General features: G+C 72.3%; 48 protein-coding genes and 1 pseudogene (1 of these 49 cut by a window edge). 22 read left to right on the top strand and 27 right to left on the bottom strand.

From position 1 onward, the window contains the following. The 3 genes in view from ACFP1Z_RS14930 to ACFP1Z_RS14920 are tightly spaced (at most 50 nt apart) and all read left to right on the top strand, a layout consistent with a single transcriptional unit that may run on beyond the window. Positions 1-984 carry the 3' portion of a cobalamin biosynthesis protein CobG gene (locus tag ACFP1Z_RS14930; RefSeq protein ID WP_390316754.1) on the top strand. Its footprint begins 414 nt before the window's first position, so 984 of the gene's 1,398 nt are visible here — the last part of the coding sequence; its start codon lies beyond the left edge, outside the window; it ends in the stop codon at positions 982-984. Positions 985-1,034: 50 nt separating this feature from the next. Continuing rightward, positions 1,035-1,661 (top strand): precorrin-8X methylmutase, encoded by a 627-nt coding sequence (locus tag ACFP1Z_RS14925; RefSeq protein WP_390316753.1) that lies wholly within the window; start codon positions 1,035-1,037, stop codon positions 1,659-1,661. Further along, positions 1,658-3,166: a precorrin-2 C(20)-methyltransferase gene (locus tag ACFP1Z_RS14920; RefSeq protein ID WP_390316751.1), complete on the top strand. Its 1,509-nt coding sequence runs from the start codon at positions 1,658-1,660 to the stop codon at positions 3,164-3,166. Before ACFP1Z_RS14925 ends, ACFP1Z_RS14920 begins: the two co-directional genes overlap by 4 nt. A 70-nt stretch (positions 3,167-3,236) precedes the next feature. Here ACFP1Z_RS14920 and ACFP1Z_RS14915 read toward each other — a convergent pair whose 3' ends face one another. Further along, the gene (locus ACFP1Z_RS14915) at positions 3,237-3,446 is read right to left on the bottom strand and encodes a DUF397 domain-containing protein (protein WP_390316750.1); all 210 of its coding nucleotides are present in this window, start codon (positions 3,444-3,446) and stop codon (positions 3,237-3,239) included. Continuing rightward, positions 3,433-4,320 carry a helix-turn-helix domain-containing protein gene (locus ACFP1Z_RS14910; RefSeq protein WP_390317027.1) on the bottom strand — a complete coding sequence of 296 codons (888 nt, stop codon included), beginning with the start codon at positions 4,318-4,320 and terminating at the stop codon, positions 3,433-3,435. Before ACFP1Z_RS14910 ends, ACFP1Z_RS14915 begins: the two co-directional genes overlap by 14 nt. A gap of 271 nt (positions 4,321-4,591) precedes the next feature. On the opposite strand from ACFP1Z_RS14910, the gene ACFP1Z_RS14905 reads away from it, so the two are divergent. After that, a complete protein-coding gene (locus ACFP1Z_RS14905) occupies positions 4,592-4,816 on the top strand; it encodes a hypothetical protein (protein ID WP_390316749.1) in 225 nt (74 codons plus the stop codon). 538 nt (positions 4,817-5,354) lie between these two features. Here ACFP1Z_RS14905 and ACFP1Z_RS14900 read toward each other — a convergent pair. Beyond that, complete coding sequence (locus ACFP1Z_RS14900) at positions 5,355-7,145, bottom strand: DUF8189 domain-containing protein (RefSeq protein ID WP_390316747.1); 1,791 nt, start codon at positions 7,143-7,145, stop codon at positions 5,355-5,357. A gap of 76 nt (positions 7,146-7,221) precedes the next feature. After that, on the bottom strand, positions 7,222-7,734 hold the full coding sequence (locus ACFP1Z_RS14895; RefSeq protein ID WP_390316746.1) for a hypothetical protein: 513 nt from the start codon (positions 7,732-7,734) through the stop codon (positions 7,222-7,224). A 270-nt stretch (positions 7,735-8,004) separates the two neighbouring features. Here ACFP1Z_RS14895 and ACFP1Z_RS14890 point away from each other — a divergent pair, with 270 nt between their 5' ends. Together ACFP1Z_RS14890 and ACFP1Z_RS14885 are read left to right on the top strand one after the other, a co-directional pair. Beyond that, positions 8,005-11,574, top strand: coding sequence for a chemotaxis protein (locus tag ACFP1Z_RS14890; protein WP_390316745.1), 3,570 nt, complete (start codon positions 8,005-8,007; stop codon positions 11,572-11,574). 71 nt (positions 11,575-11,645) lie between these two features. Further along, entirely contained in the window at positions 11,646-12,035 is a 390-nt protein-coding gene (locus ACFP1Z_RS14885) for a CDI toxin immunity protein (protein ID WP_390316744.1), read from the top strand. Between the two features lie 259 nt (positions 12,036-12,294). Here the strand turns inward: ACFP1Z_RS14885 and ACFP1Z_RS14880 are convergent, their stop codons facing one another. After that, on the bottom strand, positions 12,295-13,044 hold the full coding sequence (locus ACFP1Z_RS14880) for a cobalt-precorrin-6A reductase (RefSeq protein WP_390316743.1): 750 nt from the start codon (positions 13,042-13,044) through the stop codon (positions 12,295-12,297). Positions 13,045-13,091: 47 nt separating this feature from the next. Between ACFP1Z_RS14880 and ACFP1Z_RS14875 the strand changes: the two genes are divergently transcribed. The 3 genes from ACFP1Z_RS14875 to ACFP1Z_RS14865 all read left to right on the top strand — a co-directional run bounded on the left by ACFP1Z_RS14875 (position 13,092) and on the right by ACFP1Z_RS14865 (position 15,435). Continuing rightward, positions 13,092-14,234 carry a cobalt-precorrin-5B (C(1))-methyltransferase gene (locus tag ACFP1Z_RS14875; protein ID WP_390317025.1) on the top strand — a complete coding sequence of 381 codons (1,143 nt, stop codon included), beginning with the start codon at positions 13,092-13,094 and terminating at the stop codon, positions 14,232-14,234. A gap of 485 nt (positions 14,235-14,719) precedes the next feature. Beyond that, entirely contained in the window at positions 14,720-15,019 is a 300-nt protein-coding gene (locus tag ACFP1Z_RS14870; protein ID WP_390316742.1) for a DUF6087 family protein, read from the top strand. Between the two features lie 155 nt (positions 15,020-15,174). Further along, positions 15,175-15,435, top strand: coding sequence for a DUF1876 domain-containing protein (locus ACFP1Z_RS14865; protein ID WP_390316741.1), 261 nt, complete (start codon positions 15,175-15,177; stop codon positions 15,433-15,435). A gap of 68 nt (positions 15,436-15,503) precedes the next feature. Here the strand turns inward: ACFP1Z_RS14865 and cobM are convergent, their stop codons facing one another. Both cobM and cbiE read right to left on the bottom strand, forming a co-directional pair. Then, the gene (gene cobM / locus ACFP1Z_RS14860; RefSeq protein WP_390316740.1) at positions 15,504-16,277 is read right to left on the bottom strand and encodes a precorrin-4 C(11)-methyltransferase; all 774 of its coding nucleotides are present in this window, start codon (positions 16,275-16,277) and stop codon (positions 15,504-15,506) included. Then, positions 16,274-17,578: a precorrin-6y C5,15-methyltransferase (decarboxylating) subunit CbiE gene (gene cbiE / locus ACFP1Z_RS14855; protein WP_390316738.1), complete on the bottom strand. Its 1,305-nt coding sequence runs from the start codon at positions 17,576-17,578 to the stop codon at positions 16,274-16,276. Before cbiE ends, cobM begins: the two co-directional genes overlap by 4 nt. Before the next feature lie 163 nt (positions 17,579-17,741). Between cbiE and tsaD the strand changes: the two genes are divergently transcribed. After that, positions 17,742-18,794, top strand: a complete 1,053-nt coding sequence (tsaD, locus tag ACFP1Z_RS14850) for a tRNA (adenosine(37)-N6)-threonylcarbamoyltransferase complex transferase subunit TsaD (RefSeq protein WP_390317024.1) — start codon at positions 17,742-17,744, stop codon at positions 18,792-18,794. Between the two features lie 57 nt (positions 18,795-18,851). Here the strand turns inward: tsaD and ACFP1Z_RS14845 are convergent, their stop codons facing one another. Beyond that, positions 18,852-20,339 carry an SDR family NAD(P)-dependent oxidoreductase gene (locus ACFP1Z_RS14845; RefSeq protein WP_390316737.1) on the bottom strand — a complete coding sequence of 496 codons (1,488 nt, stop codon included), beginning with the start codon at positions 20,337-20,339 and terminating at the stop codon, positions 18,852-18,854. A 233-nt stretch (positions 20,340-20,572) separates the two neighbouring features. Here ACFP1Z_RS14845 and ACFP1Z_RS14840 point away from each other — a divergent pair, with 233 nt between their 5' ends. Then, a complete protein-coding gene (locus tag ACFP1Z_RS14840) occupies positions 20,573-20,815 on the top strand; it encodes a chaplin (protein WP_390316735.1) in 243 nt (80 codons plus the stop codon). Between the two features lie 63 nt (positions 20,816-20,878). On the opposite strand, the gene ACFP1Z_RS14835 is transcribed toward ACFP1Z_RS14840, so the two are convergent. After that, complete coding sequence (locus ACFP1Z_RS14835) at positions 20,879-21,094, bottom strand: hypothetical protein (RefSeq protein WP_390316734.1); 216 nt, start codon at positions 21,092-21,094, stop codon at positions 20,879-20,881. 88 nt (positions 21,095-21,182) lie between these two features. Next, positions 21,183-21,983 carry a sigma-70 family RNA polymerase sigma factor gene (locus tag ACFP1Z_RS14830; RefSeq protein WP_390316733.1) on the bottom strand — a complete coding sequence of 267 codons (801 nt, stop codon included), beginning with the start codon at positions 21,981-21,983 and terminating at the stop codon, positions 21,183-21,185. A gap of 321 nt (positions 21,984-22,304) precedes the next feature. On the opposite strand from ACFP1Z_RS14830, the gene ACFP1Z_RS14825 reads away from it, so the two are divergent. From ACFP1Z_RS14825 to ACFP1Z_RS14805, 5 genes and pseudogenes are all read left to right on the top strand, one after another. Beyond that, the gene (locus tag ACFP1Z_RS14825; RefSeq protein ID WP_390316732.1) at positions 22,305-24,677 is read left to right on the top strand and encodes a phosphoketolase family protein; all 2,373 of its coding nucleotides are present in this window, start codon (positions 22,305-22,307) and stop codon (positions 24,675-24,677) included. A gap of 139 nt (positions 24,678-24,816) precedes the next feature. Continuing rightward, positions 24,817-25,842 (top strand): LacI family DNA-binding transcriptional regulator, encoded by a 1,026-nt coding sequence (locus ACFP1Z_RS14820; protein WP_390316731.1) that lies wholly within the window; start codon positions 24,817-24,819, stop codon positions 25,840-25,842. Next, a complete protein-coding gene (locus tag ACFP1Z_RS14815) occupies positions 25,839-27,425 on the top strand; it encodes a sugar ABC transporter ATP-binding protein (RefSeq protein ID WP_390316730.1) in 1,587 nt (528 codons plus the stop codon). Before ACFP1Z_RS14820 ends, ACFP1Z_RS14815 begins: the two co-directional genes overlap by 4 nt. Next, positions 27,415-29,306: pseudogene (locus tag ACFP1Z_RS14810) on the top strand (ABC transporter permease/substrate-binding protein). Before ACFP1Z_RS14815 ends, ACFP1Z_RS14810 begins: the two are co-directional and overlap by 11 nt. A gap of 45 nt (positions 29,307-29,351) precedes the next feature. Then, on the top strand, positions 29,352-30,284 hold the full coding sequence (locus ACFP1Z_RS14805) for a ribokinase (protein ID WP_390316729.1): 933 nt from the start codon (positions 29,352-29,354) through the stop codon (positions 30,282-30,284). 64 nt (positions 30,285-30,348) lie between these two features. Here the strand turns inward: ACFP1Z_RS14805 and ACFP1Z_RS14800 are convergent, their stop codons facing one another. The 10 genes from ACFP1Z_RS14800 to ACFP1Z_RS14755 form a co-directional block, all read right to left on the bottom strand. Next, entirely contained in the window at positions 30,349-32,439 is a 2,091-nt protein-coding gene (locus ACFP1Z_RS14800) for a SpoIIE family protein phosphatase (RefSeq protein ID WP_390317023.1), read from the bottom strand. A gap of 184 nt (positions 32,440-32,623) precedes the next feature. Then, positions 32,624-33,226 carry an ATP-binding protein gene (locus tag ACFP1Z_RS14795; protein WP_390316727.1) on the bottom strand — a complete coding sequence of 201 codons (603 nt, stop codon included), beginning with the start codon at positions 33,224-33,226 and terminating at the stop codon, positions 32,624-32,626. Positions 33,227-33,479: 253 nt separating this feature from the next. Beyond that, positions 33,480-34,130 carry a DUF4360 domain-containing protein gene (locus tag ACFP1Z_RS14790; RefSeq protein WP_390316726.1) on the bottom strand — a complete coding sequence of 217 codons (651 nt, stop codon included), beginning with the start codon at positions 34,128-34,130 and terminating at the stop codon, positions 33,480-33,482. A 423-nt stretch (positions 34,131-34,553) separates the two neighbouring features. Next, positions 34,554-36,551 carry an ABC transporter ATP-binding protein gene (locus tag ACFP1Z_RS14785; protein ID WP_390316725.1) on the bottom strand — a complete coding sequence of 666 codons (1,998 nt, stop codon included), beginning with the start codon at positions 36,549-36,551 and terminating at the stop codon, positions 34,554-34,556. A 731-nt stretch (positions 36,552-37,282) separates the two neighbouring features. Then, positions 37,283-38,221, bottom strand: a complete 939-nt coding sequence (locus ACFP1Z_RS14780) for a D-alanyl-D-alanine carboxypeptidase family protein (RefSeq protein WP_390316724.1) — start codon at positions 38,219-38,221, stop codon at positions 37,283-37,285. An 80-nt stretch (positions 38,222-38,301) separates the two neighbouring features. Further along, complete coding sequence (locus tag ACFP1Z_RS14775) at positions 38,302-39,777, bottom strand: MFS transporter (RefSeq protein ID WP_390316722.1); 1,476 nt, start codon at positions 39,775-39,777, stop codon at positions 38,302-38,304. 84 nt (positions 39,778-39,861) lie between these two features. After that, positions 39,862-40,398 carry a cupin domain-containing protein gene (locus ACFP1Z_RS14770; protein WP_390316721.1) on the bottom strand — a complete coding sequence of 179 codons (537 nt, stop codon included), beginning with the start codon at positions 40,396-40,398 and terminating at the stop codon, positions 39,862-39,864. Between the two features lie 70 nt (positions 40,399-40,468). Beyond that, positions 40,469-41,686: a cytochrome P450 gene (locus tag ACFP1Z_RS14765; RefSeq protein ID WP_390316720.1), complete on the bottom strand. Its 1,218-nt coding sequence runs from the start codon at positions 41,684-41,686 to the stop codon at positions 40,469-40,471. Positions 41,687-41,859: 173 nt separating this feature from the next. After that, positions 41,860-42,558: a hypothetical protein gene (locus ACFP1Z_RS14760; RefSeq protein ID WP_390316719.1), complete on the bottom strand. Its 699-nt coding sequence runs from the start codon at positions 42,556-42,558 to the stop codon at positions 41,860-41,862. After that, positions 42,558-43,151, bottom strand: coding sequence for an RNA polymerase sigma factor (locus ACFP1Z_RS14755; protein WP_390316718.1), 594 nt, complete (start codon positions 43,149-43,151; stop codon positions 42,558-42,560). The genes ACFP1Z_RS14760 and ACFP1Z_RS14755 overlap by 1 nt, the downstream gene beginning before the upstream one ends. Before the next feature lie 246 nt (positions 43,152-43,397). Between ACFP1Z_RS14755 and ACFP1Z_RS14750 the strand changes: the two genes are divergently transcribed. Beyond that, positions 43,398-44,216: an SAM-dependent methyltransferase gene (locus ACFP1Z_RS14750; protein ID WP_390316717.1), complete on the top strand. Its 819-nt coding sequence runs from the start codon at positions 43,398-43,400 to the stop codon at positions 44,214-44,216. 32 nt (positions 44,217-44,248) lie between these two features. On the opposite strand, the gene ACFP1Z_RS14745 is transcribed toward ACFP1Z_RS14750, so the two are convergent. The 4 genes from ACFP1Z_RS14745 to ACFP1Z_RS14730 form a co-directional block, all read right to left on the bottom strand. After that, a complete protein-coding gene (locus ACFP1Z_RS14745; RefSeq protein ID WP_390316715.1) occupies positions 44,249-45,460 on the bottom strand; it encodes a hypothetical protein in 1,212 nt (403 codons plus the stop codon). 126 nt (positions 45,461-45,586) lie between these two features. Continuing rightward, positions 45,587-45,940 carry a GntR family transcriptional regulator gene (locus ACFP1Z_RS14740; protein ID WP_390317022.1) on the bottom strand — a complete coding sequence of 118 codons (354 nt, stop codon included), beginning with the start codon at positions 45,938-45,940 and terminating at the stop codon, positions 45,587-45,589. Positions 45,941-46,034: 94 nt separating this feature from the next. Continuing rightward, positions 46,035-47,006, bottom strand: a complete 972-nt coding sequence (locus tag ACFP1Z_RS14735; RefSeq protein WP_390316713.1) for an ABC transporter permease — start codon at positions 47,004-47,006, stop codon at positions 46,035-46,037. Next, on the bottom strand, positions 47,003-47,959 hold the full coding sequence (locus ACFP1Z_RS14730) for an ABC transporter ATP-binding protein (RefSeq protein ID WP_390316712.1): 957 nt from the start codon (positions 47,957-47,959) through the stop codon (positions 47,003-47,005). Before ACFP1Z_RS14730 ends, ACFP1Z_RS14735 begins: the two co-directional genes overlap by 4 nt. A 335-nt stretch (positions 47,960-48,294) precedes the next feature. On the opposite strand from ACFP1Z_RS14730, the gene ACFP1Z_RS14725 reads away from it, so the two are divergent. The 3 genes from ACFP1Z_RS14725 to ACFP1Z_RS14715 are packed head-to-tail and all read left to right on the top strand — an operon-like array spanning position 48,295 to position 49,782. Beyond that, complete coding sequence (locus ACFP1Z_RS14725) at positions 48,295-49,017, top strand: 2OG-Fe dioxygenase family protein (RefSeq protein ID WP_390316711.1); 723 nt, start codon at positions 48,295-48,297, stop codon at positions 49,015-49,017. Between the two features lie 44 nt (positions 49,018-49,061). Continuing rightward, positions 49,062-49,439, top strand: a complete 378-nt coding sequence (locus ACFP1Z_RS14720) for a type II toxin-antitoxin system RelE/ParE family toxin (protein ID WP_390316710.1) — start codon at positions 49,062-49,064, stop codon at positions 49,437-49,439. A gap of 1 nt (position 49,440) precedes the next feature. Beyond that, on the top strand, positions 49,441-49,782 hold the full coding sequence (locus tag ACFP1Z_RS14715) for a helix-turn-helix domain-containing protein (protein WP_390316709.1): 342 nt from the start codon (positions 49,441-49,443) through the stop codon (positions 49,780-49,782). 23 nt (positions 49,783-49,805) lie between these two features. Here ACFP1Z_RS14715 and ACFP1Z_RS14710 read toward each other — a convergent pair whose 3' ends face one another. Further along, complete coding sequence (locus ACFP1Z_RS14710; RefSeq protein WP_390316708.1) at positions 49,806-50,411, bottom strand: isochorismatase family protein; 606 nt, start codon at positions 50,409-50,411, stop codon at positions 49,806-49,808. 178 nt (positions 50,412-50,589) lie between these two features. On the opposite strand from ACFP1Z_RS14710, the gene ACFP1Z_RS14705 reads away from it, so the two are divergent. Both ACFP1Z_RS14705 and ACFP1Z_RS14700 read left to right on the top strand, forming a co-directional pair. Then, the gene (locus ACFP1Z_RS14705; RefSeq protein ID WP_390316707.1) at positions 50,590-51,138 is read left to right on the top strand and encodes a hypothetical protein; all 549 of its coding nucleotides are present in this window, start codon (positions 50,590-50,592) and stop codon (positions 51,136-51,138) included. 181 nt (positions 51,139-51,319) lie between these two features. Then, positions 51,320-53,068, top strand: coding sequence for a TIGR03767 family metallophosphoesterase (locus ACFP1Z_RS14700; RefSeq protein WP_390316705.1), 1,749 nt, complete (start codon positions 51,320-51,322; stop codon positions 53,066-53,068). A 42-nt stretch (positions 53,069-53,110) separates the two neighbouring features. Here ACFP1Z_RS14700 and ACFP1Z_RS14695 read toward each other — a convergent pair whose 3' ends face one another. Both ACFP1Z_RS14695 and ACFP1Z_RS14690 read right to left on the bottom strand, forming a co-directional pair. Further along, positions 53,111-54,550, bottom strand: a complete 1,440-nt coding sequence (locus tag ACFP1Z_RS14695; RefSeq protein WP_390316704.1) for an MFS transporter — start codon at positions 54,548-54,550, stop codon at positions 53,111-53,113. 117 nt (positions 54,551-54,667) lie between these two features. After that, complete coding sequence (locus ACFP1Z_RS14690) at positions 54,668-55,957, bottom strand: sulfate adenylyltransferase subunit 1 (RefSeq protein WP_390316703.1); 1,290 nt, start codon at positions 55,955-55,957, stop codon at positions 54,668-54,670. Positions 55,958-56,200: the final 243 nt, after the last annotated feature.

Here is a 56,200-nt window from a genome sequence, read left to right as displayed (position 1 = left end):
GGAGCGGACCCCGAACCACCCACCCGTACGGCCGACTTGTCCGGTCTGCCGGATCTCTCGCAGCTGTCCGGCCGTTTCCTGTTCGGCCTGGACGACGGCCGGGGCGACATCACAGCCCTCGCCCCCGATGTGACATTGATCGCAGAAGCGAACGGCAGTGCACTGCTCTGCTACGCGGCCACCGGCCCGTGCCTGCGCCTGGCCGCCGCCGACGCCCCGCGCGCCGCCGCGCTCGCGGCCCGGCACTTCCTGGACGGGCTGCGCGCGCGGGGGCTCACCGCCTGGCGCGTCGGCGACCTGCCGCCGCAGGACCGGCCGGACACCGGCCTGTTGCGGCGGCGCCTCGCCGCGGCCGGCATCACGGCCGCGCCCGGCGGACTTCTCCCGCCGCCCGCCGCTCCCCCGGAGCCCGGATGCGTCCACGGCCCGGGCGGACGTACGGCCCTGTCCGTGGCCGCGCCCCTCGGCCGGCTCACCACCGCGCAGTGGCTGCTCCTGGCGCACGGCGCCGCGCAGGCCGGCGACGGCACGCTGCGCGTCACGCCGTGGCGGGGCGTCGTCCTGCCGGGCCTGCCCGCACGCGAGGCCGTGCCCCGTCTCACCGCGCTCGCTGCGGCCGGGCTCGTCACCTCGCCGGCATCCGCCTGGCATGGCGCCGGAGCGTGCGCCGGACACCCCGGCTGCGCCAAGTCCCGCGCGGACGTCCGCGCGGACGCCACGGCGTGCCTGACGTCCGTACGCCCCGCCCCCGCACCGGAGCACCGTGGCACCGCGTCCGCGCTGCCGGTCTACTGGTCCGGGTGCGAGCGCCGCTGCGGACACCCCGGCGGACGGTGGGTGGACGTCCTCGCCACCGGCGACGGCTACCGCGTCGCGGTCCGCGACGGCGCCCGCGAGGAGAGCGCCCGTACCGTACCCGCCGCCCGGTCCGCCGACGCCGTGGCGGCGGCCCGCGCGACCGGCCCGGCCGGCGACGCCACATGACCCGGCCGGCCCGGCAACTCCCCACACCAGCAAGCGAACGAGCGAGGACGATGTTCGAGTACGAGAAGGACGGCGCGGCCATCTACCGCGAGTCCTTTGCCACCATCCGCGCCGAGGCCGACCTCGGCGGACTGCCGCCGGACGTCGCCCGGGTAGCGGTGCGCATGATCCACGCCTGCGGCATGGTCGACCTCGTCCGTGACCTCGCGTACTCCCCCGCCGTCGTGCGGCGCGCCCGCGAGGCCCTGCTCGCGGGCGCGCCGATCCTGTGCGACGCCAACATGGTCGCCAGCGGCGTCACCCGCAAACGGCTGCCCGCCGACAACGAGGTGCTGTGCGCCCTCACCGACCCCCGGGTGCCCGGACTCGCCCGCGAACTGGGCACCACCCGCAGCGCCGCAGCGCTGGAGCTGTGGCGCGGGAAGCTCGACGGGGCCGTCGTCGCCGTCGGCAACGCGCCCACCGCGCTCTTCCACCTGCTGGAGATGATCGGAAAGGGTGCGCCGCGCCCGGCCGCCGTCATCGGCATCCCGGTCGGTTTCGTCGGCGCGGCGGAGTCCAAGGACGCCCTGGCCGACAGCCCGCTGGGACTTGAGTACCTGGTGGTGCGGGGGCGGCGCGGCGGCAGCGCCATGGCCGCCGCCGCGGTCAACGCGATAGCGAGCGAGGAAGAGTGAGCGAGTACAAGCCCGGACAGCCCGGACGGCTCTACGGAGTGGGCCTCGGCCCCGGCGACCCGTCCCTGATGACGGTACGGGCGGTCGAGGTCATCGCCTCCGCCGATGTCGTCGCCTATCACAGCGCCCGGCACGGCCGCTCCATCGCGCGCTCGATCGCCGAGCGCCATCTGCGCCCCGACCACATCGAGGAGCGGCTGGTCTACCCCGTCACCACGGAGACCACCGACCACCCCGGCGGCTACCAGGGGGCGATGGAGGAGTTCTACGAGAAGGCCGCGGCCCGGCTCGCGGCCCATCTCGACGCCGGGCGCACGGTGGCCGTGCTCGCCGAGGGCGACCCGCTCTTCTACAGCTCGTACATGCACATGCACAAGCGGCTCGCCGACCGCTACCCGGCCGAGGTGATCCCCGGCGTCACCTCCGTCAGCGCCGCCGCGGCCGCCCTCGGCACCCCGCTGGTGGAGGGCGAGGAGACCTTCACGGTCCTGCCGGGCACCCTCCCCGAGGAGGAGCTGACCGCGCGCCTGGCCGGCACGGACACGGCCGTGGTCATGAAGCTCGGCCGCACCTTCCCCACCGTGCGCCGCGCCCTGGAGCGTTCGGGCCGGCTCGCGGACGCCCACTACGTCGAGCGGGCCACGATGGCCGCGCAGCGCACGGCCGAACTGGCCGACGTGGACCCGGAGTCGGTGCCGTACTTCTCCCTGGCCGTCCTCCCCAGCCGCGTCGACACCCGGCCCGCGCCCGCCGGGCGCGGCGAGGTCGTGGTCGTCGGCCTCGGCCCCGCCGGACCGCTGTGGCTCACCCCCGAGGCCCGCGGCGAACTCGCGGCCGCGCAGGACCTCGTCGGCTACAGCACGTACGTCGACCGCGTGCCGGTGCGGCCCGGACAGCAGCGCCACCCCTCCGACAACAAGGTCGAGTCCGAGCGAGCCGAATTCGCCCTCGACCTCGCCCGGCGCGGGCGGCGCGTGGCCGTCGTCTCCTCCGGCGACCCGGGTGTCTTCGCGATGGCCACGGCCGTCCTGGAGGCCGCCTCCCAGGAGCCGTACGCGGACGTGCCCGTACGCATCGTGCCCGGCATGACCGCCGCCCACGCCGCCGCCGCCCGCGCCGGCGCGCCCCTCGGCCACGACTACGCGGTCGTCTCCCTCTCCGACCGTCTCAAGCCGTGGGACATCATCGCGGCCCGCCTGCGCGCCGCGGCCTCCGCCGATCTGGTCCTCGCCCTGTACAACCCCGGCTCCCGCAGCCGCATGTGGCAGGTCGGCAAGGCGCGTGACCTCCTGCTGGAGTTCCGCTCACCGCAGACACCGGTGGTACTGGGCCGGGACATCGGGGGCCCGGAGGAGCGGGTGCGGATCGTCCGGCTCGGGGAACTGGATCCGGCGGAGGTGGACATGCGGACCCTTCTGATCGTGGGGTCGTCGCAGACGCGGGTCGTGCGGCGGGGCGATGCCGATGAGGTCGTCTGGACGCCGAGGCGGTATCCGGAGAGGTGAGCATTGCGCTGGGGCGCACCCGGTACGAGCACCTCGCCCGTGCCGGGTGCGCCCCTCCCCCGGGCCGGGGTCAGCCCGACCGGAGCCGGCCGGCCCGGACGGCGGTGACGAACGCCGCCCATACAGGCACGGGTACCGCCAGCGCGGGGCCGTCGGGGTGCTTGCTGTCCCGAACGGGGACGGTTCCGGGGACGTGGTCGGAGACTTCGACACAGCTGGACTGACCGTTGCTGTAACTGCTCTTGCGCCACGTCGTGTGTTTCTGGTCACCGTTTATCATAGAGTTCCGCCAATTCGAGGACGAGGCGATGTGATGCCTCTTCGAGCAGTGCTTTGGCCCAGATGTCCGCGAACGCCGCGTCGTAGCGCTCCACCTCTCCGGGCTTGTCGAGGAACAGGTCGCCGGTGTACCCGTCTGCGTAGACGGTCGGCGGCTCCCTGTCGTTTCCGTCACTGTCCACCAGAAAACGCAGGATGGTGAACTGGCCCGACATGACGCCCCGGTGCAGCCCGGCACTGAACGGGACCACCCGAAGCCTCACCGTGGGCAGTTCGCTCACTTCTGCCAAGTGCTGAAGCTGCTCTGCCATGGTGTTGTTCCCGCCGATAGGGCGCCTCAATACCGCCTCGTTCAGCACGATGTTGAGCGTGGGTGGCTGGGTGAACCTGGTGAGCAGCACCTGCCGTTTGATGCGCAGTTGCACGCGGCGCTCGATTTCAGAGGGTTCCTCCTGAGGATTGTCCGCCCGGATGACGGTGCGGGCGTACTCCTCGGTCTGGAGAAGCCCCGGCACCAGCTCGGGCTCGTACCAGTCGAGGCGCGTCGCCGCCTCTTCGAGGCCGATGTAGACATCGAATCCTTCCGGAATCACGTCACCGTACGCATGCCACCAACCTTTTGCTTTCGTCTCCTTCGCGAGCCCGACGAGCGCCTTCGTCAGTTCCGGCGAAGCCTTGTACAACCGGCACATGGCCTCGACCTCGACGCCGCGCGAGGAGACCCTCCCCTGCTCGATGCGCCAGAGCGTCACCGGGGAACGCTCCAGATGCGCCGCCGCCTCCTTTGTCTTGATTCCTGCCCTCTCGCGCAACTCACATAGAATTCGCCCGAGTTGTCGCCTTGGCACCGTTGATCCGCTTGGGCCTTCCGACACCGTCACATCCCGTTCCCCTACTTCCGCGCTTCCAGGTGAAATGCTTCCGCGTGCCGTAGGAAAGCAGCATCACGTTCCTTGCGCAACGCCCGTCAATCCTCTGAAGAGTTGGCGCATGAAAGGTTGCATGGCGGTTTCGGGGAGGGCATTCTGAGCACCCCCGGCGGGTCACACGACGTGCCCAGCACGGGAGATGAAGCCGAGTTCCCCCAACGCGCCCTGCGCGCAGCAGATTCAGGAACAGCGGAGACGCGCCCAGAGGAGGGCACCCATGACCACCCCCGAAACCCCCTGCTGCCCCTACGGCCGCAGGCTCGACGACGCCCGAACCAAGGCACTCTCCGAAGAACGCCACGGCGCAGCCCAGGGCCTTGCCGAAGCGATGGCATGTCACCGCCGCTGGGCGCACCCCGAATCCGTCACCCGAAAGAAGGACCTGAGCCAACGCGTCGCGGAAGCCAACGCTCTGAGCCGTAAGGCTGCGAGCCGGTGGTGAACGACCCGAAGGACGAGCAGCCGATGTGCTGGGGCTGCGTGCGCCTCATCGTGCAGCGCGCAGGGGCTCGGCGCCTCCAGGAAGTTCGCGAACTCGCCAGGGTTGAGGATGAGTTGGAGCAGCACCGACGAGAGGCCCACTCATGACGGCACCGCAGCAACGTGCCGTCGTCCCTGTTCCCCACACATCCGGCCCGGGGGCCATCGTCCCCGCGACCCCGGACTGCCCCGAATGCGATCACCTCGCCACGGCACGCCACGCAGCAACCGCCCGCTACGACTGGCAGACCGAAGCACAGCTCCGCCACCGAACGTACACACACTGGGAAGCGGCGCACGCGACTCACCGCCCGTGACCGACGACGCGCGGGCTCGGCGCTCCATGAAGTACCCGGCCCCGCCGCATCAGACAGTTCAACCAGCGAGACAAAGTCGAAGCGGCGCTCTCTCCACCCCGTAAGGGGAGAAAACGCCGCTTCAGGACTTGTATCAGCGAACAACGTCACCGTCACAGCTACTGCCGGCGAACCGGCCGAAGCTCAGGAGGCGAGCTTGCTCCAACGAGTCCAGCCGTCCGAACCGGTGGTGTAGAAGGAGTGGTAGACCTGTCCGTCCAGGCCCACGTTGAGGACCTCCACCGTGTTCTTGTCCGTGTGGTAGAACGCGGTGGGCACGCTGGTGAACTGACCGGCCGCCACCGGGCTCCAGGCCGACCAGCGCGGTGCACCGGTGGTGTAGAACGAGTGGTAGACCTGTCGGCCGACGCCGAGTGCGAAGAGCTCGGTGGTCTTCTTGTCGGCGTGGTACACCGCGTTGAGAGCGCTGAACCGCCCGTCGGCGATGAGGTCCCAGCCGGACCAGCTGTTCCCGCCGTCACCGCTCCAGGAGTGGTAGATCCGCTGGTCGGTACCGAGCGCGAAGATCTCGGTGACCTGCTTGTCACGGTGATTGACACTGGCCAGCGCAGTCGCCGTGCCGGGCGCGATCAGCTGCCAGCGACTCCAGCCGGACGAACCAGTCTTGTAGGCGGAGCGGTAGATCTGCCCGTCAGTTCCGATCGCGAAGACCGAACTGGTCGAACGGCCCACGTCATAGCTGGCATTGATCAACGTGAACCGGTCCGGGGCAACAAGGTTCCACTTGCTCCAGCCCGGCTCACCGGTGGTGTACCACGCGTGGTAGATCTGCCGATCAGCACCGACCGCAAAGACCTCGATGGTCCTCTTGTCAGCGTGATAAACGGTCTGCAGCTGGCCGGTGGCCTCACCCGGAGCAACCAACTGCCAGCCGCTCCAGTCCGCTGAACCAGGCGTGTGGAACGAGTGATAGACCTGCCGGTCGGTACCGATCGCGAAGACTTCCACGATGTTCTTGTCTGCGTGGTAGACCGCGCTGGGCGCGCTGGTGAACTCGCCATTCGAGACCCGCGTCCACTTGTTCCAGCCCGGACTGCCCGTCCGGTAGGAGGAGGAGTAGATCTGCTTGTCGCTGCCGAGCAGGAAGACTTCGGAGGTGTTGTCGTTCGCCGCGTAGACCCCGGAGGTCCGATTCTCGGCCGGGAAGAGCATCGTGGTGGACCGGATCTGCTCGATCCAGCCAGCGATGTTGTCGACACGGGCGTCGACGACTCCCTTTCGGGTCTCGGACTCACTGGCGCCGAGGCATCCTCCCTGCCAGAAGCGGCTGTTGACACCGACAACCTCGATGCGATCGCCGATCTCGCGGAATGCCGGAGCGCCGGCGTCACCCAGGCAGCTCGCCGCATCGGCATCCTTGCTCGTGAGACCAAGCGTTGCCTCATCCACCGCGTTCACGGTGAAGGCAGCCTGTTGCAGACGGTCGGGAGCCCACTCGTCTTTGGTGCGGCCGTAGCCGGTGATTCGTGCATCCTCGCCCATGAGCGGGACGTTGGTGGCAATCTTCACCGGGCTGATGCCGGCGACCGGATTCGCCAGCTTGGCCATCACCAGGTCGCGGTCGTCACGCGGGACGAGCTCTACGACTTCGGCGACAGTCCCCTGGTCACCACGTGTGAGGTCGGTACGGCCAATGGTGGCCATAGTCTTGAGCTTCGGCGCGCCCGGGGCGACCTGGGAGCCCGGTTTGTCGGCGAAGCAACTGGCAGCGGTGAGCAGCCACTGTTGCTCGACCAGGGCGGCGGAACAACTGCGCTCGCCACCGATGTCGAGCTTCGCAGTGAACTCGTAGGAGCCGTCCTTGACCTTCTGTCCGACGACGGCATTGGCGGGGGTTGCAGTCAGCAGTCCGGCGGCAACAGCCAATGTGGTGACCGCTGTCGTCCATGCCGCGCGCTGACGTATGGCAGGCATTCTTCTGTTCCTTCAGTGTGGTTCGGGGTCGGTCGAGGCAGGTTCGATACCGCACTGCCTCAGAGTTGCTACTGCGTCAGCCGGTGACCCGGAGCTCGACCAGCATCGTGTCCGGGTTGAGCGGATTGAGGCCCTTGCCCAAGCCTTTGTAGCTGTTCTTGGCTACCTTGACCTGCTCCTGGCCGTTCTTGGAGTCGACCTTCACATCCAGGGCGTAGTCGCCCGTCGCGATCGTGTAGGCCTGCGGGACCTCAAGGGTCAGCCAGCCGGTCTTCCCCGTACCAGTGACATTGAAGCAATACCAGCCCTGCCGGGTCTGACCGGGATGCTTGAAGGCGGTCATGACCTGGATGTCCGTGGTCGCACGGCAGTCGGCCAGCACGATGTGCCCGTCCCCCTTGCGGAGTGCGATGCCCTGCTCCTTGAGGATCTTCGCGGCATTCGGGTACTCGAAAGTCTCCACGCCCCAAGGCGGCATACCGTCATCAGCAGGAGCTGCCACTGCGGCATCAGGAACGGCCAACGCGGCAGCGCTGACAGCAGCCCCCATGAAGCCGACAGAGAGAATTCTCCGCACGCGAGATATCACGCTGTTGTTCCTTTCGAGGCCCCCAAACAGAACGCACTTCACGTAATGACGAAATAAAGGGGACACCTCCAGAGGAACCTACCATGCGGTCTGATTTTGCGCGAGCTTGACTACCTCCTCAAGGCGCCTCACCGCGCTAGCTTGGGGTTTGACATGCCGGAAGATGACATGTGCATGCTCTCTAGCGGAGGACGCACCCGCCTCCGGGCGCTATGCTCGCGGCGCCGGAAGTCGGCATCATGCAACTACCGAGAAAGAACCAACTGAACAGTGAGAGACCATCAGCTTTACCTGACGAGACCGGGGGGAAGGTGGGTTTTCGGCATACGCATACTGTGTCTGGCCCTGCTGCCCCTCGCCCTCCTCACAGGTCTGATCGGCGCAACTCCCGCTGCTGCGGCGGCAACTTCGGACGACGACGTCGACGTCGTCGATCTCGCGCCAGTGACCGATCGTCAACGCGTCGTGGATCTGTGGTCACGCGGTGGCCCCACGGTCAAAGCGCTGGCAGAGCAGACCCTGTTGGGAACTGACGACGACATCCACAAGTTCCTCACCGAGGACAAAGCATTTGCCCAGCTCACCGACGACCGTATGGATGCGGTACGGATCGGCTCCCTCGCCGGCCCGGAGCTGAGCAACGCGGCCTATCAGGCCCTGACTTCCCCGGACAAGTTGCACGACTTCCTCAAGGACGGCTGGAAGTCCCCGCTGGACACCGATCTGAGGATGCGCGTCGCCCAGCTGATGAGCACAGGCGGCCCGACCGTCCAGGAGACCGCGGGTGCTGCGCTCAAGGGCTCGACCGAGGATGTCACCAAGTTCCTTGATGAGGGCCAGTATTCTGCTCGGGAAACCGATGACCGCATGCGGATCTCGCAGATCCTGACGGACGGAGGCCCTGCGGTCCAGGAAGCGGCCACGGTCGCCCTCAAGGGCTCGATCGAGGACATTCGCGAGTTCCTCAACGTCGGCCAGTACATCGCCCGTTCCCGCGACCAGGAACGCGCCACCGTCGCCCAGCTCGCCGAACAGGCCAAGCAGGCGGGCGAAGAGGCCCAACGCCAGACCAGTGCTGCCGAGGAGGCCTCCAAAAAGGCTGTATCCGCCTCGCAGTTGGCCAAGGAAGCGGCCAAGACAGCTGCGGCTGAGACCGCGGCCGCAGGCAAGAACGCCGCCCAGGCAGCTGGAGCGGCGCGACGTGCCGCCAACGCCGCTGCTGGTGCCGCACAAGCAGCGCAACAAGCCATCAGCGCTGCCAACGCCGCCAACTACGCGGCCAGGATGGCCGCAAACGCTGCTGCCAACGCAGCTGCATCGGCGGCCGGTGCGGCTGAGGCTGCCGCACGTGCCCGTAACGCGGCGGCTAATGCAGCCACCGACGCGAGTGGTGCCGCAGCCGCACGCAGGGCAGCCGAGGACGCGAATAACGCCGCGCAGGCAGCCACGCGATCGGAACAGGCCGCCGCACAGGTGAAGAAGGCCGCAGACGCGGCTGCCTCTGCGGCAGACGCGGCCCTCAGTGCCAGCGCCAACGCCGACGCAGCAGCCGGTGCAGCCGATGAGGCGGGTTCCTACGCCGGCCAGGCCAGCGCCGAGGCAGCCAAGGCCCGGCAGTGGGCAGCCACCGCTCGCGCCAACGCGCAGGAGTCGCGTCGTGCCGCCATGGCCGCGCGGAGCCTGGCCCGCCAGGCCGCAGGTGCCGCAGACGAAGCAGGCAGAGCAGCCGGCAGGGCCGCCGAGCACGCACGCAATGCTGCCAAGGCAGCCATCGATGCCGCGAACCATGCCGGGGAGTCGGCGACTGCGGCGAAGCAGTCCTCGGACCATGCCAAGGCGGCCAAGGAGGCGGCCGACGCGGCAAGCTCGGCCGTCGATACCGCGCAGAAGGTCTTTGAGACCGCGCGCAAGATCGAGGACGAGGAGCTCAAGTCCCGGACCGCGAACCGGATCGCGCAGGCGAAGGCCCTCATGCAAGAGGAAGACCGGCGCAAGGCCGAAGCGGACGAAGCCGTCAAGGCGGCCAAGGACCTCTCTGCCGAGGCGGACCGGCTGACAGCTGAAGCCAGCGCCCCCGACGCCGACCCCAAGGAGACAGCCGCCAAGGGACGCAAGGTCGCCGTCCTGGTCATGAAGACGCGCGGGCCTTGGAGCCAGGCCGCCGCGAAAACTGCGCTTGGTGGATCCGACGAGGACGTCCGGGAGTACATCCGCACCGGTCTGCAGGAGGCCGCTGCGGAGGACGAGCGATCCGTCGTCCAACGCATGGCCGCGGAAAGCGGCTTGGCCGACGTCAAGGAGGCTGCCGCTCAGGCGCTGAAGGGCGACGCCAAGCAGATCAGCGCGTTCCTGCGTACAGGTCAGCACGAGGCTGCACTGACCGAGTACCGCATGCGCGTCTCGCAGATCGGCTCCAACGGCGGCCCCACCGTCTATGAGGCGGCCGGGAAAGCCTTGAAGGCCGATACGACGGACAAGCTCCGCGAATTCATCAGCGAGGGCCAGTACGCCGCTCAGGAGACCGACGACCGCATTCGCGCCGCCCAGCTCATGAGCAACGGCGGACCCGAGACCCAGGCAGCCGCGAAGGCCGCCCTCGAATCACCGCGGCAGGTGCTGCACAACTTCATCCAGGTCGGGCAGTACGCCACCGCCCGCCAGGACCATCTCGCAGCGACTCACGTCGCCGCCGTCCAGCAGCTCATCTCCGAGGCAGCTGTAGCCGCCGCCACTGCGCAGAAGAACGCCGCAGAGGCCGCCGTCATCGCAGCCAAGGCCAACCAGGCCGCAGCCGAAGCGAAGAGCGCAGCCGACAGTGCCGCAGCATCCGCAGGCCAGGCCAAGAAGTACGCGGCCCAGGCCAGCGGCTACGCCAAGCAAGCCGCAGCCTCAGCAGCCGAGGCAGCCAAATCCGCACGTACCGCAAGCGCGGCGGCACAAGCGGCTGAACGCGACGCCGCAGCGGCGGAGGCATACGCCGAACAGGCCCAGGCATCAGCCGCATGGGCACGTTCTTCCGCCGACGACGCATATGCCTCAGCTACCGATGCTCGCGCCTCAGCCATACTAGCGGGCCAGGAGGCCGAAGCCGCTAATATCGCTGCCGCAAAGGCCAAATTTCACGTCATAGCACTACGCGATAGAGAGTACCAAGAATGGCTTGACAAGGAGATCGCAAAACAAGAAGAGAAAGACAAGAAAGATGCCGAAAACAAGCGCGAAGCGGAAACCGCTCAACGTGAAATAATGGAAATCGAGAAGCTGAGCAAACAGGAGGAGGATGAGTATCTAGAGAGGTGCAGTGGATGGGGCTGGTTCGATCCACGGTGCGACGAATCCGTAATGGCTGTGTGGCATCTGTCCGGAGGTTCGGATGTCAGCGAATGCTTCACAGATCCTTCTTTGGGTATCTGCAGCTGGGGCCTCGCAGCCGCAGCATCCCCCTTCGCAAAGGGAAAGAAGCTTGCAGCCGTTGATGAGCTGGCCGAAGCGACACGTGTCGGCCGAAAGATCGTAAAAGTAAAGGAAAAGACAACCGAAACTTTCGACCACTTCGAACAGGCCCGCGCAAAGGCTCTAGAGCTACTTGGGCCGATCGACCCAGCGACACGGCTCCCAATCGTCGGGCGACTCGAAAAATCGACCTCAACCTACGGGAAAACTGTCGGGTTCACCACTCGCGTAGACGGAGTTTTCAAACAGTTCCGAATGGACTACGACCCCGACAAGGGTCCTCATATCAACGTCATGGTCGGCAAGGGCACTGAGGCGAAGAAATGGGCAGTACCCTGGCACGGGTCCGAAAGCGATCTCATCAAACTTCTGGAGAAGAACACATGACACCTAGGGCACCTTACGGGAGCCGTGAAGACCTCCTTCCGAGTTTCGTAAGGAGATCAAGGTCACAGGGTTTGCCGCAGGCTCAGGTATTGAGCCTTACAGAAAGCCAGAAGCTCGAATCTATCAGCCTGAATCGCCTGCCGCACGGTCTTTCTAATTCAGTAGACTGGGAAAGGCACGTTGACTTCGAACAGCTTACGTACGGAAACGAAGAAGAGGGCGTGCAGCTTCTCAAGTCACTACTGTCTCGACACGCCTACAAAAACACGACCCTAGCGATCTTCTGGGGGACGCTGGTGATTCCCTCTGTTCTCCTGCCCTCGAATCTGGCGATTGAACACGCAGATGAGATCCTGGGAACCGACTGCGACTTCTGGATCTTCTCGCCTGAAGAAGGATTCTTTGCCGAAGTCCTGCAGGACGGACAAGTGACAATCACTGAAATCCCTCAGGCGTCATAGGGATTTCTCCCAGAGGGGCTGTAACAGTCACCTAGAAGAACCGGCGGCGCCCTTCCTGCCTGCGAAGGGCGCCGCTTGTTCCGCCGCAAGAATGCGCTCGCGGCCTTCAGGATCTCATTTGCTCACCTCAACCCCGCATTCTCCTAGCGGAGTTGCTTTACGAGGCCAGAACAGCTCAATCCCCGGGGCGGCGGCCTCTCTTGTCAAGAGAGGCCGCCGCCCGACCAGAAACATCCGGTAGGGGCTGCACAACCAGGGATCACCCCGAACCACACACCCACCCCACCGCCCCCGCCACATCCGGCACCACCGCCACCCCCACCGGCACCGCCGGCCTCCGCACCACGACCACCGGCAAGCCCGCCTCGCGCGCCGCGACGAGCTTCGCGGAGGTCGCCGTCGCCCCGCTGTCCTTCGTCACCAGCACCTCGATCGCGTGCTGCCGCAGCAGCGCCCGCTCGCCCTCCACGGTGAACGGGCCGCGGTCGAGCAGGACGGACATGCGCGGGGGTACGGCGCCTTCCGGGGCGTCCACGGAGCGTACGAGGAACCACAGTTCCTCACAGTGCGCGAAGGACGCGAGGCCCATGCGGCCGGTGGTGAGGAAGACGCGGGAGCCGAGCGCGGGGAGGGCGTCCGCCGCCTCGGCCAGGGAGGAGACGAAGCGCCAGTCGTCACCCGCTACCGGTACCCACCCGGGGCGCCGCACGGCGAGCAGGGGAATATGGACGTCGGCGGCGGCGGCCGCCGCATTGGCACTGATCTTCTCGGCGAAAGGATGCGTGGCGTCGATGAGCGCGTCCACCCGCTGCTCGCGCAGCCATCGGGCCAGGCCCTCGGGCCCCCCGAACCCTCCGATGCGGACGTCCCCGGCGGGCAGCCGGGGGGCCGTGACCCGGCCGGCGAGGGAGCTGGTGAGGCGCAGCCCGGGGGTGCCGGCCAGTTCGGCGGCGAGGCGGCGGGCCTCGGTGGTGCCGCCCAGGATGAGGATGTGGCGCTCCTCGCGCACGTGGTGCCCTTCCGTCGTCGACCGCCGCGATCCCGTGCTCGCCGGTGATCACCTTGGCTGAGACGAAAACACCGACAGGCCGCACCGCGCAACTCGCCCGCACCGGCCTGCGGCACGGCTGGACGACCGGCGCGTGTGCGACGGCGGCCACCACGGCCGCGTACACGGCGCTGCTCACCGGGGAGTTCCCGGACCCGGTGACGATCACGCTGCCGAAGGGGCAGACGCCCGGATTCGCCCTGGCCTGCGAGGAGTTGACGGACGGCCGGGCCATGGCGGCGGTGGTCAAGGACGCGGGCGACGACCCGGACGTCACGCACGGGGCCACGGTCCGCGCCACGGTACGGCCGCTCCCGCCGGGCTCCGGCGTGGTCTTCCGGGCCGGCCCGGGCGTGGGTACGGTCACCCGGCCCGGGCTGCCGCTGCCCGTGGGCGAGCCCGCGGTCAATCCCGTGCCGCGGCAGATGATGCGCGAGCACGTGGCCCGGGTCGCGGCCCGGTACGGCGGCACGGGCGATGTGGAGATCGAGCTGTCCGTGGACCACGGCGAGGAGCTGGCCCGTTCCACGTGGAATCCGCGCCTGGGCATCCTGGGCGGGATCTCGATCCTGGGGACCACGGGCATCGTGGTGCCGTACTCGTGCTCGGCGTGGATCGACAGCATCCGGCGCGGCGTGGACGTGGCGCGCGCGGCGGGCCGTACGCATGTGGCGGGGTGCACGGGCTCGACGTCGGAGAAGGTCGCGGTGGCCGTGCACGGGCTGCCGGAGGACGCCCTGCTGGACATGGGCGACTTCGCGGGCGCGGTGCTGAAGTACATCCGCCGGCACCCCGTGGACCGGCTGACGATCGCGGGCGGTTTCGCGAAGCTGTCGAAGCTCGCGGCGGGACAGCTGGACCTGCACTCGTCGCGGTCGCAGGTGGACAAGGGGCTCCTGGCGGGCCTCGCCCAACAGGGCGGCGCGGACGAGGAGTTGCGCAAGGCGGTCGCCGGGGCCAATACGGGCCTGGAGGCGCTGCAGCGGTGCGCGGCCCGGGGGGTGCCGCTGGGCGACCTCGTGGCGGCCGCCGCGCGCGAGGAGTCCCTCGCGGTGCTGCGCGGGGCTCCGGTCGCGGTCGACGTGATCTGCATCGACCGGGCGGGCACGATCGTGGGCCGCGCGGACCCGAAGGGCCCGGCCGCCCGCTGACCCTGCCCCGCCCCGGGCCCACCGCGTACCCGGGGGGCCACCGCCCGCCCCCGTCGCCGGCGGCCGGCGACCCCGTCCAGGGCGCCTTCGTGCGCCCACGGCCCGTCCCCGCATGCCTTCGTACGGCGCGAACCCGCACGGCCACACCCTTCGCCCCACCCCCGACGGCCGACGGCCCGTCCAAGCGCCTTCGTACGGCCACGGCCCGCACCCGCGCAACGACCGCAGCCCGCCACCCCGCCTTCACACCGCCACTCCCCCGCCCCGCCCCCGGCTCTGCGCATACGCTCACCCCGGACGCATGTGCGTCAGCACAAGACGCCCCGTCCCACGCCGGTGGGATCCCGGCACCGGTGCACCAACTGCCCCGAGCCGCCAAGCGGATTGACAGCCATTCACCGCCGCCCCTCGGCGGCTAGGCTCCTGCTCCGGCACCCGGACGCCGACAGGCCCGGGCACCCCGGACGCGGGAAGGAAGGCGCGCGATGGAGGACGAGCCGCTGACGGACTGGGCGGAGCGCCGCGACCGGCGTCTTCGGGGCCGGCTGCGGGTGATGACCCTGGCCGGCGGCCCGCAGGGCTTCCACGTCAACCCCGAGGCGCCCCGGCTGATCAGCCGGTGGAACGGCTACGGGTGGGAGGCCATGGGGGTCGCCGCGAATCTGGCCGAGGCCCGGCGGCTGCTCTATCCGGAGACCGCCGGCACGGATCCGACGGCGCGCCCCGCGCCGGACTTCCCCCCGCCCCCGCGCGGCAGGCACCGCAGACCCGACGCCCCCCGCTGACCGCGCCCGGCCCGCCCCCCCGGGCCAGGGCATGCGGCGCCCGGTGCCGCGTCGTAGCCTGGGAAGCGGATGCCCGGGCGCCACCGCGGGCATCGCCCACGCGGCGTGCACCGTGCCGGCGTCCCGGTGACGCGCGGTTTTCGGAGGTGGTCCCCGTGTCGCAGGTTGCCGGTTGGCACGTGGAAGTGGAATTCGACGAGAACGATCACCGTACGCGCTCGGCCGCGATGCTGCGGCTGCGCGATGGTACGGAACTCAGATCGCGGGCGCACGCGACGCGGCACCCGTCGGACCCGAACGAGGCCCGGATCGGTGAGGAGTTCGCCGGTGCCCGGGCGCTGAAGGAGCTGGCCGAGCAGTTGGAGGCCAAGGGTCAGCGGGAGGTCGACGCGCTGCACACGCGACCGCCGAAGTAGCAGTCGCCGAAGTAGCGGCTGCCGCACCGGGGCGGCCGGTCCGCGCGGCCGGGCCGCCCCGTGGCGTGTCAGTCGCGGCCCGACGCCGCGCACCGGGTGTCGGTGCGGTCGCGGTCGGTCGAGTACAGGTAGCTGTCGGGGAACTGCTCGGCGGCCAGGGCGCGGCCGACGAGGATGACGGCGGTGCGCACGACGCCCGCTGCCCTCATCTGTTCCGCGATCCCGGCGAGCGGTCCGCGCAGGACGAGTTCGTCGGGGCGGCTGGCCATGGCGACGACGGCGGCGGGGCAGTCGGGGCCGTAGTGCGGCAGGAGTTCGGCGACGACGCGGTCGGCGTGGCGGGCCGCGAGGTGCAGGACGAGGAGGGCGCCGCTGCGGCCGAGGGTGGCGAGGTCCTCGCCGGGCGGCATCGGGGTGGCCTGCTGGGCGACGCGGGTGAGGATGACGGTCTGGCCGACGGTGGGCACGGTCAGCTCGCGGCCGAGCGCGGCCGCCGCGGCGGCGAAGGAGGGCACGCCGGGGACGATCTCGTAGGGGATGCCGGCCGCGTCGAGGCGGCGCATCTGCTCGGCGACGGCGCTGAAGACGGCGGGGTCGCCGGAGTGCAGGCGGGCCACGTCCTGTCCGGCCTCGTGGGCGCGGACGAACTCGGCGGTGATCCCGTCAAGATCCATGCGGGCGGTGTCGACGAGCCGGGCGCCGGGCGGGCACTCGGCGAGGAGTTCCTCGGGCACGAGGCTGCCCGCGTACAGGCAGACGCCGCAGCGGGCCAGCGTCCGCGCGCCGCGCACCGTGATCAGGTCGGCGGCGCCGGGGCCGGCGCCGATGAAGTACACGGTCATGCGCGGATCTCTCCTTCTGCGGGACGTGCGGGACATGCGGGACGTGCGGGACGAGCAGGGTGTGCGGGGTGCTCGCCCGCGGGCTTGGTGACGGACCACTGGGTGACCGGCATCGCCTGCCGCCAGCCGGTGAAGTTACCGACGGCGGCGGCGTGGGAGACGGCGAGGCGGGTCAGTTCGCCGCCGACGCGCCGGTACCAGTCGGCGAGCAGTGCCTCTGACTCCAGGGTGACGGTGTTGGCGACGAGCCGTCCGCCGGGCGGCAGGGCGTCCCAGCAGGCGGCCAGCAGCCCGGGGGCGGTGAGCCCGCCGCCGATGAACACCGCGTCGGGCGTGGGCAGTTGGCCGAGTGCGGCGGGCGCGGCCCCGGTGACCACGCGCAGGGAGGGCACACCGAGGGTCTCGGCGTTGCGGGTGATGCGCGCGGCCCGTACGGGATCGCGTTCGACGGTCACCGCGCGGCAGTCCGGGTGGGCGCGCATCCACTCGATGCCGATGGAGCCGGAGCCGCCGCCGACGTCCCACAGCAGTTCGCCGGGGGCGGGCGCGAGGGCGGCGAGGGTGGCGGCGCGGATGTGCCGCTTCGTCAACTGGCCGTCGTGCTCGAAGGATTCGTCGGGCAGGCCCGGGGTGAGAGCCAGCCGCGGGGCGTCCGGGGCGCGGCGGCACTCGACGGCGACGACGTTGAGGGCGTCGCCGGGCGGGTGCGGCCAGTCCCGCGCGGTGCCGGTGACGGCGCGTTCGCCGGGCGCGCCGAGCTGTTCGAGGACGGTGAGCCGGCTCGGTCCGTAGCCGCGTTCGCGCAGCAGGGCGGCGGTCTCGGCGGGGGTCGCGGCGCCGGCGCTGAGGACGAGCAGCCGGACCCCGTCGTGCAGCGCGGCGGCGAGCGCGGCGAGGGGCCGGCCGACGGCGCTGACGACCTCGGTGCGTTCCAGTGGCCAGCCGAGGCGGGCGCAGGCGTGGGAGACGGACGAGGGGTGCGGCAGGACGTGCAGGGCGTCGGTGCCGACGGTCTCGGCCAGGGTGCGGCCGATGCCGAAGAACATGGGGTCGCCGCTGGCGAGGACGCACACCCGCCGTCCGGAGTGCGCGGCGAGCAGCCCCGGCACGGCGGGGCGCAGCGGCGAGGGCCAGGCGACGCGTTCGCCCGCGCACTCGGGCGGGAGCAGGCCGAGCTGGCGGGGGCCGCCGATCAGCACGTCGGCGCCGCGCAGCGCTTCCCGCGCGGTGGGGGCGAGTCCGGGCCAGCCGTCGGCTCCGATGCCGACGACCGTCACGGGGACCTGGCTCACGGGGCGCACCTCGTACGTAGGAGATCACAGGCAGGGGATCACTCGATGGATCACGGGCACTCTACTGACCTGCGGTGACGCCCCCGCGCCCGGGACCGGCCCCGAGCTTGTTGCATAGAATGTGCAATTGCGTATTCAAGGCAGGAGGAGCGGCGTGGTGGAGCGGGCACCGGTGGTGCTGGGGATCGAGTCGTCCTGCGACGAGACCGGTGCCGGTCTCGTGCGCGAGGGGCGGCTGCTGGGGCACGCGGTGGCTTCCAGCATGGACGAGCACGCCCGCTTCGGCGGGGTCGTGCCGGAGATCGCGGCCCGCGCGCACGTGCACGCGGCGGCGCCCGTGGTGCGTGCCGCGCTGGCCGACGCGGGGCTCGCGATGCGGGACATCGGCGCGGTCGCGGTGACGACGGGCCCCGGTCTGTCGGGCGCCCTGCAGGTGGGTGTCAGTGCCGCGAAGGGCCTGGCGTACGCGCTGGGGGTGCCGCTGTACGGGGTGCACCACCTGGCCGGGCACGTGGCCGTCGACACCCTGGAGCACGGCCCGCTGCCGAACCCGTGCGTGGTGCTGATCGTCTCCGGCGGCCACACCTCGCTGCTGCTCGTACGGGATCTGGCGCGTGATCCGATCGCGCACCTCGGCGACACCCTGGACGACGCGGCCGGCGAGTGCTTCGACAAGGTGGCCCGGGTCTTCGGCCTGCCGTATCCCGGCGGCCCGGCCGTCGACCGGGCGGCCCGCGCGGGCGATCCGCGGGCGGTGGCCTTCCCGCGCCCGCTGACGGGCCCGCGCGACGCGGCGTACGCGTTCTCCTTCTCGGGCCTGAAGACGGCGGCGGCCCGCTGGGCGGAGCAACACCGGGCGAGCGGACGGGAGTTGCCCGTCGCGGACGGCGCGGCCGCGCTGCAGGAGGCGGTGGCGGACGTACTGACCCGCAAGGCGGTGGCGGCGTGCGCCGAGTACGGGGTCGGCACGCTGGTGGTGGTCGGCGGGGTGGCCGCGAACTCGCGGGTGCGGGCGCTGGCCGAGGAGCGCTGCGCGGCCGCCGGGATCGCCCTGCGGGTGCCGCCGCTCTCCTTGTGCACCGACAACGGCGCGATGGTCGCGGCGGTCGGCGATCTGCTGGTGCGCGCGGGCGCCGAGCCGGCACCGCTGGACGTCTCGATCGACCCCTCGGCACCGCTGCACCGCGCGGCCCTGCATCCCCGCGCGCGTGGCCGCGCCGCCTGACGCACGGCGACGGGCCGTCCGGACCGGGTGTCCGAACGGCCCGTGGGCGCAAGGGGGTTACCAGCCGGCGGGCCGGTAGTCCTTCAGGAAGCAGCCGTAGAGGTCCTCGCCGGCCTCGCCGCGCACGATCGGGTCGTAGACGCGGGCCGCGCCGTCGACGAGATCGAGCGGGGCGTGGAAGCCGGCCTCGGCGAGGCGCACCTTGTCCGGGTGCGGTCGCTCGTCCGTGATCCAGCCGGTGTCGACGCTGGTCATCAGGATGCCGTCGGTCTGGAACATCTCCTGGGCGCTGGTGCGCGTGAGCATGTTCAGGGCGGCCTTGGCCATGTTGGTGTGCGGGTGACCGGAGCCCTTGTAGCCGCGGCTGAAGACGCCCTCCATCGCGGAGACGTTGACGATGTACTTGCGGCGCGCGGGGGACGCGGCCATCGCCGGGCGCAGCCGGTTGACGAGGACGAACGGCGCGGTCACGTTGCACAGCTGGACTTCGAGGAGCTCGACGGGGTCGACCTCGCCGACGTTCTGCACCCAGGTGTTGGAGGCGTCGAGGTCGGGTACGAGCCCGCCCGCGTCGATCGCGGTGCCGGCCTCGACCCGGGCCAGGGAGGCCGAGCCGCTGGTGAGCGCGAGCTCGGTGAGGGCCTGCGGGGAGAGCTCGTCGTGGCGCGCTCCGGCCGGGGCCGGCAGCTCGGGCTGGGCTCCGCTGCCGAAGGCGCCGAAGACCTCCGCCTCCGGCAGCTCACCGGCCGGCAGCGGGGCGGACTCGGCGGTGACGAGCTCGCGGTAGGCGGCGGGCGAACGGCGCACGGTCTGGGCCGCGTTGTTGATCAGGATGTCGAGGGGTCCGGCGGCGGCCACGGAGTCGGCCAGGGCGACGACCTGCGCCGGGTCGCGCAGATCGATGCCGACGATCTTCAGCCGGTGCAGCCAGTCCGCGCTGTCCTCCATGGCCTTGAAGCGGCGGATGGCGTCGTTGGGGAAGCGCGTGGTGACGGTGGTGTGGGCGCCGTCGCGCAGCAGCCGCAGCGCGATGTACATGCCGATCTTCGCCCGGCCGCCGGTGAGCAGCGCGCGGCGCCCGGTCAGATCGGCGCGGGCGTCGCGGCGTGCCCGGTTGGCGGCCGCGCAGGGCCCGCACAGCTGGTGGTAGAAGGCGTCGACCTCGGTGTAGCGGTCCTTGCAGATGTAGCAGGACCGGGGGCGCTGCAGCACGCCGACGATCTGCGCCGTCGAGGTGGCGGCGAGCGGTATGCCGCGCGTCTCGTCGTCGATGCGGTCGGCGGCGCCGGTGGCGGTGGCCTCGGTGACGGCCTTGTCGTGGGCGGTCTTGGCGGCCCGGCGTTCCTGCCGGCGGCGCTGCTTGACCGTCCGGTAGATGCCGGAGGTGGCCCGGCGGACCTCGATCGCGTCGGGGTGGTCGACCGGCAGCTCGTCGAGCTCCTTGAGCACGCTCAGGCAGACCGCCATGCGCTCCGGGTCGATGCCGGTCCGCTGCGCCGCGCTGTCGCTGCTCTCTGGTGTGGCGCTCTGTTGTGTGGCCGTCATCGCCGCTGTCGTTCCCAGTTCGTGTGTTCTATTCGAGCTTCCACGGAAGGGTACGTAGCCGGGGGCGCTCCCACCAAACCCGGGACGCCTCCGGCGCAGCGGCGCCCGCACCCGGCACGGCATATCACATACGACTTATTGACCTTTCCGGGTTAATTACGGCCTGATTGGCCATTTTGCCGCATTCCTGCTCGCAACAATTGCCGCTCACCACACATGAGAAAGGTTTAGGCATGTCGCGTTTCACCAAGGCCACCGCTCTGACCCTCGCTGCGGGCGGCGCCGTCATGGGCTCCGCCGGCAGCGCTGTGGCCGCCGCCGACGCGGAGGGCATGGTCGCGGGTTCGCCGGGCATCCTCTCCGGGGACGCCATTCAGGTCCCGATCCACCTCCCGCTGAACCTCTGCGGGAACAGCATCGACATCATCGGGCTGCTGAACCCGACCTTCGGCAACACCTGCGTCAACGCCGACTGAGCGGCAGGCCCTCCGGCGGACGGCACTCGCCGTCCGCACGGCCCGCGCGGGGGAGGGCCACAGTCAGCCGCCGGAGTCCTCGCCCGCGCGTCCGTGGCGCCCATCGTTCTCCTGGTGGGCGCCACGTCCTTGTGCGGAGGCGGGGCCGTCCTCCGGACCGTCCGTACCGGACGCGTCCTCGCCCTTGCGGGAGCGCCGGGGCGGCTGCGCGCCGGGCAGGTCGGGGACCTCGACGATCGGGGGGAGGTCCGGGGTCAGGTGGGTGTGGCTGGACGTCATGGTGGGGTGACCTGTTCTTTCGGGGAGTTTCGGGGAGTTTCGGGGGTATCGATGTCCCGGTTGCCGCGCGGCGCTCCCGCGGGGCGGTTCAGCCCGGGGAGCCGGCCGGGGCCAGCAGTTCCCGGCGCAGCCGCGCGCAGGTACGGCTGAGGATGCGGGAGATCTGCATCTGCGAGACGCCGAGGCGCGCGCCGATCTGCTTCTGGGTGAGGTTGCCGAAGAAGCGCCAGTACAGGACGTACCTCTCGCGTTCGGGCAGCGCGCTCAGCAGGGGTTTGAGGGACTGCCGGTCCACCACCAGCTCCAGCGCGCCGTCGGTGCGGCCCAGGGTCTCGGCGAGGGGGAGCTCGCCCGCGCCGGGCGGCGGCTGGTCGAGGGAGACGGTGCGGTGCACGCCCTCGGCGGCGAGCCCCCGGCGGACCTCGTCCTCGCTCAGGCCGCTCACGGCGGCGAGCTCGGCCAGGTGCCGGGGATCGGCGGGATCGCGGCCGCGCGGGCCCAGGAGGGCCTGGGCGCAGCGGACGGCGGTGCGCAGCTCCTGGTCGCGGCGCGGTATGTGCACGGCCCAGGCGTGGTCGCGGATGTGCCGGCGCAGCTCGCCCATGATCGTGGGAACGGCGAAGGTCTCGAAGGCGTGGCCGAGGCCCGGGTCGTACCGGTCCACGGCGTTGACCAGCCCCAGGGCGGCGACCTGGCGCAGGTCGGCGGGGCTCTCGCCGCTGCTGCGGAAGCGCAGGCTGACGCGTTCGGCGAGCGGCAGCCAGGCGAGGGTCACCTCCTGGCGCAGCCGGTCGCGTTCGGGGCCCGCGGGCAGGGCGGCGAGGCGGGCGAAGGCCTCGGCGGTGTCGGGGGCGTCGCGGGTGCGCCGCCGGTGCGTGGTCGCGGCCATGGTCACCGTGTCTCCCTTCGCTCTTGCGCACCTTGCGGAATGCGCGAAGGAATGCCCGTCGGCCTGTGGCTCCTCGACGGTGCGGCTGCCCGCGCCGCGCGGGCGCAAACGTCGCGCGCGCCGCGCGGGCGGGTGCCGGTCCACCGGCCTCGGTTCCCCTCAGCATCACTCGCCCCGCGCGTTCCCGCGACCCGGGGCAGCGGCCGGGGCACACAGCGTCACGGGCCGTGCGGACCGTTTGCCGCCGCCGGGCACGGGTACTCGAACGCGGGGGGAACGGGCGAGCGGTACGGCCCCGGCCGTCCGCACCGAGGAGGCGCCGTGCCGGATCTGCCCGAGGTGCTCGACGCGAGCGAGGCGGCGGCCCTGGACGCCCACTGGCGTGCCGCGAACTATCTGTGCGTCGGCCAGCTGTATCTGCTGAGCAATCCCCTGCTGGCGGTGCCGCTGGAGCCCGAGCACATCAAGCCCCGGATCCTGGGTCACTGGGGCACCTCCCCGGGGCTGAACCTGCTGTACACGCACATCAACAGGGTCGTGCGCAGACGGGAGTTGGACGCCCTGTGCGTGTGGGGGCCGGGGCACGGCGGGCCGGCCGTGCTGGCGGGCTCCTGGCTGGACGGCAGCTACAGCGAGGTGTATCCGGACGTGGGCCGCGACGCGGAGGGGATGGAGCGGCTGTTCCGGCAGTTCTCCTTCCCCGGCGGGGTGCCCAGCCATGTGGCGCCGCAGACGCCCGGGTCCATCCACGAGGGCGGGGAGCTGGGGTACAGCCTCGCGCACGCCTACGGGGCCGCCTTCGACAACCCCGGTCTGGTCGTCTTCTGCGTCGTCGGCGACGGCGAGGCGGAGACGGGGCCGCTGGCCGCTTCCTGGCACGGCGACAAGTTCCTCGACCCGGTGCACGACGGCGCGGTGCTGCCCGTACTGCACCTGAACGGCTACAAGATCGCCGGGCCGGCGGTGCTCGCCCGGCTGCCCGAGGCCGAGCTGGACCGGCTGCTGCGCGGCTACGGGCACGAGCCGCTGTACGTCACCGGGGACGAACCGCTCCAGGTGCACCGGGCGTTGGCGGGCGCGCTGGACAAGGCGCTGGAGCACATCGCCGTCGCCCAGCGCATCGCCCGCGAGGACGGTGTGCGCGACCGCCCGCACTGGCCGATGATCGTGCTGCGCACCCCCAAGGGCTGGACCGGTCCGGCCGAGGTGGACGGCCTGCCCGTCGAGGGCACCTGGCGCGCCCACCAGGTGCCGCTCGACCGGGTCCGGGAAAACCCCGGTCACCTGCGGCAGTTGGAGGAGTGGCTGCGCTCGTACCGGCCGCAGGAGCTCTTCGACGAGCACGGCCGGCCCCGCCCGCAGGTGCTGGCCTGCGTCCCCGGGGGCAACCGCAGGCTGGGTGCGAACCCCCACGCCAACGGCGGCCTGCTCACCTGCTCGCTGCCCCTGCCGCCGCTGGAGGCGTACGCGGTGCCGGTCACCGCGCCCGGCGCCACGCTGCACGAACCCACCCGGGTGCTCGGCGGGTTCCTCGCCCAGGTCATGGCCGACACCCGGGACAGCCGCGACTTCCGGGTCGTCGGCCCGGACGAGACCGCCTCCAACCGGCTCGACGCCCTCTACGCGGCGACCGGCAAGGCCTGGCAGGAGGAGATCCTGCCGACCGACGAGCATCTGGACCGCGACGGCCGCGTCGTCGAGGCGCTCTCCGAACATCTCTGCCAAGGCTGGCTGGAGGGCTATGTCCTGACGGGACGTCATGGTCTGTTCTCCTGCTACGAGGCGTTCGCCTCCATCGTCGACTCCATGGCCGCCCAGCACATCAAGTGGCTGCGCACCGCCCGTACCCTCCCCTGGCGGCGGCCCGTCCCCTCGCTCAACTACCTGCTGACCTCGCACGTGTGGCGCCAGGACCACAACGGCTTCTCGCACCAGGACCCCGGCTTCGTCGACCACGTGCTCAACAAGGCCCCGGAGGTGGTGCGCGTCTATCTGCCCCCGGACGCCAACTCGCTGCTGTGCGTGGCCGATCACGTGCTGCGCGGCCGCGACCTCGTCAATGTCGTGGTGGCGGGCAAGCAGCCCTGTTTCGACTGGCTGGACCTCGAAGCGGCGCGGGCGCACTGCGCACGGGGGGCGGGGGTGTGGGAGTGGGCGGGCAGCGAGCGCGGCGGCGGGCCGCCGGACGTGGTGCTCGCCTGCGCCGGTGACGTTCCCACGCAGGAGGTGCTGGCGGCCGCGCAGTTGCTGCGGCGGCTGCTGCCGGCCCTGGCCGTACGGGTCGTCAACGTGGTCGACCTGACACGACTGTTCCCGGCGGAGGAGCATCCGCACGGGATGCCGGCGGCGGAGTACGACGCGCTGTTCACCCGGGACAAGCCGGTGATCTTCGCGTACCACGGCTATCCGTGGCTGGTGCACCGGATCGCCTACCGCCGGACCGGGCACGCGAATCTGCACGTGCGCGGCTACAAGGAGTCGGGGACGACGACCACCCCGTTCGACATGGTCGTCCGCAACGACCTGGACCGCTACCGGCTGGTGATGGACGTCGTCGACCGCGTCCCGCAGCTGGGCGAACAAGCAGCGGCCGTACGGCAGTCGATGGCGGACGCCCGCACCCGGCACCACGCGTGGATCCGCGAGCACGGCACGGACCTGCCGGAGGTCGCGCAGTGGCACTGGGAGGGCTGACGCCGGCAGGGCCGACGCCGCCCCCGCCGCAGCGCCGCGTGACGCGTGCCACATCGCCGATGTCTTGACGCCCCCGGCGTGTAATCGATTACCTGACCCCGCGAAATCGATTACACATTCCCCTGCCGGAGGCGGCCGCATGGCGAACATCAAGGACGTGGCCGAGCGTGCCGGGGTCTCCGTCGCCACCGTCTCCCGCGTGCTCAACGGCCGCTCCCCCGTGCCCGCGACCCGCGAGAAGGTGCTGGCCGCCGTCCGCGAGCTGGGCTACCGGCCCAACGTCCTCGCCCGCGCGCTGCGCACCGCGCGGACCCGCACACTCGGGCTCGTCATCAGCGATCTGCGCAACCCCTTCTTCACCGAACTCGCCGACGCCGTCGAGCAGGAGGCCCGGAGCCTGGGCTACAGCCTGATCATCGGCAACGCCGGGGAGAGCCCCGAGCAGCAGGACGACCAGCTGCGCACGCTGCTCGACCGGCGCATCGACGGACTGCTGGTCTCCTCCGCCGGCACCGGGTCCGCGGTGCTGCGCGAGGTGCTCGCGGCACACACGCCGCTCGTTCTCCTCGACCGCGCCCTGCCCGGCCTCGCCGCCCCCTGCGTCCGGGCCGAGGGCAGCGCGGCGCTCGCCGAACTCGCCGCGCATCTGACCGCGTTGGGCCGCCGCAGGCCCGCGGTGATCGTGGCGCCGGCCGGGACGCCCACCGGGGACGAGCGGCTGGAGCTGTTCCGTACGGCCCTGGCCGCGCACGGCGTGCCGCTGCCGGACGCCCGCGTCGGCTCCGCGCCGGACCTGCGGCCCGAGGGCGGCCGGCGGGTGATGCGTGAGCTGCTGGAGCTGCCCGAGCCGCCGGACGCGGTGCTGGCCACCGACAATCTGATGGCGCTGGGCGCCCTGGACGAGATACGGGCACGCGGGCTGCGCGTCCCCGGCGACGTGGCGCTCGTCGCCTACGACGACGTGGCGTGGTTCGCGCACACCGACCCGCCCCTCACCGCCGTCGCGCAGCCGACGCGGGAGCTGGGACGGGCCGCCGTGCACACCCTGCTGGAGCGCATAGAGGGCCGCGAGGCGCCGTCGGTGCTGCTGCCCGCGCGCCTGGTACCGCGCCGCTCCTGCGGCGAACAGCCCACGGCACAGGCACGAGGAAGGGGCAGCGCATGACCGGCGTCCACGACGGCGGACCGGACGGGCGGCGCGAGGTGCTGCGCGTGGCAGCAGTGACCAAGTCGTTCCCGGGCGTACGTGCCCTGGACGGCGTGGACCTCGCGCTGCGCGCCGGCGAGGTGCACGTCCTGCTCGGCGAGAACGGGGCCGGCAAGAGCACCCTGATCAAGATGCTCTCCGGCGCGCACCGGCCCGATACGGGCCGTGTCCTCCTCGACGGCGCGCCGGTGGACATCCGCTCCGCGCAGGACGCCGAGCGGCTCGGCATCGCGACGATCCATCAGGAGTTCACGCTCGTCCCCGAGTTGAGTGTCGCGGAGAACATCTTCCTGGGGCGGCAGCCGCGCACCCGGCTCGGCCTGGTCGACAGACGGGCGATGCGCTCGCGCGCCGCGGACCTCCTGCGCCGGGTGCGCCTGGACGTCTCCCCCGCCGCCCCGGTGCGTGAACTCGGCGTCGCCCAGCTGCAGATGGTCGAGATCGCCAAGGCGCTGAGCCTCGACGCCCGGGTGCTGATCATGGACGAGCCGACGGCGGTGCTCACCGCGCGGGAGGTGGACACGCTCTTCGGCATCGTGCGCGAGCTGCGCGCGGGCGGCGTGGGGATCGTCTTCATCACCCACCACCTGGAGGAGATCGCCGCGCTCGGTGACCGGGTGACGGTGCTGCGCGACGGGCGGTCGGTGGCCGAGGTGCCCGCGAGCACCGCCGAGGACGAGCTGATCCGGCTGATGGTGGGCCGCGACATCGCCGAGCAGTACCCACGCGTACGGCCCGGGGCGGCCGGGGCGCCGCTGCTGCGGGTGCGCGGGCTGACCCGGCGTGGGCCGCGCGGGTTCCGCGAGGTGGGCTTCGAGGTGCGGGCCGGCGAGGTCGTGGGGCTCGCGGGGCTGGTGGGCGCGGGCCGTACCGAGGTGGCGCGGGCGCTGTTCGGCGTGGACCGCTACGAGGCGGGGACCGTGGAGGTCGACGGGCAGGTCCTCGCGCGCGGCGACGTCCGGGCCGCGATGCGGGCCGGGCTCGGGCTCGTCCCCGAGGACCGCAAGGGACAAGGGCTGCTGCTGGACGCCCCGTTGAGCGACAATCTCACCCTGGCCCGGCTGGAGCGCGACGCCCGGGGCGGGTTCGTCGACCGGCGCGCGCAGCGCCGGGCCGCAGCCTCGGTCGCCGAGCGGCTGAAGGTGCGCATGAGCGGGCTGGAGCAGCCGGCGCGCACCCTGTCCGGCGGCAACCAGCAGAAGATCGTCATCGGCAAGTGGCTGCTGGCCGACGTACGGCTGCTGATCCTCGACGAGCCGACGCGGGGCGTCGACGTGGGCGCGAAGGTCGAGATCTACCGGCTCGTCAATGAACTCACCGCCGCGGGCTGCGGAGTGCTGATGATCTCCAGCGATCTGCCGGAGGTGCTGGGGATGAGCGACCGGGTGCTGGTGATGTCCCAGGGACGGCTCGCCGGCGAGCTGTCCGGGGAGGCGGCCACCCAGGACGCGGTGATGGAACTGGCGCTCACCCCAGCGGAGTTCGGGGGCGGCGGCAACGTGAACGATCGAAGCGCGATGGAGGGCTCCGATGTCGGCTGAGGTGCTGCGGGCGCCCGGGAGCGGTCCCGGGCAGTGGGTGACGAGAGCGGTGCTGCGCAACGGCCCGCTGGGCGGGCTGCTCGCGCTCGTCGTGGTGATGGCGGTGCTCTCGCGGGACTTCCTCAACGGGCAGAACCTGCTGAACGTGGGCGTGCAGGCGTCGGTGACGGCGGTCCTCGCCTTCGGTGTGACGTTCGTGATCGTCTCGGCGGGCATCGATCTGTCCGTCGGTTCCGTCGCGGCGCTCTCGGCGACCGTGCTCGCGTGGGCGGCGGCGCGCGAGGGCATACCGGTGTGGCTCGCGGTGCTGCTGGGCCTCGCGGTCGGCGCGCTGGCCGGGCTCGTCTCCGGCGCGCTGGTCGCCTACGGGCGGCTGCCGGCCTTCATCGCCACGCTGGCGATGCTCTCGGTCGGGCGCGGCCTGGCCCTGGTGATCTCCGGCGGCTCCCCCATCGCCTTCCCCTCCTCCGTCAGCCGGCTCGGTGACACCCTCGGCGGCTGGCTGCCGGTGCCGGTGCTCGTCATGGTGGTCATGGGGCTGCTCGCGGCGCTGGTCCTGGCCCGTACGTACACGGGCCGCACGATGTTCGCGATCGGCGGCAACGAGGAGGCGGCCCGGCTGTCGGGCATCGACGTCCGCCGCCGCAAGCTCGTGATCTACGCGCTGTCCGGGCTGTTCGCGGCCGTCGCCGGGATCGTGCTGGCCGCGCGGCTGACCTCGGCGCAGCCGCAGGCCGCCGTCGGCTACGAACTGGACGCGATCGCCGCCGTCGTCATCGGCGGGGCGAGTCTGTCGGGCGGCTCGGGCAAGGCCTCCGGCACGCTCATCGGCGCGCTGATCCTCGCCGTGCTGCGCAACGGTCTCAACCTGCTGAGTGTGTCGGCCTTCTGGCAGCAGGTCGCGACGGGGCTGGTGATCGCGCTGGCCGTGCTGCTGGACACGCTGCGCCGCCGGAGCGCGCGGTGAGGGCGCGCCGGACGGCCGTCCCCGCGGTGGTCCTCGCGGCGGTCGCCGCGGTCGGCGGCTGCGACCGGGGCGGGCACACGGACCTGGGGCTCGCGCTGTCGACGATGAACAACCCCTTCTTCGTGGGCATCAAGGAGGGCGCGCAGGCGGAGGCGGCGGCCCGCGGACTGAAGATCAACATCACGGACGCGCAGAACGACCCGACGCAGCAGATCAATCAGATGGAGACGTTCACCAGCCAGAACGTCAAGGCGGCCATCATCAACCCGGTCGACTCGGACGCGGCGGTGCCCGCGGTGGGCGCGGCCAACCGCGCCGGCGTGCCGGTCGTCTCCATCGACCGGGGTGTGAGCGGCGGCACGGTGGGCTCGACGATCGCCTCCGACAATGCCGCGGGCGGGCGGCTGGCCGCGCGGACACTCGCCGAGTCCCTCGGCGGCAGGGGGAAGGTGGCCTTCCTCGAAGGGCAGCCCGGCACCTCGGCGGCCCGGGAGCGCGGCCGGGGCTTCGAGGAGGGCATCGCGGCCTTTCCGGGCATCGAGGTCGTCGCCCGGCAGCCCGCCGACTTCGACCGCGCCAAGGGCATGGACGTGATGGCCAACATCCTCCAGGCGCACCGGGATCTGACGGGGGTCTTCGCGGCCAACGACGAGATGGCGCTGGGCGCGGCGAAGGCGCTGGGGGCCGCGTCCGGAAAGGACGTGAAGGTCGTGGGCTTCGACGGGACCCCGGACGGCATCGCGGCCGTCCGCGCGGGCACGCTGAGCGCGACCGTCGCCCAGCAGCCGAGGCTGCTGGGCAGGCAGGCGGTGGACTGGGCCCTCAAGGCCGCCTCCGGCGAGAAGCTGCCCCCTCAGGTGAAGGTGCCCGTGGTCCTCGTGACACGGGAGAACGCGGCGGGGTTCGGCGGCTGACGCACCGCACGACGGGGCGGCCGCGGCCTCTGGCAGGCTGGTGTGGTGACAGTGAACGGTGAGGTGACGGTGAGCGGGAAGCGCGCGTACGACGTGCTGGTGGTCGGCTCGGCCAACGCGGATCTGACGGTGCGGGTGGCCCGGCGGCCGGGGGCGGGCGAGACCGTGCTCGGCTCCGACCTGGTGGAGTCGGCCGGCGGCAAGGGCGCCAACCAGGCGGCCGCCGCGGCCCGGCTGGGAGCCCGAACGGCCCTGCTGGCCAAGGTCGGTGACGACGCGTTCGGCGAACTGCTGCTGGCGGGCCAGCGCGCGGCCGGCACGGAGCTGCGGCACGTGCTGGTGGAGCGGGGGGCCCGGACCGGCACCGCGATGATCGTGGTCGGCCCGGACGGGGACAACAGCATCGTGGTCTCCCCCGGCGCCAACGCCCGGCTCTCCCCCGCCGATGTGACGGACGCCCGCGAGGCCGTGGCGGCGGCGTCGGTGGTCTCGCTGCAGTGGGAGATCCCGCCGGAGACGGTACGGACGGCCGTCGCGCTGGCCCGGGAGTGCGGCACCCGCGTCGTGCTCAACCCCTCTCCGGCGCCGGAGCGGCTGGAGGGCGAACTCCTCGCCGCCGCCGACCCGTTGGTGGTCAACGAGCACGAGGCACGGCAGCTGTCGGGGCGCGCGGACGGCGGCCCGGCCGAGTGGGCCGGGGCGCTGCGCGCGCTGGGCGCCCGCTCCGTGGTGGTCACCCTCGGCGGTGACGGGGCGCTGGCCGCCGACGACGGGGGGACGGTCGCGGTCGCGGGCGTGCCGGTGACGGCCGTCGACACCACGGGCGCGGGCGACGCCTTCACGGGAGCCCTGGCCACCCGGCTCGCGGCCGGGGAAGCGCTGGCGGACGCGGTGCGCTTCGCGGTGCGCGTGGGGGCGGCCTCGGTGACGAAGGCGGGGGCGCAGCCTTCGTATCCGACGCCGGGTGAACTGCCCTAGGTCTTCCGGGGCCGCACCCCCGCACCCCCGCACCCCCGCACCCCGCCGTGCCCTGCCGGGAAGGTCAGCCGGCCCCGTCCGCGACCCGGGCGATCAGCAGGGCCACGTCGTCGTCGTGCCCGCACAGATCCGCCAGCAGCAGATCGCAGGTGGCCTCCAGATCCGCCGGGGCGTGGGCGAGGGCCTCGCACAACGCGCCCAGGCGGCGGTCGATGGCCTCGTCGCGGGTCTCGACCAACCCGTCGGTGTACAGCACGAGTTCGTCGCCGGGCGCGAGCTCCACGGTGACGCTCTCGAAGCGCACGCCGCCCACACCGAGGGGCGCGCCGGTGGGCAGGTCGACCAGGGCGGGCCGGTGGCCGGAGCGGACGATCACGGGCGGCAGGTGTCCGGCGCAGGCGAGCTGGCAGCGGGCGCGGCGCGGGTCGTAGACGGCGTACACGCACGTGGCGATCATCTGGTCCAGGCCTGCGGCGGTGCGGTCGAGGTGGTCCAGGACCTGGGCCGGGTCCAGGCCGAGGCCGGAGAGGGTGCGGGCGGCGGTGCGCAGCTGGCCCATGGCGGCGGCCGCGCTCAGACCGCTGCCCATGACGTCGCCGATGACCAGGGCGCCGCTGCCGTCGTCCTGCGGGATGGCGTCGAACCAGTCGCCGCCGACCTTTCCGGCGGCGCCCGCGGGCTGGTAGCGGGAGGCGATCCGCAGTCCGGGCAGGTGCGGGGGGCGCTGCGGGAGCAGATTGCGTTGGAGGGTCACGGTGGTGGCGCGTTCGCGCTGGTACCAGCGTGCGTTGTCGATGCACACGGCGGCGCGGGCGGCCAGTTCGCCGGCGAGGACGACGTCGTCCTCGCTGAAGGGGCGCGGGTTGCCGGTGCGTTTGAGGTCCAGGGCGCCGAGCACCTCGCCGCGGGCGATGAGGGGGACGGCCATGTAGGAGTGGACTCCGGCGCGGGCGAGCAGTTCGGCGGCGTCCGCGTCGCGGGCGATGCGCGGCAGGTCCTGGGGCCGTACGTGCGGCAGGTGCACGGGGCGGCCGGTGGTCACGCACTGGGTGACGAGCCGGTCGGCGTCGTATTTCGCGATCTCCCCGGGCGGGTCGGCGGCGCGCGCGGGGTCGACGGCGCCGGCCCCGCCGACCGGGCCGACGGAGGCGACGGCCAGGGCGCGGAAGACGGCGGCGGCCCTGGCGGAGGAGGCGGGGCGGATCCCGTCGAGCGCGGTGTCCAGGACGTCGACGGCGGCGAAGTCGGCGAGGTCGGGCACGACCACGTCGGCGAGTTCGTGAGCGGTCTGGTCGAGGTCGAGGGTGGTGCCGATGAGGACGGAGGCGTCGGCGATCAGGGCGAGCCGGCGGCGGGCGTCGGTGGCCGCGCGGTTGCGTTCGGTGATGTCGACGACGGAGGTGGCGAGTCCCAGGACGCGGCCGCCGGGGTCCTCCAGGCGGTAGTACGACACGAGCTGGGCCTGGTCGTCGGTGGCGCCGCCGCCCGCGCGGCCGAGGACGAAGCGGTCCAGGACGGGGGTGCCGGTGCGCAGGACGCCGGTCAGGTCGCGTTCGATGCGGTCGACGTCGGCGAAGGGCAGGGCCTCGCGGACGCGGCGGCCGAGGTGGTCGGCGGCGGGGACTCCGTGGATGCGCTCCAGGGTGGGGTTGACGAGCAGGAAGCGCAGGTCGGTGTCGAGGACGGCGAGCCCGATCGGGGACTGGGCGACCAGGCGCAGCGAGAGCGCGAGATCGCGTTCGACCTCGCGCAGCACCTCGTGGTCGGTGGCCATGCCCAGGGCGTAGAAGTCGCCGTGCCGGCCCTCCAGGCGCATATTGCGGAACTCGGTGAGCCGTGAGGTGCCGTCCTTGCGGCGGGCGGGGAAGACCCCGGCCCAGCTCTCGCCGCTCATGACGTCGGCGAAGAGCTCCAGGACCTCCTCGACGTGCTCCTCGTCGACCAGGAGGCGGGCGGCGTAGCGGCCCAGCGCCTCGGCGGGGCTCCAGCCGAAGAGGTCCTGGGCCTGCGGGCTCCACAGGACGATGCGGCCGCGCCGGTCGAGCACCACGGCGGCCACGCTCAGGACGTCCAGCAGTCCGCCCGCTTCCCGGGCCGGGCCGGAGGGCGGGCCGGGCCGGGGGCCGGAGGCGTCGCCGGTGCGCTTCGGGTCCATCGAGGCCGTCCCTCCTTCCGCCCGCAGCAGGTGGTGCGGCCCGCGCGTCGCAGTGCCTTCCATGGTCTCTCCGAACCCGCCCGCCGCGCAGCCGCGGCGCCCGCGGCCCCGGTGGAGCGGGGCGCGGGCGCCGGGGGTGGCCGGCCGGTCAGGGAGGGAGAGGGACCGGGCCGGCCGGTCCTTTTCAGGGGAGGGTGAGCACGAACCAGACGGTGCGGCCGGCGCCCGAGGCGTGGTGGCCCCAGCGGTCGGCGATCTGCTCGACGAGCCACATGCCGCGCCCGTTCTCGCTGTCGGGTCCCGCCTGGGCGCAGCGGGGCAGACCGGCGTCGGCGCACTCGTCGGCGGGCCCGGAGTCGGTGACCTGGGCGAGCAGGGCGCCGTCGGCGCGGGTGAGGGTCACCTCGATCCGGCCGGTGGTGCCGGGGACGTGGACGACGGCGTTGGTGACGATCTCGGAGAGCAACAGCGCGGCGTCGTCGGCGAGTCCGTCCAGGCCCCACTCGGTGAGCAGCCGGGCGGAGAACCGCCGGGCGGCCGCCGCGGAGCGCGGGCTCACCGGCAGGGAGAGCGTGTCGCAGGGGTGCCCGGGGGCCGGGTGGGACATGCGGTCGCGCAGCGGAGGGCTGTGCAGGCACAGGGGCGTGCCGGTGGTCCAGGACGCGCGGGAACCGCGGGCGAGGCCGTGCGGATGGACCGGGAGGGTCCACAGGACGGCCGGGTCGCGGCCGACACGGACGTCGGGCCGCCGCACGGGACCCACGGGGTCACTGATGGATGCTGGCATGGCGCTCTGCTGCGGTCGGGGGTGCGGGGCGGCACGGGACGCGCCGGCCTCGCTGTGGCTTCCCCCACATTCGCCCGTTTTCCTCCAGAGGTCTATACCCTTTTGGTCACCAGGGCCTTGCGCAGCGCTATCTTCGCAGGTGAGCGGGGACACACCGGAATCCAAAGTCGTGGTCAACCTTCGGTTGTGGTGCGGGCGAGCGGTGGGCGGCGCGGGGCGGGCCCGCCCGGTGGGACGGGCCCGCGGTGGCGGACTATCTCTTCGGGCACTCCTTCCACGCGAGGTGGTAGGTGGTCTTGATGCTGCCGTCGGTGGAGTCCATGGCCATCCAGCTGGTGGTCTTCGTCGGGTCCGAGGTGCCGGCGTCGACTCTGAGCTCGGTGTTGATGTTGAAGTTGCGCTCCTCGCCGCAGGGCGCCCACACCAGTGAGGCCACGTCGACGCTGTCGGTCACCTGCCAGTTGTCGTTGTAGGCGCCCTTGAAGTTGTGGGCGCTGGCGGCGGTGTCGGGCGAGCCCTGGAAGTAGTACGAGGCCTTCTCCAGGCCCGTCGCCCCGGGTTCGAGGTGGGCGTAGCCGCGGTAGTCGGCGCTGGCGATGGCGTAGGTGAAGCCCTGCGGTACGTGCACTTCGAGGTTGAGCTGGCAGTTCTTGCGGAAGTCGGTGGGCTTGGAGCCGATGCCGACCTGGGCGAGGTAGCTGCTGTAGGTGACCGTGAAGGCGGTGTTGTCCGGGGAGACCGCCACGGCGGCGGTGTTGATCGGACAGCCGGAGCCGTTGACGGTGGCGACGTCGATCACGATCTTGTCCGGGGGCGGGTTGACGATCGCCGACGCGCCGGTGACGGTCATCGGCGAGGTGAACAGTGCCGCGAGCGCGGCCCCTGCCGCGAGACCAACAGGCATGGCTCTCCTAGGGTGTGCGCCCGGGGGTTCGCGCCCCGGGCGGGCTGACGGGATGAGCGGCCGGGCGTCGGGATCCCGGAGTCCGTTGGATGAGGGCTGGACTATTAAGACATGTACATGTCAGAGCCTGCCCTCCAAGGACCCCTTGGGGACGGAAGCGTTCGCATCGTAGGGGCGCCGCCCCCGCGGCGCCAGACTCCGCGTCGCACTTGCCCGCGCCCCGCCGGCGGGGCGTGCCGGGGCGAACGGGCGCCCCGGCACGGTCACTTGGCGGCCAGCCCGGGGAACATGCGGCCCAGGTGCACACAGAGGACCGAGATGAGCACAGCGGCGGTGATCACCCCGACACAGCCCAGCATGTCGCGCATCGTGCTCGCGAGCGGCCCCAGTGGGGGGCGGGGCGCCGGCGGAGCCGTCCGTTCCTTATGTCTGGGCGGGCTGTGCATGGGCGGAACCGGTACGCCGGGCCGGGCCGTCGGCCGGCCGGGAGGTGGAGCGGCCGCCGTACTGGGCGGCCTGGAGTTCGTACATCGAGCGGTACAACCCGCCCTCGACGGCCATGAGTTCCTCGTGCGTGCCCTTCCCCACCAGGCGCCCGCGGTCGAGGACATAGATCAGGTCGGCGGTCGCGGTCGCCGCGAGCCGGTGCGTGATCAGCAGCACGGTGGTGCCGTCGTCGGCCAGGGTGCGCAGCGACCGGAACGCCTCGACCTCCGCCCTGGGGTCCAGGGCCGAGGTGGGCTCGTCGACGATGAGCAGCGGGGCCCGCCGGTAACGGGCGCGGGCGCCGCCCAGGCGCTGCCACTGGCCGCCGGAGAGCTGGGTGCCGCGCTCGAAGCCCTTGACGACGAGGCTGTCCCACTGGTGCGGCAGGGACTTCACGACGTCGAGCGCGTCGGCCTCGGCGGCGGCCCGCTCGATCCGCCCCTGGTCCAGGGGCAGTCCGGGGCGGCCGATGTGGACGTTGGCGCGGGCCGTCATCGGCCAGCGCGGGAAGTCCTGGGAGAGCACGGCGACATGGTCGAAGAGCTGGTCGCGGTCGGCGTCCTGGATCTCGACGCCGTTCCACGACAGCGAGCCGGAGGTGGGCAGGTACAGCCCGGCCACGAGTTTGGACAGCGTGGTCTTGCCCGAGCCGTTCGCGCCGACGAGGGCGACGACCTTGCCGGGCGGGATCGCGAGGCTCACCTCGGACAGGGCGGGCGCGGTGGTGTCGGGGTAGACGAAGGTGACCTTCTCCAGCCGGATCTCCTGCGCGCCGCCGCGCAGCGGGGTGCCGCCGGAGGGGATGGCGTGGCGCTCGGCGGCGGCGCAGGCAGCCTCCAGGTCGCCGAGGTACATCGCCTCCTCGTAGAGCCGGTTGACCTGCAGGACCAGGGCGCTCAGCCCGGCGCCGGCGGAGTGCACGGCGATCACGGCGGTGCCGGCCACCGCCAGCGGCATACCGCCCGAGGCCAGCAGCAGCCACAGCAGTCCGTAGGCGGCCAGGGCCACCAGGCCGGAGAGCGCGGAGGAGACGGTCTGGGTGACCGCCCGGGCGCGGGCCAGGCGCCGCTGTTCACGCTCCATGGCGGCCGACATCTCGTCGTAGGCGTCGACGAGCAGCCGGCCCGCGCCGTGCACCCGGATCTCGGCGGCGGACTCCTGGCTGGTGAGGGTGGAGGTGAGCACGGAGATGGCACGCCGGTGCTCGATCCAGGCGTGCCGGGAGGCGTACTGGCGGCGGGCGGAGACCAGGGCGCCCCAGCCCTTGGGCACGGCCACGAGCAGCAGCAGCACGACGAGGGCGGGGTGCAGTACGGCCAGCACGCCCGCCGAGGCGGCCAGCGCCGCGAGGGCGCTGAGGACCGTCACCGTGGACCCGAGCATCAGGCGCACCGAGTCGGTGCCGAAACGGCCGGCGTCCAGCTTGCGGTGGAAGTCCTTCTTCTCCAGGGTGGCGAGCTCGACGCGGACCGCGCTGCGGTAGAAGCGGGCGGTGCACACCCGCTCCACCTTGGGCTCCAACTGCCCCGCCGCCGCGACCGAGACGGCGGACAGCAGCACGCAGACGGCGGCGAGCGTGGTGCAGGCCAGCAGCGCGGGCAGGGCGTGCCGCAGCCGCCGGGGGGTGGGGCCGGAGGCGAACAGGGCGACGAGCACCCGGTTTCCGGCCAGCAGCCCGAAGGCCCGGACCAGGCCCTGGCCGAGCTCGGCGCCGAGCAGGGCGAGCAGGCAGCGGCGGTCCTCGCGCCACGCGGCGCGCACGACCGTCGCGACCAGCGCGGGGAACTGCCGCGCCATCTGCCGGAACGTCAGCCGCAGCAGCGGCGTCCCGTGCGTGGCGCAGGGGATGTCGTGCCGCAACGCCCCGCCGAACAACAGCAGTTCACTGGAGCACACGGGCAGGGCGCGGGGCGCCCGCCGGGCGAAGAGGGTCATCGCACCTCCGTCGGCCGGCCCCCGGCGGGGGCCGGGGGCTGCGGTGAGGCGATGGGCGTGCGGGAGCACCGCGGCGCGGGACGGTCGGGCATGACGCCTCCTGGGATCGGCGGACAGGGTGGTTTCGCGCGCCCGGGCACACCGGGCACACGGCGGAGCGCGCCGGGGCGCGCGACGGGAGCGGGCAACGGGGTTCAGGGCAGGCCGAGGACGCCTCGGGCGGGCGAGGCTTGCGCGGGCAGGTGAGGACGCGGGAAGGGGACGGCGTGGGGACGAAGGGCGTGCGGGGGACGGACAGCGGTGCGGGGGTGCGAGCGGCGGTCGGTGAGCGCGGGCCGCGCCCGTGGGGCGCGGCCGGACGGCACCCAGCGGTCGCGGGACGCGGCGAGGTGCCGGGGTCGGGCGGGCCTTTCGTCGGGCGGCCGGCGGGTGCATCCGAGGGTGTCGGTGCCGCAGTGGCCCGGTGCCCGTGGTCCGGACAGGAAGGACTCTATCTTCCCCCGCCCACGGGGGAGTTCACCATCCCGCACTTACCTGCTGACGGTTCACTCGATCAGGTAGAAATCACCGCTGGTTCATGGGCCGCGCCGCCGGGTCCGGTGCCCGGGGCGGCCGCGCGGTGGCCGGCGCTCCGGGGTACGGGGCCGGTGTGCGGTGGCGTACGGCGGGCCCGGACCCCGTGGCGGGTCCGGGCCGGCGTCGGCGTCGGCAGCGGCCGCTGCCGGAACCGGTCAGTCCTCGTGGGCCGCCGGGGGGAGTTGACGGAGCTTCAGGGGGGTGTGCTTGCCGAACGCGTAGTCCAGCATCCTGGCGGCGTCGGGGTAGCGGCTCGTGGGGTCGTTGAGGACCACGCCGATCACCGTCTTCTTCTCGCGCCGGGCCGCGAAGACCAGACAGGGTCCGGCGGCCGAGGTGGACCCGGTCTTGATCCCGATCACGCCGCTGTAGGAGCCGAGGAGTTTGTTGGTGTTGTACCAGGTGTAGGTGCGGCTGACGTTGGCCGCCTTCTGATGGGTGCTCATGGCGCTCATGACGGCCGTGAAGGTGTGGCCGGCCATCGCGTGCCGGGAGAGCCGGGCCAGGTCCCGGGGTGTGGAGTAGTTGCGGGAGCTGGAGGAGAGCCCGTCGAAGGAGTCGAACCGCGTGTTGCGCAGGCCGAGTTCGGCCGCCTTCTTGTTCATCGCGTCGACGAAGGAGGCGGTGCGCGCGGCCTCGGTACGCCCCTCGCCGAAGGCGTCCGCGAGCGCGTAGGCGGCGTCGCAGCCGGAGGGCAGCATGAGCCCGTACAGCAGCTGACGCGCCGTCAGTTCATCACCGGTGCGCAGGTCGGCGGTGCTCGCCCCGGTGCGCACGACGTAGTCGCGGTAGGACTGCTTGATACTGATCCTGCGGTCGAGCGCGGCCCCGTGGCCGTCCAGCACCACGACCGCCGTCATGATCTTGGCGGTGCTCGCCATCTGCCGCCTGACGTCCGCCTCCTTGCCCCACAGCGCGCGGTCGGCGGTGGCATCGAGCAGGAAGGCGCCCTTGGCGCCCACGCCCGGCGGCGCGGCGACCGCGGCCCCGGCCCGCGCCAGGGGCGCCGGGAACACCACGGCGACCGCCGCGGCCGTCGCGACCAGCCGCGCCCCCCACCGGCGCCGGACTGCCTCTCCCCCAGGTCGCTCCATGCAGACTCCTCCTGCTCGTGTGACGGGTGCGGTCCGCGCATCGTCGCACCCGGCACCGCGCGAGGTGAAATCCCTTCCCTCTAGCGGGTGATGGGGCTTTCGGCCGCTGACGGCAGCGGGGCGCTCCTCCCACTGCCGGGTCCACGGCGCCGGCCGAGCAGCATCAGCGCGCCTCCGGCGGCCGAGACCCCGGCGGCGGTCCAGAAGGCGAGGGTGAAGCCCGAGGCGGCGGGCAGCGTGGTGCCGTGGACGGGCCGGGAGGCGAGCAGGGCGGCGCCGGCCTGGCTGCCGACGGCGCCGCCGACGGTACGGGCGACGGTGTTGATGCCGTTGGCAGTGGCGGAGTCGCCCGCCGGGGCGGCACGGTGGACCATCCTGGGCAGGGCCGCCATCGACAGGCCGAACCCGGCGCCGATGACGGTGTAGCAGACGGTGACCTGCCACAGGCTCTCGTGCCACGCGGCCAGCAGCGCCCCGCCCACGGCGCTCGTCCCCATGCCGAGGACGAGCGGGCCGCGGGGGCCGAGCCGTCCTTCGAGCCGTCCGGTGAGCCCTCCGGCGGGTACGCCCAGCGCGGTGCCCGGCAGCAGCACGAGTCCGGCGACGGTGACGGAGGCGCCGAAGCCGTAGTCGACCAGGCGCGCGGCGTCGGCGGGCAACCCCGCGGGCAGCTCGGCGAGTTTGGGCACGAGGACGTAGAAGACGAACTGGGTGACCCCGAGCAGGAGCGCCCCGAGATGGACGGGGCCGAGCGCGCGGCCGAGGAGCAACGCGGGGTCGACGACCGGGTGTTCGACGCGCCGTTCCCGCACCAGGAAGAGCGCGCCGAGCAGGACGCTGCCCGCGAACAGCGCGAGGACCGGGGCGCCGCCCCACCCCCACTGCGGACCCTCCGTGAGCGCGAGCAGCAGCGCCACCAGAGCCGCTCCGAGCAGCAACGCGCCGATGACGTCGAGGGGTTCGCGCGCGCTCGGGGGGCTGGACGGTACGTACCGGACGACCGCCACGAGCGCGAGGGCGACCACGGACGCGCCGACGACGAACAGCCAGCGCCAGGAGGCGTGGTCGACGAGCAGTCCGCCGAGCAGCAGCCCTCCGCCGGCCGCGCCCGCCACGGCACCCGCGGCCACGCCGAGCCCGGAGGCGACGCGCTGCGGCGGGAGCACGTCGCGGATGAGCCCGAAGGCCAGCGGCAGCAGGGCCAGGCTCGCGCCCTGCACGGCGCGGAAGACGATGAGCGAGGCGACGTTCCACGCGAAGGCCGCGCCGAGGGTGCCGGCCAGGTGGGCCAGGAGCGTCAGCAGCAGCACCTCGCGCTTGCCCCGGCTGTCGCCGAGGCGGCTGATGAGCGGGGTGAGCACGGCGCTGGCCAGGAGCGTGGAGCTGAGGACGGCCCAGGAGGCCCCGGCGGCGCTGGTGTTCAGGTCGTGCTGCAGGACGCCGAGGGTGGGCACGAGCATGGTCTGGACGACGGAGTAGGACAGGACCACCAGGACGAGGGCGGCAAGCGGCGCGGTTCCGGATCCGTGGGCGCGCCGGGACGCGAGTAACGACATGACGTAAGGTTAGCCTTACCTAAGAATCTTGTCGTGTGCGGGTCGCGGAAGGCCGCAGGCCGGGCGGGTCCGGGGCCCGCGCGGTCAGTCCCGGCCCGTCCGCAACGGCGTGATCTGCTCGATGTCGTAGCGCGCGCGCAGCTCGGCGACGGCCTCCTGGTCGACCTGGGGTCCCGACCGCAGGATCTCGAAGAGCTCCTCGAAATACCGCTCGTGGTCGGGCGGCGGTGACGCCTGGAAGAACATCCGGGCGGGCTCGCCGGTGGGGTTGGCGAACGCGTGCGGGCAGCCCGGCGGGACGACGATGACCGTGCCCGGCTCCGCCCGTACCAGCCGCTGCCCGGACGCCGACTCCCACTCCCGCCAGCTGTCCCGGGTGCGCACGAGCGGCTCGAAGGCGAGGATGTCCAACTCGCCCTCCAGGACGTAGAACAGCTCCTCGCTGCGGGAGTGCGCGTGCGCGCCCACGTCGAAGCCCGGTGGTACGAGGACCTCGAAGCTGGAGGCGGCACGCGAGTGCTCCCCGGTCACCTTGAAGGTGACCTGCTGGGCCGCCGTGACGAGGGTGCGCCCCTCGCCCGGCGGTACGACCAGCCCCTCGGGGACCGCGGCCAGGGACATGGGGTACCGCCTTTCGCTCGACGGGCTCGACGTGACGGGGGTGCGCGCCCCGACGGGTGCGCGCGGCGGTTCACCAGGTGACCGGCAGGGCCTCCGGGCCGCGGATGAGGGCACTGGGCTGCCACTCGATCTCCTCCACGGGCACCGCGAGCCGCAGCCCCGGGAATCTGCGCAGCAGCGTGGAGAGCATGGTCTCGGACTCCAGCCGGGCCAGCATCGAGCCCAGGCAGAAGTGCGGTCCGTGCCCGAAGGTCAGGTGCGGGATGTGCTCCCGGTCGAAGTCGAGCTCGTCGGGCCGCTGGAAGACCTCGGGGTCGCGGTTGGCCGTCAGGTACGAGGCGTAGACGACCTCTCCGGCCCGGATGAGGCAGCCGCCGACCTCGACGTCCTCGGTGGCGATGCGGGCGATGCCCACGCCCCGGCGGTGCGGGATCCAGCGCAGCAGTTCCTCCAGGGCGCGCGGCAGCAGCGCCGGTTCGGCCCGCAGCCGGGCCAGGTGCTCGGGGTGGGTGAGCAGCGCGTAGACCATGTTGGAGCTGTTGTTGCGCACGGCGTGGGCGGCGCTGATCTGGATGAGGATGGCGATGGCGATCGCCTCCTCCTCGCTCAGCTCCCCGCGCCGCGCCGCCTCGGCCAGATCGCCCGCCAGGTCCTCGCGGGGCTCGGCGCGGCGCCGGGCGAGCAGCCCGGTGAAGTAGGCCCGCACCTCTTCCTTGGCGCGCTCGCTGCGCTCCTTGCCGTGCCGGGCGGACAGCAGCAGGGCCGTCCACTCGGCCATGCGCGGCCGGTCCTCGGGGGGCACCCCCATCAGCTCGCTCACCACGGTCAGCGGCAGCGGGGCGTTGAGGTGGGCGACGAGGTCGGCGGGCGGGCCCTGCCGCTCCATGGCGTCGAGCAGTTCGTCGGCGGCCCGCTGCGCGAGCGGGCGCAGCGCCTCCAGGCTGCGGGTGGTGAACGCCCGTGCCACGGACTTGCGCAGCCGGGTGTGCTCGGGCGGATCGGCGAAGCCGACGGCCTCGTCGAGCGGGATGATGTGCGGCGCGAGCCGGGTCACGTCACGGCCGAGGAGGGCCCGCCGGCTGAACCGGGGGTCGGAGGTGACGGTCTTGACGTCCTCGTAGCGGGTGACGATCCAGGCGTGCCCCTGGCCGTAGGGCAGTTGGATCCGGGCGATGGGCTCCTTGTGGAGGAGCTCGCTCATGAAGGGGTCGAAGTCCAGCCCCGCCAGGTCCTCGACGGGCCAGAAGTGGACCGGGGGCCCGTCCTGCCGGGATTCGGTCGTCGTCATCGCGCGCTCCAAGTGCTCCGGACCGTGGAATCCCCCCTGCGGTGCCGCCCTTACGACGGTACGGGGCACCGCTCACGGGGCAACGGGAGCGGCCGGGGAAATCACCCATCCGGGTAAGGCCGCGGGACTCCGGGGGCCGTACCGGCGGGTACGGGGCGGGGCGCGGGGTCGGGTCAGCGCTCGCGGGAGAGCCGCTCGACGAGACCGGGGGCGGGCTGCGGTACCTCGCCGAAGTCCTCGTCGTCGCCCTCGACCGTGAGCCGGTTGATGACGCTCTCCAGGGCGGCGGGCAGATGCGGGGTGAGTCCGCTGTGCCATTGGACGAGCAGTTCGTGCCGGGCGGCCTCGGTGAGCAGTCCGCGGCGGCCCCGGCCGCGCGGGGCCGGGCCGGGCTCCTCGGGCCCGTGGGCGGCCTGGGCCCGCCAGAAGGCGGCGTCGCGGAACTCGCCGTCGCGGCGGTGGGAGAGGTACAGGCAGTACGCGGCGGTGCGGCTGCCGCCGCCGGCCCCGAACCGCCACCAGAAGCCGGCCGCTCCGGTGTGCCCGGCCACGTGCAGCAGACAGGCGAAGACCAGCGCGCCCTCCGGGTCGATGCCCCGGTCGTCGACGAACCGCTCCAGACTGGCGGCGGCCTCGGCCGCGTTGATGACCAGGACGCAGGCGAGGTCCAGTTCGCTGCTCGCCTCGTCGTGGGCGCTGGGGTAACCGCCCTGCGCGGCAGCGGCGTTCGCGGGGCCCTCCGGTCTTCCCGCACGCGAGCGCCGCGGACGGCCGGTGGGCCTGCGGGTCTCGAAGGCCCCCGCGAGCGCGCGGGCGTCGGAGGCCAGCACGGCCTCGATGACATCGCCGTCGGTGTCGTGGCTGCGCGGCATTACGTCCCCCTGACGGAGTGCGGGACCCCGGCGGTCGGGGCGGGCGGGGCGAACGGGGCGAGTTTGCGTCTGGCGTGGCGGATCTGGCAGCGGACCGCGCTCTCCTCGATGCCGAGCAGCTCCGCGATCTGCGCCGTGCTGTATCCGATCATGGTGTGGAGGACGAGGGAGTCGCACTGCCGCTCCGGCAGCCGGGCGAGCGCGGCGTAGAGTCCGATACGGCTCTCCACGAGGGCGCACTGGCGCGGGAATTCGCGCGGGAGCGCGTGGGCCGCGCGCTGGAAGGCGGTCAGCTCCAGGGCCGAGGGGCGTTCCCGGTCGGTGAGCCATCGGTGCAGATGCTCCTTGAGCAGGGACCAGGCGTAGCAGGCGGCGGAGCGGCGGCGCAGCGCGTGCGGCCACTGCCGGCGCAGCTGCGCGAAGGTGTCCCGCGCGACGGCTCCGGCCGCTTCCCGCTCCCCCGTGTGCAGTTGGGCGTACAGCCGCCAGCGCGGCGCGTGCGTCTCGTGGAAGGCGGCGTAGGTGAGGGCGAGACGGCGCTGGGTGTCGCTGGGCGGGGTGGTGATCACGGGCGGCGGGGCGTGGTCGCTCATAACCGCCTCTCGTCGCCGTGCCGGTACGTGCGGGATCTCCAATGAACCGGAAAACAGTGCCTGTTGTGCGGCAACACGGGAAAAATCTTAGCCCTCCGCCCTGTTGCGGCAGCTCGTACACATTCGCGAGTGCGTGACGTGTCCGCAGCCGATAACCTGTGCCACCGCTGTGTCTTCTTCCCGGCTTTCCTGCGTCCCGTCTTTCCCTTCGTCTTTCCCTGTGTCTCGTCCGGTGGTGGCGGTCCGATGAGCGGTTCCGGTGCTGATCCCGTGGTGGATCTGCGGCTCGACCGGGCCCATTCGGCCCGGATGTACGACTGGTATCTGGGCGGTCACACCAACTTCGCGGCCGACCGGGAGGCCGCCGGGAAGGTGCTGGCCGTCTATCCCGCCGCGCGCACGGCCGCCCGTCTCACTCGGCAACTGACGCACCGGGTCACGCGTTTCCTCGCGCGCGAGGGGATGCGGCAGTTCCTCGACATCGGCACCGGCATTCCCACCCCACCCAACCTCCACGAGGTCGCGCAGGAGGTGCGGCCCGAGGCGCGGGTCGTCTACGTCGACAACGACCCGATCGTGCTGGCGCACGCGGCGGCCCTGCTGCGCAGCCATACCGCCGGCCGCACCGCCTATGTGCAGGCGGACGCGACCGTGCCGGAGAGCGTGCTGCGGGCACCGCTGCTGCACGCGACGCTCGACCTGGGCGAACCGGTGGCGCTGTCGCTCAACGCGCTGCTGCACTTCGTCACCGACGACGGGTGCGACCGTGCCCATGCGATCGTCGAGTGCTTCAAATCGGCGGTGCCCAGCGGCAGTACGCTCGCGATGACGCACGCCACGGCGGACCTCACCCCCACGGAGATGGCGCGCATCACCGAGATCTACGTCCGGGCCGGCACCCCGTTCCAGAGCCGTTCCAAGGCCGAGTTCACGCGTTTCTTCGACGGCTGGGAGCTGGTGGAGCCCGGTGTCGTGCTCTCCCACGCGTGGCGCCCCGACGGTCCCGCGGAGCCGCTGCCGCCGGGGGCGGACGTCTGCTACGCCGCGGTGGCCCGCAAGCCGTGACCAGCCGTCGGCGCGGCCCCGGCGGAGGGGCGTCAGATCGCGAACTGCCAGACACACAGCATGTACGCGCCGTACCAGCAGCCGAACAGCCCGGCCGCGCCGAGGACGACCACCTGGGTGCGGGGCCGGGTGCGGGCCAGCGCGCGGGCGAGCGGCACGAGGCAGAGCAGCGCGGGCACGAGCAGGCGCAGCTTGGAGTGGGAGAAGTTGCTCTGCGCGAGGGTCAGGACGACGATGCCGGTGCCGTAGGCGAGCAGCGGCGGCCAGGTGCCGCGCTGCCAGGCGAGGGCGGTGGCGCACACGAGGGCGAGGAGCAGTACGGCGGTGCTCACCGGAACCCAGCCTTCCCCCCGTGTCAGGCTCTCGGCGAGGAAGCGCCACAGCGCGGCGCCGTTGTCCCAGTGGGTGCCCCAGCCCGCCTGCTGGATCGTGAAGTAGGCGTCCATGGTGCCCACGCGCCGGCCCACCCACCACAGGTACGCGGGGGTGCCCGCGCAGCCGAGGGCGACAGCCGCCAACGGGCGCCAGGACAGGGGGCGTTCGCGCAGCAGGTGCGTTCCGGCGGCGACGGCCAGCGCGAGGACGACGGCGACGGCCGCCGGGCGGGTCAGTCCGGCGAGCAGCGCCAGCGCGCCGGCGGTCAGCCAGGCGCGGCGGTGTGCCGCGAGCAGCACCCCCGCGCACAGTGCCAGGAACAGCGACTCGCTGTAGGACATGAACAGGGCGAGCGACATCGGCTGTGCCGCCGCCAGCAGCACGATGCCGATCGTGGCGGTGCGCCGTCCGTACAGGCGCTCCAGCAGCCGGTGGCAGACGATCAGCGCGGCGATCAGCGCGAGGTGGGCGGTGACGATGCCGCTGGCGCCGTGGTCGAGGCCGGTCAGGGTGTGGACCGCGCGGACGGTCAGCGGGAACAGCGGGAAGAAGGCGAGGTTGTTGCCGGTGAGGGTGCCGTCGTCGGTGTAGGAGAAGCCGTCGGGGTAGCCGTGTTCGGCGATGTCCGCGTACAGCTTGCCGTCCCAGGACAGCAGCCGTTCCTTCAGCCCGGGTGCTTCGGGCCCGTTCATGGACCACAGCAGCAGCAGATGGGCGAGGGTGGTGACGGCGTACACCGCGAGCGCGGGTCCGGCGAGCCGCAGCAGACGCTCGGCCGCCCGCTGCGGCGGGCGGCCTTCGCGGGGCCGCCGGGTGTCGTCGGCGGGTGGAGCGGCGGGCGGGGACGGGGATATGAGGGGCGGCGTCATACGGGACGGCGCCGCTCCGTAGCGGGTATGCGTATCGTCTCGTTCACTGGCTTTCGTCCCTTTCTGTGAGGTGCGCCGGGCGCAGGGGTGGCCCGGGTCCGGGTGTCGGTACGGGCGCGGGCCCGCTCAGACGAGGGGGTAGTGCTCCGCGCGCGCGGCGGTGATGAGGGCGGAGACGTCCGCCCAGTCGAGCCCGGCGCCGCGGGCCCGCCGCATCCATTCGGAGAGTTCGCCGCGCAGCGGGGAGTCGGCGATGGACTTCTCGGGTGCCGGGCAGGCGCTGACGAAGGTGCCGACGCCGGGCCGGGGTTCGACGAGCCCGAGGTGTTCGAGCTCCCGGTACGCCTTGAGGGTCGTGTTCGGGTTGAGCTTGGTGTCCGCCGCGACGCGGGCGGCGGTGGGCAGTTGATCGCCCTCGGCGAGGATGCCGAGCTTCAGTGCCTCCTGTACCTGCCGCACTATCTGCAGGTACGCGGCCATGCCGCTGTGCCGGTCGATCCGGAACCGGATCACGTCCCACCCCCTCGGCCCGCTGTGTGTGTCGTCCGCCGCATCGTGGTGCTGAGCACGTGTCTCACAGGGGACGGCGGCGGATCCACCACAGCACGGCGCCGAGCAGGGCCACGGCCACCGCCAGCAGCACCGCCGCGCCTGTCCACTGCAGGGGGCTCATCTGGTCGAACCCGAAGTATTCCAGGCGGTAGCCGGTGATGCCCTTCTCCTTGAGGCAGGGCTCGGGGTTGCGGTGGGGGATGCAGTTGCCCCAGCCGTAGAGTCTGCCGCTGTCGGTGGTGAGCCACCGGTCGTGTTCCACGGCACCGTCGGGCAGTTGCGGCCAGGTGCCGGTGATGGGCGAGGTGAGCACACGCGGGGCCTGCCACACGAGCCGGATCCGGTCCCAGACGAAGGAGAGCCCGTATCCGGCGACGGCGGTGAGCACCATGGCGGTCAGCATGCGCCGTGCGAGCGCGCCGATCGCGATGCCGACGGCCAGGTACAGCAGGCACAGGGCGGGCAGGACGGGACCGGTGGTGTCGAAGGTCCCGCCCAGGTCCCACAGGTCGTTGATGGGGCGGGCGGAGTGCCACCACCAGGTGAACGCCGCGGAGAGCAGGCCCGTGGACAGGAGCACGACGGCCACGGTGACGCCGAGCTTGGTGGCGATCCAGCGGCCGCGGGTGACGGACTGGGTGGTCATGAGCCGGTCCGTGCCGTGCTCGCGGTCCCCGGAGACCAGGGGCGCGCCGAGGAAGACGCCGATGGCCAGGGGCAGGACGACGAGGTAGCCGGCTGTCTCCTCCAGGGCGTGGCCGTACGCGTCCTTCATCGTCCGGCGCAGGTCTTCGCCCGTAAGCCCCTGGTGCAGCAGGTCGGCGGTCCCGAAGCGCTGGTAGGTCATCCAGGCGGCGCCGGCTGCGGCCGCGGCGAGGAGGACGGCGAAGGCGGTGCGGTGCTGCCGCCACACCGCCCAGACCATGCCGTGCAGCAGGCGCGGCCGCCGCGTGCTCGGGCCGCTGTGCGGCGGGGTTTCGACGGTCGCGCTCATGCGGCCGTTTCTCCTTCCGTCGGTGCGTCCGCGTCGTCGACGCGGGCGCTGGTGGTCAGCAGTGAGGGCGCCGCGGGCGAGCGCAGATAGCCGAGGAGGATCTCCTCCAGGTCGGGTTCGGCGACCCGCCACTCCTCGCCGACCGGGCCGCGCGGCCGGATCAGGGCGGTGACCTGCCGTCCGGTGACGCGTGATTCGACGAGGGTGTGCGGGGCGAGCCGCGGTGGCGAGCCGCCCGCCGCGTGTGCTCCGGTCACCAGCAGGTGCGCGGACAGCAGCGTGTCGGTCTCGCCGGCCAGGCGGACCCGGCCGTCGGCGAGGGCCACCAGGTAGTCGCACATGGTGGCCACGTCGGCGAGCCGGTGGGAGGACATCACGATCGTGGTGCCCTGCTCGGCGGCCTCGGCCATGAGCAGTCCGCCGATCTCGTGCGCGGCGAGCGGGTCGAGGTCGGCCATCGGCTCGTCCAGCAGCAGCAGTTCGGGGCGTTTGCCGAAGGCCAGGGCGAGGGCGACGCGCGAGCGCTGGCCGCCGGAGAGGGTGCCGATACGGGCGTCGAGGGGGATCTTTCCCGAGCGCACGATGCGTTCGGCGACCCTTGCGTCCCAGCGCGGGTTGAGCTCCTCGCCCAGCCGCAGTGTCTCGGCGACCGTGAACGTGGCGAAGAGCGGCTTGTCCTGGGGGAGGAAGGCGGTACGGGACAGGGTCCCCGCCGTTCCCGGGGCCGCGCCGAGGACGCGCAGTTCCCCCGCGCCGGGCCGGACCAGGCCCGCGGCCATGCCCAACAGGGTGCTCTTGCCCGCGCCGTTGGGGCCCACGAGTCCGCAGACCGTCCCGGCCGGCAGCCGGAAGGAGCAGTCCTCGACGGCCCTTCTGCGCCGGTAGCGCTTGCCCAGCCCGTGTGCCTCGATCGCCCAGCGGTGCGCGGCACCCGCCGACATCGTCCCCACCATCGACCACCTTGCTAATTAACTAGTCAGCTAGTGGAATGAGGATTGTCGATCTCGGCGCCCGATGTCAAACGGCGGTTGACGCATCCGTCGCGGCGGCCCGCCGGCCCGGGGGCCGGGCTGCCGTGGGGGACGCGGGTGGTACGGCTCCCCTGGCGTGCCGTCGGGGGCGCAACACCCGCAGGGGGGCGCGGAGTTCGCTCTGAGGACCGCTGAGCGGCGCATTCCGGCCAGGAGGCGCGGCAGTCGCCCTACTGTCGACTCAGGACGTACCTTCCCGGCGCCGCCGGGGGAACGGTACGGCCCCCTCGAAGCCCCCGCACGGAAGCAAGGACACCATGACCACAGCACCGTGGCGCCTTCCGGCCCCGTCCGCCGGCCCCGCCGGGCCCTTCACCCGCCTCGGCCCCGAACCGCTCGCCTCGGCACTGGCCGCGCTGCCCGCCGGGGCCGTCGAGGAGTTCACCGCTTCCTGGGACGGGCTGCCCGCCGACACCCACCTGGGCACGGACACGCCCTACCGCTTCCGCCGCTACGGCACCTTCCGGCTGCGCGAGGGACTGCTGGAGCGGCTGCCGCACTCGGCGTTCTTCCAGGACAAGGCGGTCAACAAGGTCAACGGCGGCGTCCCCCGCATGTTCGCGCCGCTGACCGACACCGTCGCCCGAAGTGCCGCACTGCGCACGCTCGTCCGCGCGCTCCACGGGCGACTGCCCGGCCCTCGCACGGACATCGACACCTGCGGCGTCCACCAGATACGCGTCACCGCGACCGCGAGCGCCGAGGGCCTGCCCGCCCCGGAGGGCGTGCACCAGGACGGACACGCCTATGTGGCCCAGGTATTGATCCGCCGTCAGGACGTGACCGGCGCCGAGTCACGGCTGTACGACCCCGCACGCCGTCTGCTGCACCGCACGGTGCTCACCACCCCGCTGGAGGCCATCGTCCTCGACGACCGGCGGGTGCTGCACGACGTCTCGCCGGTGCGCGCGGCGCCGGGGGCGGTGGTGGGGGTGCGGGACATGCTGCTGGTGGACTTCTTTCCGGGCGGGGGCGACTGACGGAAGCGGCTGGCGTTATGTCGTCAACGGCATATACTGCGGGTGTGGACGGCTTGTACACGATCGAGATCGAGCCCGAGGTGCGGGCCTGGCTGGACTCCCTGCCCGCCCGGCACTTCCTCAAGATCGACGAGTACGTCGGCCTGCTCGCCGAACACGCGGCGACGCTCGGTGAGCCCTATGCCCGCCACCTCGGAGGCGGGGTGAGAGAGCTGCGCCCCACGCTCGACGGCGTCGCCGTGCGCATCACGTACTGGCTGACGCCGCACCGCACCGCGGTCCTTCTGACGGTGTTCCGCAAGACCAGAGCGCATGAGGACGCGGAGATCCAGCGGGCCAGGCTCGCACAGAAGACCTGTATGTCGGAGCACGGCCCGGCTCATGAGGAGTTCTGCCGCGTCGTCGAGAAGGGAGAGATCTGACATGGCCCACAGCCGATGGAAGACGGTGCGCGAGCGCAAGCTCGCCGAAGGCTTCACCGAGTCCCCCGAGGTCGCCGAGGCCCGCTACGAGATCCGGCTGTCCATGGCGCTGGCGCAGGCCGTGTACGCCCGCCGTACGGAGCTCGGGCTGACCCAGAGCGAACTCGCCGAACGGGCCGGACTCACCCAGGCGAAGATCTCTCGCATCGAAGGCTCGGACACCGTCCCCACCCTGCCGCTGCTCGCCAAGCTCGCCCGCGCGCTCGACGCCACGCTCGACATCGCGTTGGACGAGCAGAGCACACGGGTCGCCTTCACCGCGCATCACGGCGAAGCCGCGTAAGAGGATCTGCCGCATCCACGCCCTCATCGCGCGGCACGCACGAACCGCACCCCCTCCCCCGCCCCCACCAGCTCCGGCTCGTCCCCCAGCGCGTGTTCGGCCACCCGGGCCACCACGGACGCCGGGATGTCGTCCAGCCCGTACGTGCCGTGCGCGTCGTGCGGCAGGATCACGCCCAGTCCGGCGGCGAGCGCGCCGCGCGCCGTCGCGCTGACGCACATCTCGGAGAGGACTCCGGCGATCACGACGCGGCTGACGCCGTGCCGTTCGACGAGGAGTTCCGCGAGGCCCGTGCCCTCGAAGCCGTCGTCGTCGGCCTTGGCGACCAGGTGCTCGCCGGGCGCCGGCGGGAAGCGCAGGTGCCAGCCGGGTGTGCCGGGCTCGTCGGGGGCACCCGCCTCGCCGTCGTTGCGGAGGTGGACCACCAACGCCCCGGCCGCCCGGGCGCGTTCGAGGAGGGCGGCGAGGCGGTCGACGAGCCGCGCGGCGTCGGGCACGGCGTCGGGGCCCGCAAGGAAGGCGTTCTGTACGTCGACGAGGATCAGCGCCTGCGCGGGGGCGCTCGCGGCCTCGCGGTACGGCAGCGACGTCCAGACCCCGTCGCGCACGAATCCGCCTGTTTCCTGCATGTGTTCCTCCCCTGGCGCCGGTCCCGGCCCACCGTACCCCGCCGCGCGCACCACGCCGCGCGCGGGCGGCGCCGGGCTCCGCCCGGCACCGGGGCGGTGGTTCGGGCCCGGCGTGTCCCGGGTAGGTCGGGCGGGCAGCGGGTGCCGACGCAGGAATGACGGAAGGAACGAGGAGTCCATGAATGGTGTGCGGGGTGTGGTGGTGGGCCTGTGCGCCCTGGCCCTGGCCGGGTCGTCGCTGGTGTGGGCGCCGGCCTCCCAGGCGGCCGGGCACGTGAAGTGCGAGGGTCCGGAACACACCACGTACACACCGGGGTTGACGTTCACCGACCGGCCGACCCGCATCCACGCCCGGAGTGACTACACGTGCACGCTGCCCTCCGGCGAGCAGGTGGAGGCCGCCGGCCGCACGGAGGCCGGGTCGGACGGGGCCTCGTGCCTGGCCCTCGACGCGCCCCGGGGCACGGAGTACGTGCACTGGCCCGCCGTGCGGCACGGCGGCGGGCACGAGGAGGAGTTCTCCGAGATCCGCTACGACCCCGGGACCGCGGTGCGGATCGCCGGGGCCCATGTGGTCGTCCTGAAGGGCCGGGTCGTGCGCGGCCGGGGCAAGGGCCTCGAAGCGAGCAGGACCGTCACGCTGCTGCCGGCGGAGCTGACGGGGTGTCTGACACCTGAGGGTGCCGAACAGGCCGAAGGGGACGGAAAGTTGGAGATCGGTTCCTGAGCGCGGATCCTTGCCGGGCCGGTAGCGGCCCGGCACCTTCACCGATTCCCGACATCCCCTCACCTGTATTTCGCCGGTCGTTCACGGAATGGCCAATGCCGCTCAGCATCCTGACCGTTGGCCCGGGCCGGCCGGTACCGGACCGGCCGTATCGACCGACCGACCGTCAGGAGTCCGCGGCATGCCCGCTTTCAGCAGACGCCAGTTCATATCCGGAGCGTCGTCCGTGGCGGCCGCCGCGTCGCTCGCCGCGCTCGACGGCCGCTTCGCTTCGGCGGCGGCCCGCGACCGCGCGCTCGCGGAGAGTGCCGCGCGGGCCGTCCGGGCCGAGGGCACGACACTGGAGCAGGTGGCGACGCCGGGCGGTGACGGCCCGTACAAGCGGCTGCGCTCCGGGCCCGGCTGGCCGCTGCTGGTGCGCGAGGACCTGGCGAAGGCGGGTGCGGGGCGCGATGCCCGGCGCACCGCGCTGGCCTGCTTCGTGCAGTTCACGGATCTGCACCTGGCCGACACCGAGTCCCCCGTACGCTTCGAGTACCTGGCGCCGTTCAACGACAGCGCCCACCGCCCGCAGGAGACCCTCACGGTGCGCGGTGCCTCCTCACTCGTCGAGCGGATCAACTCGCTGTCCGCCGGCCCGTTCACGGGCGTCCCGTTCTCGCTGGTGATGGCGACCGGTGACAACACCGACAACCACGAGAAGATCGAGCTGGACTGGTACCTGTCGGTGATGAGCGGCGGCACCGTCACCCCGAACAGCGGGGATCCGCACCGCTACGAGGGCGTGCAGAACTCCGGCAACGCCGCCTACTGGAACCCGGAGTCCTCCTTCCGGGACTCCTACAAGGCCAAGGGCTTTCCCGAGGTACCCGGCTTCCTGACGGCGGCGGGCCGTCCGCTGCGCGCTCCGGGGCTGCGGACCCCCTGGTACTCGACGGTCGGCAACCACGACGACAGCATCGAGGGCACCCTGCCGGACCTGGGGCTGCTGCACTCCCTGTACACCGGCGGCCGCAAGCTGGAGGGCTGCGACGAGGACGACGCCGCGAAGCTCGCCCAGGCGCTGCGCGACGATCCGGCCGAGGCGGTGCTGCGGCTGGCGGAACTGCTGAAGTCGGCGGGTCCGGTGCGGCACATCACGCCCGACGGCCGGCGCGAGCCCTTCACCCCGGCGGAGTTCGCCAGGGCGCACCTGGACCCGGCGTACACCGGCCCCGGCCCGGCCGGGCACGGCTTCACCGCGTCGGCGGCGGACAGCGGCCGGCTGTACTACACGTTCCCGGTCGCCCCGGGCGTGCTCGGGATCAGCCTGGACACCACCAACCCGGCCGGTTTCGCGGACGGTTCGATCGGCACGGCGCAGCTGCGGTGGCTGGAGTCGGTGCTGCGGTCGCGCAGCGGGCACTGGTACGACGGCGACGGGCGCGTCGTACGGGGCGGTCCGGGCAGCGAGCTGGTGATCGTCTTCAGCCACCACACCAGCGGCAGCATGGGCAATCTGCTGCCCGACCCGCACCACCCCTTCGAGGGCCGGCACGACGGCGGTGAGCTGGTCGCGCTGCTGCAGCGGTATCCGAACGTCGTCGCGTGGGTCAACGGGCACACGCACCGCAACCAGATCATCGCCCATGGCCACGCGGTGCCCGAGCGTGCCTTCTGGGAGATCAACACCGCCTCGCACATCGACTTCCCGCAGCACGCGCGCGTCATCGAGATCACCGACAACGGGGACGGCACGCTGTCGCTGTTCACCACGCTGGTGGAGTCGGCGGCACGGTACGGGACCGACTTCGGTGACACCTCGGACGCCGGACTGGCCGCGCTCTACCGCGAGTTGTCGTACAACGACCCGTACGCCAGGCCCGCGGCGAAGCTCGGTGCGGCGGGCGACCACAACACCGAGCTGCTGCTGGCGAGGCCGGCCGGCTGACGGAGGGCCGCCCCTGGCAGGGTGCTCCCCCGTTGCCCGCCGTTACTCGGCGGTGCGCTGCCGCTTGGGCAGGAGCACCATCATGGCCGTACTGAGCAGGATGACCCCGCCGGCCACGACGAACGCGTGCCCGTAGCCGGACGCGAGGGCGGCGGTCCCCGGCCCTTCCTCCTCGGTGCGACGGGCGGCGACCGAGGCGAGGATCGCCAGCCCCAGGGCGCCGCCCATGGTGCGGGAGGTGTTGGCGAGCCCGGCCACGATGCCCGACTCGGACAGCGCGACCCCGCTGGTGGCGGCGACCGCGAGGAGCGTCATCATCAGCCCCGCCCCGGCGGACATCACGATGCCCGGCCCCAGCAGCGTGCGCAGGAAGGAGCCGTCGGCACTCATGGTGCCCTGCCAGACGAACCCCGCCGAAGTGATCAGCCCGGCGAGCACGAGCAGCGTCCGCCCCTTGATCCAGCGCATGAGCCGGGCCGCGAACTGCGAGAAGAAGATGATGGTGCCGGTGTGCGGGAGCAGGGCCAGTCCGGTCTGCACGGCCGAATAGCCCAGCACGTTCTGCATGTAGAGCGAGAGGAAGTACCACATCGCGTAGAAGCCGGTCCCGCAGACCAGGGTGATGGCGTTCGCGGCCGAGACCGCCCGCATCCGGAACAGCCCGAGCGGCATGAGCGGTTCCTCGGCCCTGCGCTCCACGGCGACGAACAGGACGAGCGCCAGCGCGCCGACGGCCAGGGGCACGGCGGCCCGGGCCGAACCCCAGCCGTACGCCTCGCTCTGCGAGATGCCGTACGCGAGACTGCCCACCCCGACCGTGACGGCCACCGAGCCGAGCAGATCCAGCCGGCGCGCCCCGCCGGTCCGGTACTCCCCCAGGCACAGCACCGCGGCGACGAGCACGGCCGCCCCGATCGGCACATTGATCAACAGCACCCAGCGCCAGGACAGATAGTCGGTCAGCAGCCCGCCGACCAGCCCTCCCGCCGCACCGCCGCCCGTACCGACCGCCGTCCACGCGGCGACCGCCCGGACCCTGCCGGGCCCGTCCGGATAGCTGGTGGTGAGGATGGTGAGCGTCGCCGGCGACAGCACCGCCGCGCCGATGCCCTGCAGGGCCCGGGCCACGATCAGCACCCCGGGCGTCCAGGCCAGCCCGCCCAGCAGGCTCGCGGCGGTGAACACCCCCAGGCCGAAGAGGAACACCCGCTTGCGCCCGAAGAGATCGGAGGCCCGCCCGCCCAGCAGCAGAAAGCCGGCGAAGGTGATCACGTAGGCGTTGACGACCCATTGCAGGCCGTTCGCCCCGATGCCGAGCCCGGAACGGATCGACGGGAGGGCGACATTGATGACGGACACGTCGAGCACGACGACGAACTGCCCGACACACGCGGCGAGCACCGCCACCCACAGGGCGCCCGAGTGACCCGGCTGCCCTTTGGTGCCTTCCGCTGCGGAAGTTAACTGTGACATGGCGTACATCATCCTTGGTCTGCGCCCGGGCTCAACGGACCGGAGAACCGGCGGACTTCCTCCTTATGTACTAGGCCCGTCCCGTCAACTCCCGGGCACACAGCCGGACTTCATGGCCGGTTCCGGTCACCGGTGTCCGCTGTCTGCCATGCCGGCGGTGAGGGTGGTGCCGTCGGTGGGGTCGATGAGGAGGAAGGAGCCGGTGTGGCGGGAGGTGGTGTAGGGGTCGAGGGGGAGGGGTTCGGAGGTGTGGAGGTGGATGTGGGCGATGTCGTTGGGGTTGAGGTGTGGGGGGTTGGGGTGGTGGGTGAGGGTGTGGGGGTCGAGGCGGGTGGTGAGGTGTTTGACGATGGCTTTGACGGTGCGGGTGGTGTGTTTGAGCAGGACGCGGTGGCCGGGGTGGAGGGGCTGGTCGGTGAGGTGGCAGACGGTGGCGTGGATGTCGCGGGTGAGGGGGGGTTCCTGTCCGGTGGGGACGATGAGGTCGCCGCGGGAGATGTCGAGGTGGTCGGTGAGGCGGAGGGTGAGGGACTGGGGGGCGTGGGCGGTGGTGGCCCGGTGGCCGAGGGCGTCGATGGCGGCGATGGTGGTGGTGTGTCCGGAGGGCAGGACGGTGACGGGCTGGCCGGTGTGGAGGGTGCCGGTGGTGAGTTGTCCGGCGTAGCCGCGGTAGTCGGGGTGGGTGGGGGTTTGGGGGCGGATGACGTACTGGACGGGGAAGCGGGCGGGCTGGTGGGCCAGGTGGTGGGTGAGGGGGACGGTTTCGAGGTGTTCGAGGACGGTGGGGCCGGTGTACCAGGGCATGCGGGGGGAGGGGGTGACGATGTTGTCGCCGTTGAGGGCGGAGACGGGGATGGCGGTGGTGTGGGGGATGCCCAGGGCGGTGGTGGTGGCGGTGAAGTCGGCGGTGATGCGGGTGAAGACGTCCTCGCGGTGGCCGGTGAGGTCCATTTTGTTGACGGCGAGGGTGAGGTGGGGGACGCGCAGGAGGGCTGCGAGGGCGGTGTGGCGGCGGGTCTGTTCGACGATGCCGTGGCGGGCGTCGACGAGGAGGAGGGCGAGGTGGGCGGTGGAGGCGCCGGTGACCATGTTGCGGGTGTACTGGAGGTGTCCGGGGGTGTCGGCGAGGACGAAGCGGCGGCGGGGGGTGGCGAAGTAGCGGTGGGCGACGTCGATGGTGATGCCCTGTTCGCGTTCGGCGCGCAGGCCGTCGGTGAGGAGGGCGAGGTCCGGGATGCCGTTTCCGTTTGCGGTGGTGGTGTTGGTGGTGTGGGGGAGGGCGGCGAGCTGGTCGGCGAGGACGGTTCTGGTGTCGTGCAGGAGGCGGCCGACGAGGGTGGATTTGCCGTCGTCGACGGAGCCGGCGGTGGCGAAGCGCAGGAGTGATGCGGGGGGTTGGGGTGTGGGGGTGGGCATGGGGTTCCTTTCACGGGGTGTTGGGCGGCGCGTTGCGCGTGCGGGGGGCGGGTGCGGGTGGGGTGGCGGTGGGTTTTGTTCCCCGGCCCCGCCCCTTCCCGAAATTGGGGGCTCCGCCCCCAAGCCCCCGAAAAACAAGCCCGTCCGGCGTTTGAGGACGAGCGGCGCAGCCGCGATACGGGGTCCGGGGCGGAGCCCCGGTTACGGGAAGGGGCGGGGAGGGGCAAAGGCCCGCCGCAGGCG

The organism is Streptomyces gamaensis (assembly GCF_042656465.1).
Taxonomy (GTDB): domain Bacteria; phylum Actinomycetota; class Actinomycetes; order Streptomycetales; family Streptomycetaceae; genus Streptomyces; species Streptomyces gamaensis.
This window is presented reverse-complemented; position numbering and strand designations above follow the sequence as displayed.

What these genes read in the sequence shown, in the direction of transcription:
- ACFP1Z_RS14925 (WP_390316753.1), top strand. Translation starts at nt 1,035, where the DNA reads ATGTTCGAGTACGAGAAGGACGGCGCGGCCATCTACCGCGAGTCCTTT.
- ACFP1Z_RS14915 (WP_390316750.1), bottom strand. Translation starts at nt 3,446, where the DNA reads ATGATAAACGGTGACCAGAAACACACGACGTGGCGCAAGAGCAGTTAC.
- ACFP1Z_RS14905 (WP_390316749.1), top strand. Translation starts at nt 4,592, where the DNA reads ATGACCACCCCCGAAACCCCCTGCTGCCCCTACGGCCGCAGGCTCGAC.
- ACFP1Z_RS14900 (WP_390316747.1), bottom strand. Translation starts at nt 7,145, where the DNA reads ATGCCTGCCATACGTCAGCGCGCGGCATGGACGACAGCGGTCACCACA.
- ACFP1Z_RS14870 (WP_390316742.1), top strand. Translation starts at nt 14,720, where the DNA reads ATGGAGGACGAGCCGCTGACGGACTGGGCGGAGCGCCGCGACCGGCGT.
- cobM (WP_390316740.1), bottom strand. Translation starts at nt 16,277, where the DNA reads ATGACCGTGTACTTCATCGGCGCCGGCCCCGGCGCCGCCGACCTGATC.
- ACFP1Z_RS14845 (WP_390316737.1), bottom strand. Translation starts at nt 20,339, where the DNA reads ATGACGGCCACACAACAGAGCGCCACACCAGAGAGCAGCGACAGCGCG.
- ACFP1Z_RS14840 (WP_390316735.1), top strand. Translation starts at nt 20,573, where the DNA reads ATGTCGCGTTTCACCAAGGCCACCGCTCTGACCCTCGCTGCGGGCGGC.
- ACFP1Z_RS14835 (WP_390316734.1), bottom strand. Translation starts at nt 21,094, where the DNA reads ATGACGTCCAGCCACACCCACCTGACCCCGGACCTCCCCCCGATCGTC.
- ACFP1Z_RS14830 (WP_390316733.1), bottom strand. Translation starts at nt 21,983, where the DNA reads ATGGCCGCGACCACGCACCGGCGGCGCACCCGCGACGCCCCCGACACC.
- ACFP1Z_RS14820 (WP_390316731.1), top strand. Translation starts at nt 24,817, where the DNA reads ATGGCGAACATCAAGGACGTGGCCGAGCGTGCCGGGGTCTCCGTCGCC.
- ACFP1Z_RS14815 (WP_390316730.1), top strand. Translation starts at nt 25,839, where the DNA reads ATGACCGGCGTCCACGACGGCGGACCGGACGGGCGGCGCGAGGTGCTG.
- ACFP1Z_RS14800 (WP_390317023.1), bottom strand. Translation starts at nt 32,439, where the DNA reads ATGGACCCGAAGCGCACCGGCGACGCCTCCGGCCCCCGGCCCGGCCCG.
- ACFP1Z_RS14795 (WP_390316727.1), bottom strand. Translation starts at nt 33,226, where the DNA reads ATGCCAGCATCCATCAGTGACCCCGTGGGTCCCGTGCGGCGGCCCGAC.
- ACFP1Z_RS14790 (WP_390316726.1), bottom strand. Translation starts at nt 34,130, where the DNA reads ATGCCTGTTGGTCTCGCGGCAGGGGCCGCGCTCGCGGCACTGTTCACC.
- ACFP1Z_RS14785 (WP_390316725.1), bottom strand. Translation starts at nt 36,551, where the DNA reads ATGACCCTCTTCGCCCGGCGGGCGCCCCGCGCCCTGCCCGTGTGCTCC.
- ACFP1Z_RS14780 (WP_390316724.1), bottom strand. Translation starts at nt 38,221, where the DNA reads ATGGAGCGACCTGGGGGAGAGGCAGTCCGGCGCCGGTGGGGGGCGCGG.
- ACFP1Z_RS14775 (WP_390316722.1), bottom strand. Translation starts at nt 39,777, where the DNA reads ATGTCGTTACTCGCGTCCCGGCGCGCCCACGGATCCGGAACCGCGCCG.
- ACFP1Z_RS14770 (WP_390316721.1), bottom strand. Translation starts at nt 40,398, where the DNA reads ATGTCCCTGGCCGCGGTCCCCGAGGGGCTGGTCGTACCGCCGGGCGAG.
- ACFP1Z_RS14765 (WP_390316720.1), bottom strand. Translation starts at nt 41,686, where the DNA reads ATGACGACGACCGAATCCCGGCAGGACGGGCCCCCGGTCCACTTCTGG.
- ACFP1Z_RS14760 (WP_390316719.1), bottom strand. Translation starts at nt 42,558, where the DNA reads ATGCCGCGCAGCCACGACACCGACGGCGATGTCATCGAGGCCGTGCTG.
- ACFP1Z_RS14755 (WP_390316718.1), bottom strand. Translation starts at nt 43,151, where the DNA reads ATGAGCGACCACGCCCCGCCGCCCGTGATCACCACCCCGCCCAGCGAC.
- ACFP1Z_RS14750 (WP_390316717.1), top strand. Translation starts at nt 43,398, where the DNA reads ATGAGCGGTTCCGGTGCTGATCCCGTGGTGGATCTGCGGCTCGACCGG.
- ACFP1Z_RS14745 (WP_390316715.1), bottom strand. Translation starts at nt 45,460, where the DNA reads ATGACGCCGCCCCTCATATCCCCGTCCCCGCCCGCCGCTCCACCCGCC.
- ACFP1Z_RS14740 (WP_390317022.1), bottom strand. Translation starts at nt 45,940, where the DNA reads ATGGCCGCGTACCTGCAGATAGTGCGGCAGGTACAGGAGGCACTGAAG.
- ACFP1Z_RS14735 (WP_390316713.1), bottom strand. Translation starts at nt 47,006, where the DNA reads ATGAGCGCGACCGTCGAAACCCCGCCGCACAGCGGCCCGAGCACGCGG.
- ACFP1Z_RS14730 (WP_390316712.1), bottom strand. Translation starts at nt 47,959, where the DNA reads ATGGTGGGGACGATGTCGGCGGGTGCCGCGCACCGCTGGGCGATCGAG.
- ACFP1Z_RS14725 (WP_390316711.1), top strand. Translation starts at nt 48,295, where the DNA reads ATGACCACAGCACCGTGGCGCCTTCCGGCCCCGTCCGCCGGCCCCGCC.
- ACFP1Z_RS14715 (WP_390316709.1), top strand. Translation starts at nt 49,441, where the DNA reads ATGGCCCACAGCCGATGGAAGACGGTGCGCGAGCGCAAGCTCGCCGAA.
- ACFP1Z_RS14710 (WP_390316708.1), bottom strand. Translation starts at nt 50,411, where the DNA reads ATGCAGGAAACAGGCGGATTCGTGCGCGACGGGGTCTGGACGTCGCTG.
- ACFP1Z_RS14705 (WP_390316707.1), top strand. Translation starts at nt 50,590, where the DNA reads ATGAATGGTGTGCGGGGTGTGGTGGTGGGCCTGTGCGCCCTGGCCCTG.
- ACFP1Z_RS14700 (WP_390316705.1), top strand. Translation starts at nt 51,320, where the DNA reads ATGCCCGCTTTCAGCAGACGCCAGTTCATATCCGGAGCGTCGTCCGTG.
- ACFP1Z_RS14695 (WP_390316704.1), bottom strand. Translation starts at nt 54,550, where the DNA reads ATGTACGCCATGTCACAGTTAACTTCCGCAGCGGAAGGCACCAAAGGG.
- ACFP1Z_RS14690 (WP_390316703.1), bottom strand. Translation starts at nt 55,957, where the DNA reads ATGCCCACCCCCACACCCCAACCCCCCGCATCACTCCTGCGCTTCGCC.